Below are 57,671 nucleotides of genomic sequence, written 5' to 3' on the forward strand. Positions count from 1 at the left end.
TCAACGATGGTCGTCAAGAAGGTCAGGTCATCTATCGTGGTGAGTGGGATGGCATCTTCGCCAACGCCTCATACATTACCAAAAACAGCAGCTATAAGTCTGGTGAGCGGTTTGGCATTGAGTCTGGCGCTAATACTGCCCTGGACCAAAATGATAAAGGCCTGAAATCCGGTTATTCGCTGGGCGCTGGCTACAACATGCCGAACGGTTTCGGTTTCGGCGTGAGCACCGAGAGCAAAGAGTTTGAGCGTGGCACTCGTGTGAAGGATTTCGATGGTGTAAACACTGCTACTGCAAGCACCTTTATGAACAATCTCGAAAGCAAGGATGACTGGGCTATTGGTGCTTCCTATGCCTACGATGCTTTCTATGTTGGTGCCTTGTATAACCAGTCTAAGCTGAAAGGCTATGACAATGGTGAAGAAGTTAAGGCCAAAGGCTATGAAATCGCCGGTTCTTACACCATCGATGCATGGAAACTGCTGGCAGGTTATAACTTCCTAGAATCCAAAGCCTCTGATAACTTTGGCTCCAGCAATGACGTCGAGATGTTTAACCGCGTTATTCTGGGTGTTGAGTATGCCTTCACTTCCAACATCAAGTCTTATGCTAACTACGCCATCGAAAGCGCTGATAACAAAGACGACCAGTGGGAATTCGGTATGCAGTACAACTTCTAATAAGTTGCACATGAGTAATATCCTAGCTTGAGTCTTTGACCAAGCTACGAATGGCCGAGATGATATCTCGGCCATTTTCTTTTTTGGCGACTACGTACTGGCGCCATGATGAATCGCCGGATTGCTGTGTTACGTGATGTTTGGCAAACCATCTGTCTCGATTAATCTCTCCAGCTTCCTGCTTATCTCTTTGATGGGGAGGGCACTACTCTCCTTTATGCCATACAGTCATTGCTCGCAGCAGCTTGGCTTGACCGTGAGAATCTGGCAGCCCGGTGCTATTTGCACGGATTGTGCGGATATTGAGGGGGCATACTTGGGATGTGATGCAGCACAGTAGGAGGGTATTGTGAGACCAATCAGCGGTAGGTACTTGATGTGTCGCTGCTCGCGACTAAGTTAGCGTTGAAATTAGTATCAAACAAAAAGGGAAGATGCCTGAGTATCTTCCCTTTTTAGTGATATGAGCGTTGCTACTTTTGCAGGATCAGCCGTGTTGGCGGCGGTCGTTGGCCTGGGCCAGCAACATGCGGCTTTCACGCAGGAACTGGTCGGCATGCTCGCCGAAGAAACCGGAGACTTGCGAGAAGGCCGCGATGAAACCGTCCCTGTCCCCCCGTTCCAGCAGCCCCAGCGCTTCGCCGAAGTTTTGGTAGTAGCGACGGATCATCGCCAGATTCTGCGGTGACGACAAAATGATGTCGGCATAGAGGTGGGGATCCTGAGCGAACAGCCGCCCCACCATGGCGAGCTCCAGCCGGTAGATGGGAGAGCTCAAACTCAGCAGGCGATCCAGATTGGCCTGCTCCCGGGAGAGGTGCCAGCCATAGGCAAAGGTGGCGAAGTGACGCAGTGCCTGAATGAGGGTCATCGCCTCATCGTGGGCCTTGGCTTCCACCTGCTGCAAGCGGGCGCCCCAGATGGTCATCTGATCCAGCAACCATTGGCTGGCGGCGGGGTCACGCCCCTGACAGCAGACGATCACCTGCTTGGCGAGGCTTGCCACATCCGGCCCGAACATGGGGTGCAGTCCCAGTACCGGCCCTTGGTGCACCGTCAGCATATGTTCGAGCGGCGCCGCTTTCACGCTGGTGACATCGACCAGCAGGCAGTGGGCGGGCAGGTTGCCGAGGCGATCGATGATATGGCAGGTGATATCGATGGGCACTGCCACCATCACCAGACCGGCTCCGGCGAGGATCTCGTCAGCGCGCGGCCAGTCGGCTTGTTCCAGCGTCTCGACCCGATAGCCTGAGAGGCTGAACATATGACCGAACAGCCGACCAAGCTGACCCTGACCGCCGATGATGATCACCTTGCCAAGATCCGGCTTTATGCATTTGAAGCCGGTATCTTTCTCGCTGGCGTAAGATTCGCGCATCACCCGGCGCAGCACGTCTTCGATGAGATCGCCGGGCACCCCCAACTGCTCGGCCTCGGCGCGACGGCGGGCCAGCATGCTCGCTTCCCTGTCCGGTGCATAGATGGGCAGGCCGTGGCGGCTCTTTACCTCACCCACTTCTCCCACCAGGGCCAGACGGGCGGCCAGCAGATCGATCAGCTGCTTGTCCACCGCATCTATCTTGTCCCTGAGTACATTCAACTCTTCAGCCATATCCAGTCCCTGCTGGCGCCGCGAGCGGCGGCGCCCTGAAAATCAAGATGCAACAAGGTATCACGGCATGAGCGGTTTGATGCCACCAGCGGTGATACCCAGATTGTTCAATAGGTTACGCCAAGATACCACGGCTTACCGTGCAGTTCTGCCCTTGAGGGGGTCAGCCAGCTGGTTGTGGCAGCGGGCCAGCAGGGTAGCGGTGGTGTCCCAGTCGATGCAGGCATCTGTGATGGAGACCCCGTAGCGCATCTGCTCCTTGGGCTGCTCGCTGGACTGGTTTCCCTCGAACAGGTTGGATTCGAGCATCACCCCGATGATGGAGCGGTTGCCCTCCTGGATCTGGTGGATGACGTTGTCGGCCACCTTGGGCTGCAAACGGTGATCCTTGCTGGAGTTGCCGTGGCTGCAATCCACCACAAGGCTCGGCAGCAGGCCCGCTTTCTCCAGCGCCTCTTCCGCCAGCGACACGTTGACCGAGTCATAGTTGGGATGTTTGCCGCCGCGCAGGATCACGTGGCCATCCGGGTTGCCCTGGGTCTGCAGCAGCGCAACCTGGCCCTGCTGGTTGATCCCCATAAAGGCGTGAGGGGAGGAGGCCGCCTGCAGCGCATTGATGGCAGTCCCCAGGTTGCCGTCGGTGCCGTTCTTGAAGCCGACCGGCATGGAGAGGCCGGACGCCATCTCCCTGTGGGTCTGGGATTCGGTGGTGCGGGCGCCGATAGCCGACCAGGAGAAGAGCTCGGCCAGGTATTGCGGGCTGATGGGGTCGAGCGCTTCGGTGGCCAGCGGCAACTCCAGCTCCGCCAACCAGCAGAGCAGCTCGCGGGCACGGTGCAGCCCCAGCTCCACATCGAAGGTGCCATCCAGATTGGGGTCGTTGATAAAGCCTTTCCAGCCGACCGTGGTGCGCGGCTTCTCAAAGTAGACCCGCATGACAATGTAGAGAGAGTCCTGATAGGCATCATGCAGCGCTTTGAGTCTGGTTGCGTACTCTTTGGCGGCGTCCATGTCGTGGATGGAGCAGGGACCACAGATCACCAACAGGCGGTGATCGCGGCGGTGAATGATGTCGGCGATGGTATTGCGGGCCCCTTGCACGAATGCCAGCGCCTTGTCGGAGATGGGTAACTTCTCCTTGAGCTGGGCAGGCGTGATCATCACTTGTTCGGACTGGATGTGGATGTTGTTCAGGGGGTCTCTTTGCATGATTTCATTCTCTCTACTGTATTAAGCCAAAAGCGATTGTACCGATATGTTTACGTTGGTACCTGCTTTGTTACGCAACCGCCCTCACCTTACCAAGGAAAAACAAACAATCAAGTGAAACTAGCGGATTTACCGCTAAAAAGTCAGATAAAGGAGCTGCTATATAGTGCGAACAGGAATAATGCAGAGAGGTTTTCGGAGGGTTAATGGTTATTTTGTAATTTAATGTTTACGGTTTGAGGCGTAAAGGCTGCATTGTTCAGCTGTTCGAGCACAGTGAATGTCATCTCTGCTGCACAGCTACGCGATGGCAATGATGGTGTGAGGTGGCTATCTGGTCAGCCATAGAAAGAGGGAGCCATGATGGCTCCCTTTGCGGTAGGAAGGGGGATCCCGTCTGGCTGCGGATCAGCGCTTCTGTTTTCCCTGCAGCTCTTTGTTCAGGCGAGTGAGCATCCCTTGGGTGACCAGCACTATGCCCTGCTCGGAGCGGTGGAAGCGACGTGCATCTTCATCGGCGTTTTCACCGATCACCGTGCCTTCCGGCAGTTTGCACCCCTTGTCGATCACCACCCGGCGCAGTCGGCAACCGGCACCTATCTCCACACCCGGGAAGATAACGGCCTGATCCAGAGTGCAGAAGGAGTCGACCCGCACATTGGTAAAGAGCACCGAACTCAGGATGAAAGAGCCACTGACGATGGTGCCCCCGGCAAACATGGAGTTGATGGTCATGCCGTGCTGACCGTTTCGGTCCTGCACGAACTTGGCGGGAGGAGTCATGTTCTGACTAGTCCAGATGGGCCAGTCCTGATCGTAGATATCCAGCTCAGGCGTGACGGAAGCGAGATCCATATTGGCCTCCCAGAAGGAGTCCACGGTGCCCACATCGCGCCAGTAGGGGCGGCGATCCGGACAGCAGCCGACACAGGACATGCCAAACGGGTGAGCGAATGCGGTGCCCTCTTTCACCACGCGGGGGATCACGTCCATGCCGAAATCGTGATGGGACTGCTCGTTGGCAATGTCCTCTTCCAGCAGCTGATAGAGATACTCCGCATCGAAGATATAGACGCCCATTGAGGCCAGCGCGGTGTCGGCCTTGCCCGGCATGGCGGGCGGGTTAGCAGGCTTTTCGACGAAGGCATTGATCTTGCGATCATCATCCACCGCCATTACCCCGAAGGCGCTTGCTTCACTGCGTGGCACCTCGATGCAGGCAACGGTCACCTTGGCGCCCATATTGACGTGGTCAAGCAGCATGGCGGCGTAATCCATCTTGTAGATGTGATCGCCTGCCAGCACCACCACATATTTGGGGGCGTGATCGCGGATGATATCCAGATTCTGGTAGACCGCATCGGCGGTACCCCGATACCAGTTCACCTCATCCACCCGCTGCTGGGCAGGGAGCAGATCGATAAACTCGTTCATCTGGTAGCGCAGGAAAGACCAGCCGGACTGGAGATGGCGCAACAGGCTGTGTGATTTGTACTGGGTCACGACACCGACCCGACGGATGCCGGAGTTGATGCAGTTGGAGAGCACGAAATCGATGATGCGGAATTTGCCGCCGAAATGAACGGCAGGTTTTGCACGGTTGTCGGTTAACTGTTTGAGGCGACTACCCCGCCCTCCTGCGAGTACCAAAGCCATGGTCTCGTTCAGCAACTGTCTGGATTTTGCTGTATTGGCAGGTTGTAACAACATCTCATATCCCTTTGTAGATAAATCACTACAATGTTGCCTCCTTTGAGCCCTCAAGAAAGTGCTTTCAGTCACATTTTATGGTTTCTGACGTAATAAAATGACCTTTTTGTTATTAAAAATGACGGGTTGATCCGTCATTGCTTTCAATATGGTCAGTTGTCAATTGAAGCGAGCCGAGCAACAAAAGGGACGGCGAGAGACCGAGAGGAGGGATGAAAAAGCCCCTGCCAATGGTTGGCAGGGGCCCGGTTTGTTGAGACCCGGTAAGCCGGGCCTGGTTAACAAGGTTCAGGCTGCGTTGGCCAGTGGCTCCTCGCTCTTCTTCTGGTAGGCCTGCGGGGTGAGGCCCAGCAGCTCCTGCACGGTCGAGGCGACGGTGATGGAGGAGACGGTGCCCACCAGGATCCCGGCAAACAGGGTGAAGGAGAAGCCGTAGAGGGCGTCACCGCCAAACAGCAGCAGCGCACCCACGGTAAACAGGGTGGTGCCCGAGGTGATCATGGTGCGACTGAAAGTCGCCTTGATGGCTACATCGGAGCATTCGTGGATCCCCATCTGGGTACGCGAGCTCAGCAGATCCCGCAGCCTGTCCGAGATGACGATGCTGTCGTTGAGGGAGTAGCCGATCACCGCCATCAAACCGGCGATGATGTTCAGATCGAACTCGATCTGAAAGAGTGACAGCAGCCCCAGCGCCACGATGGCGTCATGCACTACCGAGAGCAGGATGCCGATGGCCTGACGCCACTCGAAGCGAAACGCCAGATAGGCCGACATCGCCAGCGAAGCGACCAGCACGGCCAGCATCCCCTGCTGGAACAGTTCGGCACCCACCTGAGGGCCGACGATGGTGGTGCGCAGCAACTCGACCGGCATCCCCAGCTGCTGGGTCAGCATGGTGGCGAGATCCGCCGCGGGCCAGGGCAGTTCGTGGGGGGGCAGCTTGATCAGCCACTCGCCGGGAATACCGGCCGAGCTCAGCTCAACGGCTCCCGCCAGCGGGGAGACCAGCATGGCATTGAGCTCATGGGCCTCTTTCAGGGTCTGGATATGAAACTCCAGCAGGATCCCGCCGGTAAAATCGAGCCCCAGTGTCAGGCCGTTCACCAACAAGATGGCGACACTGGCCACGGTCAGCAGGATGGAAGCCCACAGGCCGATATAACGCCAACGGGTCAACCCCATGGCAACGATCATTCTCAACATAATTCTCTCCTTGGCCAGCCAGCATCAGGCTGTTGGCCCATCACGACGTGCCGTGACACGCCGGGAAAATAGTGTTCTGCTTTGGCCGCTCCGGTCATATCCATGGCCGATGGCGCAGCCAAAGCCGCTCATCAGAGGGACTGCTGTCCCGTTACACCTTCAGCGTGCGCTCACTGCTGCGTCCCCACAGGGGGTTGATGATGGCGCGCGTCCCCCAGATCCCGGTGATCATGCTGGAGAGCAGACCCAGAATGAGGGTGATGGAGAAGCCCTGCAGCGGCCCGGAGCCGATGGAGTAGAGCACCACAGCGCAGATGAGCGTAGTGATGTTGGCATCGAAAATGGTGTGGAAGGCCGAGCGATAGCCAAAGTCGATGGCGTTGGCCAATGAGCCCCCTTCTCGCAGACGGTCCCTGATCCGCTCGAAGATCAGCACATGGGTATCCACCGCCATGCCCACCGTCAGCACCAGACCGGCGATCCCCGGCAGGGTCAGCACGGCGCCCGGCAGCACTGCCAGCATGCCGACTTGCATCAACAGGTTGGCGACCAGCGCCGTGATGGCAACCCATCCGAACTTGCGATACCAGGCCATCATGAACAGCATCATGCCCGCCATACCGAAGGCCAGCGCGGTGAAGCCCGCCTCGATATTCTGCATCCCCAGCGTCGGGCCAATACTGCGTTCTTCCAGGATCTTGAGAGGGGCGGTGAGGGCGCCGGCACGCAGCAGCATGGCCAGCTCCTGCGCTTCCGGCAGACTGCCAATGCCGGTGATGCGGAACTGGTTGCCAAGGGCGGTCTGGATGGTGGCGACGTTGATCACCTCGCTCTGGGCGCGCAGTTTGCCCTGGGCGTTGGTCTTGTACTCGGTGAAGACGGTTGCCATCGGCTTGCCCACATGCTGGCGGCTGAACTGGTTCATCTTGCTGCCACCCAGGGTGTCGAGCACGATATTGACCTGGGGTTGACCCATCTCGCCCATGTTGGCGCGGGCATCGACGATGTGCTCGCCGGTCAGCACCGGCTTGCGTGCCATGCCGACGGCCTGACCGTTGCGATCGGCGATATAGAAGTGGCTGTCGGCCTTGGCCTCGTAGAAGGCCAGCGAGGCGGTGGCGCCGATCACCTCTTTCGCCTGTTTGGGGTTGTGTACTCCGGGCAGTTCGATACGGATGCCATCCTGACCTTGACGCACCACCGAGGCCTCGACGATGCCGAGCTCGTTGATCCGTTTTTTCAGGATCGACAGGTTCTGGGTCACGGCGTTGTTGACCAGCAGGGTGCGCTCAGCATCGCTCAGCACCAGTTTCAGATCATTGCCGGAGCGGGTCAGCTTCCACTGATCCTGTCGGGTACCGGCACTCTCCTTGATGATGGCGAGCCAGCTCTCCTGTTCGGCGACCTCCGGCAGGGTGACGGCTACGGCGCCCTGTGCGCTGCGCGTGACGCTGGCGCCGCGCAGGTTGGCTTCACGGAAACGGGTGCGCAGGGTATCCACCAGATTCTTGGTCTGATTGTCGATGACAAAGTCCACGTCCACCCCGATCAGCAGCTGGGAGCCGCCACGCAGATCGAGCCCCAGCTTGATGGGGTCGGCGCCAAGGCGGGTGATCCAGGTCGGTGCGTTGGAGTGAAACTCCAGGGTCAGGGCGGCACTGTCGACCCCTTGCTGCTCCAGCAACTGCTTGGCGCGCTGCTGCTCGCCCTGACTGGCAAAGACTAGCTCGACCCGCTCAGGTTGCTCGATCACTTTGACCGGGGTCAGGTGCTTGTCGCTCAGCAGCATCTGTTGCTGGGTGGTCAGGCGCTGCTGTCCGTGCAGGCCGAGGGAGGGCTGCTCACCAAAAAAGGTGGGCAGGGAGTAAAAGGTAAAGGTCAACAGCATCAACAGCAGCAGTGCGTACTGCCACTTGCTCATGCGGTTGAGAACGGTGCGATTGCTCTTTCTCATGGCAAACAAGCCTCTGTCAGGAGAATGGTGCCCGGGCCGATAGCAACAAGGCTCGGCAAGGCGCAAAAAATGGGATGCATCAGATGCGGATCAGGCAGTTGCCGGATCCGTCAGGAAGAGGAGATGAGCAAACAGTGGATGTGCCAGCCCCTCCGGGGTCAGGCGCTCAGATAGCTCTGGGTGAAGCGGTATTGCAGATGTTGGCGCTGTAGATGGCGCCGGTGGATCGCGCCAAAGCGATCGCGAAAACTCTGTTTGTGATAGAGCTCGGGGGTCAGCATCAGCCAGCCGAGCAGCAACAGCAGGATGGCCTGGGCCGACCAGCTCTGGATCAGCTCGTAGACCACACTCTTGGGCTGGTTGTCACTGCGCAGGGATTGTTCGAGACGCAGCAGGTGATTCTGATGGCTGCCGACAAACTTGATGATGCCATCATCGCTGTCGCTAAGCTGATTGAACACCTGAGTCTGCTGCTGTTCACTCTGGGGCGATGCGGGTAGCAGCGGGCCTTCCATTCGGGCGATGGAACAAAGCAGGGTGAGGGCGATACCAGAGTTACCAGCACCAGTTTTACTTTGTCGATAAGGCGCAAAAGTTAATTCCCGATAAATAGAGAGGGCAAACTACCACATGCGCCCGGTTTGAACAAGGTTGCCCCGGGCGCATGGCACCATTCGGTGCTGGCTGTCAGCTGCCGCTCATCTGCTTGAAGTCGCGGGCATAACCCTTGAGCAGGGAGTAGAGATGGGCCCGCTGGGAGATATCCAGCGACTGGCTCATGGCGCTCAGCCAGTTGACGGTACGCTGGCGCGACTGTTCGGTATAGCCGGTAAAGCGGCCATCCATCAGCCCATCCCCCTCGGCCAGCAGGTCAGTCAGCTCGCGGGTAAAGTCGGGACTCTGGCGCTGCTTCATCAGCCTGTCCAGCTCCTGGGTCCAGGACTCCTGAAACTCGAGCCAGGGGGGCATCAGCTCGTATTGCCATTCGGCCCACTGGGCCACCAGTGGTGCCTGTGCCGGTTTCACCTCGCCAATCCAGAACTCGAGCCGCTTGTTCATCTTGTCGCGAAACTCTGCCAGCATCTGCTCTTTGGGCTCAGTGGCAAAGTCCTTTTGCCGCTCCTGTTGCCGCTTGACCCGATCGGTCATAAAGCGGGCCACCTGCTCATCGGTCAGGGTGCGCGCCAGCCTGACCGCGCGGGGGATAGTATTTTCCAGCGTGCGGGTCAGGCTCTGCTGCACCGCATCTAGGTTGGTCGAGATCTGCTCCGGCGTCATGGGGCTGGCCACCGCCTTGGCCAGTGCATCGAGATCCCTAGCGTAGCGCGGCAGCTCGTGCTGGCGGTGCCAGGCCATCAGCCCCTTCACTTCGCGGCTGAGCAGATCCTTCTGCGAATAGGAGAGGGCAAAGTAGTCATCCAGCTGCCAGATGATGGCGGTATCGAGCCAGTAGTAGATCACCCGGGTGGAGCAGCCGGTCAGCAGCAGGCCGATCAGCAGCAGACCCCAGGTTTTCGGCTTGTGCCAGCGCACCTTGTTTATCATCTGTTACTCCAGTCGTTGCCGGTTGATGGCGATCAGGGTGTCATAGTCGAGTGAGGGCTGTTGCTCTGTCATCAGCAGGGCCCAGAGCAGGCCGATATAGTCGACCCAGGGTAAAAATGCCTCGCTCTGAAAATCGGGCCACTGGTGGCGCGGCAGGGCCTGCAGATAGTGCGCTTCCAGCTCGTCGCGCCGCTCGGCGGGCCACTCATGGGTGCGCTGGATGCTGGCGAGCTCAAAGCCGGGGTGACCTGCCGCGCCATACTCCCAGTCGATGACCCAGGGTTTGCTTCCCAACAAGTTAGCCGGATTGAGATCATGGTGGCAAGGGCGCCAGCAATCATTTGGCTCACTGCTGGCGAGCAAGCTCCGCTCCAGGGCGGGCAGCCAGGAGGGGATGTGGGCCAGTCTGGTGCGATAGCCTGCGGCGTGAGCCCGCACCGCCATCACTACCGCAGGCAGCGGCAGGCGATGGAGCTTGCGCAGCACCTCAGCCAGCAGGCGGGACTGATCGGCTTCCGGTGGCGCCGCGTGTACCCAGTTTGGCTCATCGCACCATTCGAGCAGCATAAGACCGCTGGCGGGATCGCCATAGTGGCAGGGCAGCGCCAACCCTTCTGCCATCGCCCCCTGATAAAGCTGCCACTCGGTGGGACGGTCGATGCCAAGGCGCACCGGGTCGGAGTGGCCCTGACGCAAAAAGTAACTGCGCCCCGAGGGGAGGCGCAGTCGATAGTTGCAGTTGGTCAGACCTAACCCGAGTGGTTCCAGCTGCCCCTCCCGCCAGGGGGCGGGCAGGCTGGCCAGTAGCGGATCACAGTTGCCTGTCACCAGGAGCCTGTTACCAGCCAAAGGTGGATTTCTTCGCCTGTTTGCGGATCTCTTTCTGATCGGCCCACAGCAGTTCGCCGTTTTGCAGATCCATCAGGTTCATGGTCATCTGGTAGTAGACATCCTTCACCTTGCCATTGTCCTTGACGATGCTGGCGAGGTTGCCATAGACCATGTAGCGGGCACCGGTCTGCTTGCCCAGACGCACCATGGAGGCAGGATCCACCATGTCGCTGCTCTGCTGGTATTCGAGCTGCTGCTTGACGGCGGCCACCTTGCTCATGTCGACGAAGCGGAACTTGCCGGCCCGCAGCAACTTGGTGCGGATGGTATCGGTGATCGCTTCGGTATCGATGTGCTCGGAGGTCTTGTTGCGGATAGAGTCCATAAACATCACCGGACGACCGCCAGCGGTGATCTCGCTGGTGGCAGGGGAGGCGAGCATGGAGTCCGCCATCTTGTCGGCGATGGCCTGCAGGTCGCTTGAGCCGTAATCGACGGTAACGGTTTCGGTTTCAGTGGGATCGCCATAGCTGACGGTAGTGCTGGAGCAGCCGCCCAAGAGCAACGCGCCAGTCAGGATCAGCAGGGCATGATTCATTTTCATCAGTAGGATTCCTCAATCACTTCGCGTACGTAAATCCGGTAACCTTGCGCCGCCGGGCTGGGCGCCAGGGCCGAGAGGGTGCGGGTCTGATAGCCATGCAGCTTGATGGGGGTCCAGCCGCGGCCATCGCTGGCGACCTCCTGACCGGCCTCATCATACCAATAGAAGATATATTGCAGCTTGTTATCGCCGCGCTGGGTGCTGGCGGCGGCCACATTGACCTGCAGCAGGCCATTTTGCTGGCGGCGGCTCAGCTCGGTCAGGGTGACGTTGACGTTTTGATGCTGCTCTGCCACTGGTGCACCGCCCGCCGGGCCATAGAGCGCCACGCCGGAGGTGTTGGTGGCGCAGCCGGTCAGCAGCAGCGCGAGCCCGAGGGCCAACCCGTATGCTTTCATCTTGCTCTCCTTAATCGGGGTGAGTGGGGCCGCGAGTGTGCCTGCCCGGTTAATTGTCTTGCTCATCTCTCTTCGCCGTCTGCTCAGAGCGGCATCACCCTGGTGGTCAGACCGGCGCCGAGGCGCTGTACCCAGACCAGGGTTGTGCGGCCCTTGTGGATGGTGAGCGGCAATTGCCGCTGGGCTGCCCCCGCGCCCAGGGTGAGATTGATTTCACCTGCCGGCACCATCCCCTGCCAGCTCGATGCCTGAGCTGGCAGCGTCAGCCAACTGCGGGTATCGGCCCGCTCCGAGAGGGTGTTGAAGATCCCCACCAGAATATTGCCCACATCCCCTCCCTCTTTGGCGGCGGTGCGGCGCATCTGCTCCTTGGCCACCAGTCGCAGCGCCTGGCGGGTCAGCATGCCGGGCAGCCGCTCCTGCAGATCTTTGGCGGCCAGCGCTTCCAGCCTGACCAGCTCGCTGGTCTGCCAGGCCCGTTTGCCGACTTCCACCGTCAGCGGGCCGGTGTCGCTGGCCCGATTATCGTAATAGGGGATGGCGACGGTAAAGGTGCGAAAATCGCCGCGGGAGGTGGAGATGGGGAGCGGCAGGAACAGTTCGCGCCGTGCCGGGATCAAACCATCTTCAAACAGCACCACCAGCTGGCCTTGATCTTTTGCAAGCGGCGGCGCTTTGCGGCCTATCTTTTTCTCGGTCTCGCGGATCTCGTCCGGCGCGCCGCGCAGCACCGCCAGACGCAGCAAGGCATCCTGCAGGCTGCGGTTGTCCGGCGCTATCTGGTAGCCGCGCTGGTAATCGACCCAGGCGTCGTTGAGATCCCCCGCAGCCTCATAGAGCACGGCGGAAAAGTAGAAGGTATAGGCGTTCTGGAAACCGTTCTTGACCTTGCCGATCAGCCGGTCGAGCTCGGGTGCGCCGCGCGACATCAGCTGGCGCATCTCCCCCTCGGTCTCGGCCTCTTCGCTCTCATCCTTCGCTTTGCGCACCTCGTCAGCTCGCCGTTTGAGGGCCTGCTCCTGCACCTGATTGGCCCGGCGTACCTCCACCAGGGCGCCATCGGCATCCCCTCGTTGCAGGTAGTTGAGGGCCAGATAGTGGTGCAGCATGGTGCGTTCGTAATCGGGGGTGAGGTAGGCCATCGACTGGTCGTTGGTGAGCAGGCTGCCCACCTGATCCAGACCGTGGCTCAGCCGGTATTCGGCCTGATTGTCTTCCCACTGAAGGCGGCTGTCGGCGGCAGAAAACGCCTGCTTGCTGCCCGCATCCTGACCGGCGAGCCAGGCGATGCGCCCCTCTTCAAGGCGATCGAGGACAAAGGTGTCATCGCCGAGAGTGGAGTCGCGCACCTCGGGCAGCGCCTCGGCGGCATGGCCCAGCAGCAGCTGGTTGCGCAGCGGCACCATCTGATCGGAGTAGGAGACGAACATATCTTGCCAGCGGGAGGCGCAGCCCCCCAGCAACAGCAGGGCGCCGCAGAGCAGCAGGGCGCTGCGGCAGGTGGCGATGTAGCGAGTCATTACAGGCTGAGCAGCGGTCCCAGCGGCTGGCCACCGACCAGATGCATGTGGATGTGGTAAACCTCCTGCCCGCCGTGGCGGTTGCAGTTCATGATGAGGCGGTAGCCATCCTCGGCAATACCCGCGTCGGCGGCGAGCTTGCGGGCCACGGTGAACATCCGCCCAAGGGCCAGCTCGTGCTCCGGCTCCACATCGTTGACGGTGGGGATCAGCACATTGGGAATGATCAGCACGTGGGTCTTGGCTTTGGGCTGGATGTCCCGAAAAGCGGTCACCAGCTCGTCCTGATAAAGGATGTCGGCGGGGATCTCTTTACGGATGATTTTGCTGAAAATGGTTTCTTGCGCCATGGCTAACTCCCTTATGAGAAAAAGAAAATCGAATTTGGATCCCAAGCGGCTCCGCGCCGCACGGCAAGTGTGACACAAGCCGAGATTTGACACAGCTGATGTCCCATTCCCTTCAGTTATTGTTAAAAATACCGATAGCCGGAGAGACGTCATCTGTAGCGCCTGTTCAGGGTGGTCTGCAGGGTATCAAAAGGACGGGGTACTCAGGCAAGGGACTTTTGCATATACAGCGGGATAATAATGAAACAATCAATGTCGGATCTCTCCATCTTGCAGCGGGTCTATCTCGGCTTCGCTATTCTGGTGGCCGTGATGGTGGCCAGCTCACTGCTCACATTTCGTAGTCAGGAGACCCTCGGCGGGGCGCTGGAACAGGTTACCCAGCAGTCGATGCCGCTGGTGATCGCCAGCAGTCAGACCCAGATCTCTCTGCTCAGCGCCAACAAGTGGCTCGGGGATGTGCTGACCGAGCAGGACCCCAAACAGCTGCCGGCCGAAGTGGCCGAGCTGAAACAGGCCAAGGCGCAGGTCGACAAGACCCTGGCCGCCTTGCGGCAGCAGGTGGCCGAACACCCCGAGCTGCAAGGGGAGATGAGCAGCCTCAGCCAGCAGGTCGACAGCTACCTGCAGCTGACCGATACCCTGCCCGGCGAGCACGAGGCGCTGCTCACCCGACTGCACAAGGTCAATCTGGCCAAGGGGCAATTTCAGGTCAGTCTGCCCCAGTTCAAGAAGAGTCTGGGTGACATGATGGTCACCATCGACGACAGCTTTATCAAGATGCTCTCCGAGACCCTGACCACCAAGCTCTCCGCCATCGAACTCTCCACCATGGACGCCCTCAATCAGACCATTCCGGCCCCCATCGAAGGGGCGCTCAAGCGCAACAAGATGCAGATCGAGGGGTTCAACAGCACCATCAAGGATCTGCAGGGGGAGCTGAAGAACTTCGAGAACGACATGGGCCACTATGTTCACGGCTTTGTGCGCGACACCACCGCAAGCGAAGGCGTGCTCTCCCAGTATCTGGCGCTGATGAAGCAGCAGGAACAGATGCGGGAGAAGAGCAAGCAGGCGAGCGCTCTCATCGTCGAGATCCAGAACCAGCTTGAGCGGATCACCGGCCAGAGTCAGCAGCTGATGAGTCAAAGCATTCAGCACGCCAAAGCCAAACAGAGCCAGAGCACCCTGACACAGGGAACCAGCATCGTCGTCGCCATCCTGATCGCCATGCTGGTGGCTTATACCTTGGGCAAGGCCATTCGCCGTCCGCTCAGGGAGTTGCTGCGGGTGCTGACCGAAGTGACCCAGGGCGACATGACCCAGCGCATCGGTTTTCAGAGCAAGAACGAATTCGGCCAGCTGGGCAGCCAGATCAACCTGCTGATTGCCCAGATGGGGGAGGTGCTGGCACAGCTTTCACAAGCGTCTGCCCAGCTTAACGATGCCGCCCACGGCAACCGCCACACTACCGAATCAGTGCGGGCGGATCTGGAAAAACAGCGGCAGGAGACCGCCTCGGTCGCCGCCGCCATGACCCAGATGGAGGCCTCGGTGCGCGAGGTGGCGCAGGCTGCCAATCAGACCCTGGAGCGGGTGCAGGATGTGGAGAAGGCCTCCGAGATGGGGCGCAAGGTGATGGCAGGCAATATCACCACCACTCATCAACTGGCGGGCAAGCTGCAACAGACCGGCAAGGTGATTGGTGATGTGAGTGCCATGAGCAGCCAGATCGGCAACATCCTCGATGTCATTCGCGGCATCGCCGAGCAGACCAACCTGCTGGCCCTCAACGCCGCCATCGAAGCGGCGCGGGCCGGCGAGCAGGGGCGCGGATTTGCGGTGGTGGCGGATGAGGTGCGCAGTCTGGCGGGCCGCACCGCCCAGTCCACCAGCGAAATCCAGACCATGATCGAAAACCTGCAGCAGGGGGTTGCCAAGGCGGTGACCGTGATGCAGGAGTGCTCTCGCGAGATGGACAGTTGCGTGGATCAGAGCTCTCACGCCAACAACGCCATGGAGGAAGTGCAGGGGATTGTGGTGCTGATCAGCGACATGTCGAGCCAGATCGCCTCTGCCGCCGAGCAGCAGCAGGCCACCAGCGCCGATATCGCCACCAACCTCAACCGCATCTCCGATATCTCGGATCTCAACTATCAGGGGATTGAGCGGGTAGCCGAGACCAGCCAGCAGCTGGACTCCCTTGCCGAGCAGCAGGAGAGCCTGGTCAAGCGCTTCCGCCTCAGCGCCTGATGGTCGAGAGTTGAAACAACAAGGCCCCGCAGATGCGGGGCCTTCTCTTTATTGCGGCTGCGACAAGGGGATCAGGCGTAGGCAATCGCGCCCTTGCCGACCCCTTCATAGGCGACAATCTTGACGAACTTGTCGCCCACCATCTTCTTCACTTCGCGGGCGATATAGCAGGCCAGCAGCTCAACCGTGGTGTCGGTGTCGATCATCTCCACCTCGGTGCTGGGGATGGCCAGCTGGAACAGCCCTTGCGGCGCCACATATTTGAAGCCGCAGTGATGCTCGCCAAGCTGGGCATTGGCGCGAGGGCTCAAAGCGAGCTCGGTCAGTGCCACCTTGTCCTCCTCGGTGCCGAGGTAGATATCGCCCCAGCGTTCGGCCCAGTTGAGCTCAAGCTCCTGGTCGCGCTCGCCATCGACGTGGATCTCGATGGGAGAGCGGTGGCCGTGGGCGATACGCTGGCAGTTGCCATCGTGCTTTTTCAGGCCATGGCTGTAGTGGTAGAAGGCGCCGGTGATCGCCTCCTGACGCAGGGTCAGGGAGAGATCCTTGATATTGCCCGGCAGCCGTTTGGCAAGTACCGCCAGCAGGTAGCGGGTCACCGACTCTTTATCAACTTGTGGGGCCGGGATAAAGGCAAAGCCCTGGGATGGACAGCGCAGATGGATGGAGCGACCCGGGCGCAGCAGATCCACTGTGCTTTCGTCACCATCCAGAGCCTCAACGTGGATCAGCGGGCACTCGGTCGGCACCAGCAGCTTGTGGTCCACCTCTTCATCAATGATCGACTTGATCAGCTTCTTTACCCGGCCAAAGTCCAGCAGCATGCTCATTTCGTTGAGCTCACCGCTCATTTCGATATCTACCAGCCAGCTCTCACCCACCATGCCGCGGCGTTCGCACAGGTAGCTGGAGTCGATCACGGTCAAATCTCTTACAAATAACTTCATCAGTCAGGCCTTGCTACAGAGAAAGGGCAGTTTTGCGCTATTATGACCCGCGATTATCGGCAAAGGAACTGGAACCCCCCATGAACAAACTGCTTATCAAGAATGCCACCCTGGTCAACGAAGGCCGTATCTATGCCTCCGATGTGTTGATCGAGGGGGAACGGATTGCCCGCATCGCCCCGGATATCGAGGCGCCCGATGCGCTGGTTATCGATGCCGCAGGTCGCCATCTCATCCCCGGAATGATCGATGATCAGGTCCACTTCCGGGAGCCGGGATTGATCCACAAGGGGACTATCGCCAGCGAATCCCGCGCCGCCGTCGCCGGTGGCACCACCAGTTTCATGGAAATGCCCAACGTCAATCCCCAGACCACCACCCTCGACGCCCTCGAAGCCAAATACCAGATCGCCGCCAACTCCTCCGTCGCCAACTACAGCTTCTATCTCGGCGCCACCAACGACAACCTTGAAGAGATCAAGCGTCTCGACCCCAAGCAGTCCTGCGGGGTCAAGGTGTTTATGGGCTCCTCGACCGGCAACATGCTGGTGGACAATCAGGAGACCCTGGCGGCCATCTTCCGCGAAAGCCCGGTGATGATCGTCACCCACTGCGAAGACACCCCGACCATCGCCAAGGCGGAAGAGGCGGCGCGGGCCAAGTGGGGCGAGAATGTGCCGATGGGCGAGCACGGCCGCATTCGCAGTGACGAGGCGTGCTACAAATCCTCAAGCATGGCGGTGGCGCTGGCGAAAAAATACGGTGCCAAGCTGCATGTGCTGCATCTGACCTCGGCCAAGGAGCTGTCGCTGTTTACCGCCAGCCACGACCTGAGCGAGCTGAAGGACAAGAACATCACCGCCGAGGTATGTGTTCACCACCTCTTCTTCAATGAAGCCGATTACGAGACCCAGGGCAGCCTGATCAAGTGCAACCCTGCGGTGAAGAGTGCCGCCGACCAGCAGGCACTGCTGGATGCGGTACGCAACGACGTGCTCGATATCATCGCCACCGACCACGCGCCCCACACCTGGGAAGAGAAGCAGAACAGCTACTTCAAGGCGCCGTCCGGCGTACCGCTGGTGCAGCACTCTTTGCAGGCGCTGCTGGAGCTCTACCACAACGGCGTGTTTACCCTGGAGACTATCGTCAAGAAGACCTCCCACGCGGTAGCCGAGCGCTTCCAGGTGCAGGATCGCGGTTATATCCGCGAGGGGTATTTCGCTGATCTGGTGCTGCTGGATCTGGGCAAGCCCTATGTGGTCAACGATGACAACATCCTCTACCACTGTGGCTGGTCGCCCTTCAACGGCTACCGCTTCCACAGCACGGTGGAGATGACGCTGGTGAACGGCCAGATCGCCTGGCAAAACGGGCAGGTGACTGACCAGATCCTGGGCAAGCGGCTGACCTTTAACCGCTGATTGTTCGCAAAGCAGGCGAACGCACCGTGGCCGAGGAATTGGCGGCGTTTCCCTGTTGACAGGGCAGGGTCATCTCCATAAACTCTGCCCCCGTCAGCCGAGCTGACTCCGTCGGTGTGTAGCGCAGCCAGGTAGCGCATCTGCATGGGGTGTAGAGGGTCGGAGGTTCGAATCCTCTCACACCGACCAAATTCCCCGGTAAAGGCCTTGTCAAACGACAAGGCCTTTTCTTTTGCCTGCAATTTGCCGCACAGGCGCGAAGCCAGTGGTGATGCATGCTGGTCGCTGCTGGCGTGAGTCGATTGTGCAGCCACCGCGCTTTATGGTGTAGTAACAACTCTGTTGCTCATTTGCCTGGCGAGGCCTTTCGTGTCTGCATCCGTATCTAAACCCTGTTGTCTGCTGATGCTCACCCTGCTGCTGGTGGGCTGCGCCACCCCTTACGAGAGTGAAAAGTCATTCTGGAACGGCCAGACCGGTTTCTCCCAGACCCGGCTTGGCCCGGACAAGTGGCAACTGGAGTTTGTCGGCAACGATCTGGTGGACAGGGAGACCGCCCGCAAATATGTACTCAAGCGGGCAGGGGAGCTGGCACTGGCAGAGGGTTACTCCTGGCTCAAGGTCGATGAGCTGACCATTAACCGCGATGCCGTCAGGGTGACCCCATCACGGCCGATCTTTGGCTTTGACGAGGATGAACCGGATCTCTTTATGGCCCAGATGCAGGTGCAGCATACCATCTCGGCGCTGCTCACTTTTCGCCTGTTGCCACGGGCACTCGATGAGCGAGCTCTGAATGCGAAATATCTCGCCGAAATCAAAATAAACAGTGATTAATATTGGTGGTTTGCAAGATCCATATCACATACACCTAATGGCAGGATAAAATTCTGGATAAAGCCTCTAGATTTACCCCCTGCTTTTAGGCATTCTCCCAGCATACCAGCCGCCAGGAATCAACGGCTCGGATCACAAAAACGGACTGTAGTGGCTCCCACGCCACTGTTTACGGCTTGCACCAATCAAAACCGGGACTCCCCCATGAAAATGAATAAACTGACGGTCGCCATCCTCATCTCCATGATGTTTGGCATCCTCACCGGCCAGGGCTATCGGATGTTTGCCGCAGATCAGGCTGCGGATTTCGCCAATAACATCACGATCCTGACCGATATCTTCCTGCGCCTGATCAAGATGATCATCGCTCCCCTGGTCTTCACCACCCTGGTGGTCGGTATCGCCAAGATGGGCGACACCCGCACCGTGGGGCGTATCGGTGCCAAGACCCTCGGCTGGTTCATGCTGGCCTCCCTGATGTCCCTGAGCCTGGGTCTGGTGATGGTGACCCTGATGCAGCCGGGTGTGGGGCTTTCGCTCTCCCTGCCCAATGACACCGCCAGCTCGGGCATTGCTGCCGGTGCCATTACCCTGAAAGATTTCGTGACCCACGCCATTCCCAAGAGCGTGGTCGAGGCGATGGCCACCAACGAGATCCTGCAGATCGTGGTCTTCTCCCTCTTCTTCGGTCTGGCTGCCGCCGCGCTCGGCGATCTGGCCAAGCCGGTAGTGGTGCTGATGGCCAGCGCTGCCGAGATCATGCTGAAAGTGACCGGTTATGTGATGAACTTTGCGCCGTTCGCGGTGTTTGGCGCCATCGCTGCCATGGTGGCCAAAGAGGGGCTGGGTATTCTGGTTACCTACGGCAGCTTTATGGCCCAGTTCTACATCGCGCTGGCCTGCCTCTGGCTGCTGCTGATCGCCATGGGCAGCGTCTTCCTGCGTGGCCGTGTCATCAAGCTGCTGGCGATGATCCGCGAACCCATCCTGCTGGCCTTCTCGACTGCCAGCTCCGAAGCGGCCTATCCGAAGACCCTGGATCGTCTGGAGAAGTTCGGTTGTGACAAGCGCATCGCCAGCTTCGTGCTGCCGATGGGTTACTCCTTCAACCTCGACGGCTCCATGATGTACTGCACCTTCGCGGTGATGTTCATCGCCCAGGCGTATGGCATCGAGCTCTCCATGGCCCAGCAGATCACCATGCTGCTGCTGTTGATGGTCACCTCCAAGGGGATGGCTGGGGTACCGCGTGCCTCTCTGGTGGTGATTGCCGCTACCCTGAACCAGTTCCATATTCCGGAAGCGGGCATCCTGCTGCTGCTGGGGATCGATCACTTCCTCGACATGGGCCGCTCTGCCACCAACGTGCTGGGCAACGCCATCGCCGCCAGCGTGGTTGCCAAGACCGAAGACAGTCTGGGTGAAACTGTCGCGCTGGGTGAGAGTGAGCCAGCCAAGGCCTGATCACAACGCTATGAAAAATAAACAACAACGGCCCGCCAATGCGGGCCGTTGTTGTTTATGGCTCGTCTACACTGCTAGATAGTTTTTATCTGGAGTGTACGGTTATGAACATTGCTCGTCGGCTTCAACTGATAGCGCTGCTGGTTATGCTGGCGCTTGTTTTCCTCAGCTGGTTCAGTATCAACCGCCTTGGGGCTGGCAATCGAGACTTGAGCTATGTGACGGACAATACGGTGCCCAGTATTGCGCTGATCAAGGAGGTGCAGGCTGCATTTTATGAGCTGCACTCCCGGGTTCAAAGCCATATCCTCAACACCGACAATGACAAGATGCAGCAGATAGAAGCGGATATTGCCGAGCATCGCAAACAGATCAATTCGCAACTGGAGAAATATAAAGCAGAGATGCTCTCCAATGACGAAGACCGACGCCTGACCGACGATGATCAGCGCATTATCGCGCAATATTATCAGGAGATAGACAAGGTTCTGCAGCTCTCCAGACAAAACAAGAACGATGAAGCGCGAGACATGCAGGCAGGAGAAGCCACCAGAGTGTTCCAGCAGTTTGCCAAGGCAATCGAGCTCCACGTCAACTTCAATATGGATTTGGGACTGGCGCTCAAGAAGCAGGGCCAGGAGAATTATGACAACAGCCTGCAAACCCTGTTGTTTATCGCCGGTGGTGCCACCGTACTGACGATGGGGCTGTTTGTCTGGTTGTTCAATCAGGTGGCCAATCCCCTTCGCACCGCCATGGATACCCTGACCCGGATCCAGCGTGACCTCAACTTTACCCTGAGAGCAGATGTTAAACAGCAGGATGAGATTGGCCTGACCCTCAATGCGGTCAACCGGCTGCTCGATACGCTGCAACAGACATTTACCGAATTTTCCGTAGGCAGCTTGCAGATCAAGAGCACTGCCGAATCCCTCTCTCAGGCAGCGCAGCACCTGGCCAGCTCGGCTAATCAGGCCAATGATGCCACCAGTCTGATAGCCGCCGGTGTGGAAGAGATGACGGTCAGCATCACCGATATCTCCCAGCGCACTCAGGAGACGAGCCGCATCACCAACGAGTCGGGGCAACTGGCGACCGAAGGGGGCCGGACCATTGAGCGCACCGTTCATGCCATCAACGAGATCGCCGACTCGATCCGGCAGGCCTCGGCCGAGGTCATTGCGCTGGGTGAGGGCATTTCGCGCATTGGCGGTGTGGTCAACGTGATCCGTGATGTGGCGGGGCAGACCAACTTGCTGGCCTTGAACGCGGCCATTGAAGCGGCGAGGGCCGGGGAGTCCGGCCGTGGTTTTGCGGTAGTAGCGGATGAGGTGCGCAAACTGGCTGAGCGCACAGCCCAATCCACTCAGGAGATCTCCGCCACCGTAGAGGCGATCCAGCAGGAGTCGAACAATACGGTCTCCCGCATGCATCTTGTGGAGGAGAAGGTGAGCCAGGGGGTCACCATGGCGACCGAGAGTGGAGCCATTATTGCCGAAATCCGCAGTGCGTCGCACCGGGTGATGGAGCAGGTGGGCGAGATCACCAATGCCATCCGCGAGCAGAGCTCTGCCGCCGAGTCGATCGCTCATCAGGTGGAGCAGATTGCTCAGGTCGTGCAGCAGACCAGCAGCACAGCGGAAGAGACCTCAGCCGCCGCCGAGGAGCTCAATGTCACCACCGAGAGCATCCACCAGCAGATATCCCGCTATCGCATTCAGTAACGCCGACGGTTGTTATCCATCCGCTATCCCCGCCAGCCAGCTGGCGGGGATTTTTTTATATGGCTTGCTTAGAAGCCTGAGCCCGGTTGCTGCAAAAATGCCGCCTCTTCCGGTGTGCTGGTGCGACCGAGTATGTCGTTGCGGTGGGGGAAGCGGCCAAAGCGTTCGATGATCACCTGATGGCGGCGGGCAAAGTCGGCAAATCCGGCAAACGTTGCTTGCGCCGGTGTGCCAGCCTGCTCGGCAGCCAGTGCCTCGAACAGCGCCACACTTCTGGCCTGTTGTTCGCGGGATTCGGCATGCTCCAGCGGCAGATAGAAGAAGACCCGCTCCAGTGGCGAGAGGGATTTGTCCGCCCCGATGGATAGCCCTTTCAGGCAGAGATCCCTGGCCAGCGGATCCTGGTCAAAGGCCGCAGGCGTGCCGCGATGGATATTGCGGGGCAACTGGTCAAGCAGCAGGATCAGCGCCAGCCGACCGCTGGGAGCATCGGCCCAGTGGGCGAGGCAGCCCTCGGCTGCGGCCTGTGCCAGCTCGCCAAAGCGGCTGGCCAGCAGGGCATCCGTTTCGCTGTTTTTTCCCCACCAGAGGAGGGCTTGCCGTGTGGCCCGCAGGACATCATCGGCTTCGTCGCCAAACCAGAGATCGAGCAGAGGTTGCCAGGGTTGCATGGGAACTCCTTGAGGTGATTCAGAGGGAACCAGGAACAAATGGCTCAGGGGTGCTGCCGAAACGGCGGCTTCTCGTTACACTGTGCCATCTTTTGCCCGAAAGACGTAACCCCCCGATGGCGAGCGCCGGATTTTTGGCTCGGCCGATGATGGCCTGCGATCGCCATGAGGTGGTCCTGTTGACCCTGGTGGTTATCGGGATGTACATCTCTCTCGCGGTGTTGTTCTCACTGATATAAGGAATCTTTGATATGGCCGGAACCAGTTTGTTGGCCCTGCTCGACGATATCGCCAGCGTGCTCGATGACGTGGCGCTGATGACCAAGATGGCGGCCAAGAAGACCGCCGGGGTGTTGGGTGATGATCTGGCCCTCAACGCGGAGCAGGTCTCCGGGGTGCGCGCCGAGCGGGAGTTGCCGGTGGTGTGGGCGGTGGCCAAGGGGTCATTTCGCAACAAGCTGATTCTGGTGCCCGCCGCCATCGCCATCAGTGCCCTGGTGCCCTGGCTTATCACGCCGCTCTTGATGCTGGGAGGTGCCTACCTCTGCTTTGAGGGGGCCGAGAAGCTGGCCCACAAGTTCCTGCCCCATGAGGCGAGTGAGGGTGAGGCACATACTGCTCCTATTCCCGATGATTTGGCCGCGTTTGAGCAGCAGAAGGTGAAGGGAGCGATCCGCACCGATTTTATTCTCTCTGCCGAGATCATCGTCATCGCCCTTGGCACGGTACAGGGAGCAAGCCTCGCGCTGCAGCTCTCGGTAGTGGCGGGCATCGCCCTGCTGATGACCATCGGGGTCTACGGGTTGGTGGGGCTGATCGTCAAGCTCGATGACATCGGTCTGCATCTGTTGCAAAAGCCCGATGGCAGCGCCCTGCGCCGCGCGGTGGGGCAGGGACTGCTGGTGACGGCGCCCCGCCTGATGCACCTGCTGGCACTGGTCGGCACCATCGCCATGTTTATGGTGGGTGGCGGCATTCTGGTGCATGGCTGGCCTTTTGCCCATCACCTGATTGAAGGCGCAGCCGCTGTCGTTGCCACCCTGCCCACTGTGGGGGCCGTACTGGCGGCGGTGACGCCGACCTTGCTCAACGCCGTGGCCGGTGTGGTGGCGGGTCTGCTGCTAGTTGCTGTGATGACGCTGGTGAGCCGTCTTGCCCCGGCCAAGGGATAAGCGAGCTTGCGGGCCATTTTCTCTTTTTTCCTCTCTTCATTTTTTGGCCTTCGGGTTGCCCGGTTTCGGACTTGCTGCCCGCAGGTCTGTTGTGCCTCCCGATAAAGGCCTTTGCGAGAAGCTATGTATCAACAACAGTGGAATAACGACCATATCTACCCGGGCCTTGACAGCACCGAGTTGGAAGCGGACATGCGCGCCGCCCGCCACGCGCTGGAGGTGCTGGCCAGCTATATGGCGGGTCTGGACGGGGTGCGCGACGATGCAGCTGCGCTGCTGGATTTCTTGCGGGAAGTGCGGCTGCGCGCCCGTGATATTCGCCATATCGGCTGGAACGTCGCCATTCTGGCCGCGTGCCGCGGCAGTCAGGATGCGCGGGATCCGCAGGCCAAACAGCTGGCGTCCCGTGCCCGCGCCCTCAACGCCGATCTGTTCAAGACCCTGGCGCCGGTGGAAGATCTGATGCTGGCGTTACCGGAAGAGAAATTCGCCGCGCTGATGGCGGATCCGCTGCTCGGCGAGGAGGCGTACCGCCTGCGCCACGAGCGTCGTTTGCAGGATCAGCGCTTGCCGGTGGCGGCGGAGCAGCTGGTGATCGGTCTGGGCACCGATGGTCTGCACGCCTGGGGCAACCTCTACAACGATCTGGTGGGCAAGATCCGCTTGACCGTTGATGGCCGCGAGATGGGGCTGGCCGAGGCGAGCAATCTGCTCTCCAGCCCGATACGTGCGCTGCGTTTAGAAGCCTTTGATGCCATCAGCGCCGGTTGGGAGGGGGAGCAGGAGACGGTTGCCGCTATCCTCAATGCCCTCAACGGCTGGCGGCTGGAACTGGCCCGTCAGCGCGGTAAAACCCGTGTGCTCGATGCGCTGGATCTCTCCTGCCACCAGAGTCATATCGAGCGAGCCACCCTCGATGCCCTGATGAGCGAAACCTGGCGAGCCCGTGGGTTGGGCCAGCGGGCGCTGGAGCTGATGGCCGAGCGCCTTGGTCTCGACGATTTGGGGCCGGAGGATCTCTTTGCGCCGCCGCCAGCTTCCAGCAGCCGTGACATTCCTTTTAATGAGGCGATCGAGTTGATTGCCGATGCCTTTAGCCGTTTCGATCCCGAGATGGGGGCATTTGCCCGCATGATGGCCGAGAAGGGGTGGATTGATGCGGCGCCCACGCCAAATCGCCGCACCGGCGCCTACTGCACCAAGTTTGCCGAACCGGTCGAACCGCGGGTCTTCGTCACCTATGCCGGCACCATGGATAACGTCATTACCCTGGCCCATGAGCTGGGTCACGCCTGGCACAACTGGGTGATCCGCGATCTGCCGATGAGTCAGCGCAGCTACCCCATGACGCTGGCGGAGACCGCTTCCATCTTCGCCGAAACCCTGGTGCGCAGCGCCCTGTTCGAGCAGGCGCAAAGCCCGGAAGAGCAGCTGGCCATCACCTGGGCCGAGGCCGACGGCGCGGCCACCTTCCTGGTCAATATCCCGGCTCGCTTCGATTTCGAGCAGGCCTTGGTGGCCGAGCGGGCGCAGGGTTATGTGTCGGCAGAGCGACTCAAGGCGTTGACCGACGAGGCGTGGGGACGCTGGTATGAGGGGAGCCTGACCCGCTATCACCCCATGTTCTGGGCGGCCAAGGCGCACTTCTCCATCGCGGGGCTGGGTTTTTACAACTACCCCTATCTGTTCGGTTACCTGTTCAGCCTCGGGGTCTATCAGCAGTTGACGAGCCGCAAAGCGGCGGGGGAAGCGGGAGTGGCCGAGGCGTATCGCGCCTTGCTGCGCGATACCGGCCGGATGAGCGCCGAAGATCTGGTAGCCAAGCATCTGGGGCAGGATATCCGTGAGGCCGCCTTCTGGCAGGGGAGTCTGGCACAAGTAGCGCAGGCGGTAGAGCGCTTCACGCAGTTGCCTGCCTGATTGGGTCAGCGGTGATATGAACAACAGGCCCCCGGACAGTCTCGCTGTCCGGGGGCCTGTTTGTTATGCCTGCTCTTGCTGCGGTTTGATGGGGCCAACGAACAGGGGGCGGGTCTGGTGAGTCAGATCCGGCTGATAGCTGTTGAAGAAGAGGTTGAGCAGCACCGAGCTGATGGTGGCCAGCAGGATACCGCTATGAAAAAGCGGTTGTAGCTGCGCCGGAAGCTGCTGGAAAAAATTCCCGGAGACCGTCGGGATCATGCCAATTCCGAGACTGATGGCGACGATATAGAGGTTGTGGCGGTTGCTGTTGTAATCGGTGCGCGCCAGGATACGAATACCGGTGGCCAGCACCATACCGAACATGACGATACCGGCGCCCCCCAGCACGAAGGGCGGGATGGAGGCGACCAGCACCGACATCTTGGGGATGAGGCCAAAGGCGAGCAGGATCCCCCCGACATCACACAGACCCAGCGACTCGATACCCCGGTCACGCTCACCAGACCGATATTCTGGGAGAAGGAGGTGTGGGGGAAGCTGTTGAATATCCCACCAATAATGGTGCCGATGCCATCCACCCGCAGCCCGCGCACGATATCACCGCGCCTGGCCGGATGGCCGACGATGTCGCCAAGGGCCAGAAACATCCCCATCGACTCGATAAAGGTGATGAGCATGATCACCGTCAGGGTGGCGATGGAGATGGGATCGAAGGTAGGCCAGCCGAAGGCGAAGGGCACTATGGGGGCAAACCAGGCTGCCTCGCCGAGGCCATCGAGGCTCACTTCGCCCATGGCGATGGCCACCACGAAACCGAAGATGATCCCGAGCAGCACCGAGATATTGCTGAAAAAGCCCTTGGTGAAGCGGGTCACCAGCAGGATAAAGACGAGCACCAGAAAGCTGGTGCCGATGTAGCGCAGGCTGCCATATTCCGGATTACCCTTGCCCCCCGCCATCCAGTCGATCCCCACCTGCATGATGCTGATCCCGATGGAGGTGATAACCACCCCGGTGACGACGGTGGGGAAGAGCGGCATCAGCCGACCTATCAGGGGCACCAGCAGGGTCGAGATGATACCCGCGGCTATGGTGGCACCGAAGATGCCCGTCAGCCCCAGATCCGGGTTGGCTCCGATGGCCAGCATCGGCATCACGGCGGCAAAGGTGACCGACATGATGACCGGCAGCCGGATCCCGGCAAAGCGGCCAATCCCGACACATTGCAGCAGGGTGACGATGCCGCAGCAGAAGAGATCCGAACTGATAAGGTAGGAGATCTGCTCCTTGGGCAGCCCCAGACTGCCGCCAATCACCAGTGGCACCGCCACGGCGCCGGCGTACATCACCAGCACATGTTGCAGGCCCAGGGTAAAGAGTTGGCCCATGGGGAGCATGCGCTCCACTTCATCCACCGGGCGCTTGCGCGCACCCGGTCGGGGGAGGGGGGATTGGTCTCGTTCATGAACAGATCACTCCTTGAAGCCCGCGCAACTGCTACAGGCAAGATAGTGAAAGCCGCAGCTTTCCCGGTCATTGATCTCGTGTATTGACAGAGGTGCCAGATCCCTCGGCAGTAGTGAGAGGGAGCCGGTGCAGCACGGGTCAGTGCACAAAACATGCACAACGCCGCTCACGAGAGAAAACGTTTGGCGATAACGCCTTGTTTTTGCGGGATGAGTCACATACCGGCCAGATAAGTGTCCGGCTGCTGGCAGGGGAAGGAGGTGGGGGCATCTCAGATTGGTAAGGGATTTATCATTATCGGTCTGGCGATCTCACTTTGATAGTCGGGCACCAGAGGGTTGCTCGCAATGCGCCCGTCTTCATGTGACGGCGCTCGCGGGCTGCTGGGCGCAAACAGGGGCGGGGGCGTGATCCAAAGCAAGAAAGTTGGATGTTTTGGTGGCGCACGGGGCCGCCGCTGGGGTAGTTTCGATAAAACCGACACAGATCCTGAGGTCTTATCCATGATCATCTATCTGCATGGCTTTGATGCCACCAGCCCAGGCAATCACGAGAAAGTGCTGCAGTTGCAGTTTATTGATGATGATGTGCGTTTCGTGCACTACAGCACGGTTCACCCCCGTCATGATATGAGCCATCTGCTCAAGGAAGTGAAAAAACAGCTCGATATGAGTACCGATCCCAAACCGCTGATCTGCGGCGTGGGTCTTGGTGGCTACTGGAGCGAGCGGATCGGCTTTCTGTGCGGCATTCGCCAGGTGATCTTCAACCCCAACCTCCATCCGGAAGAGAACATGCAGGGCAAGATCGACCGGCCGGAAGAATATGACGATATCGGTACCAAGTGTGTAACTGAATTTCGTAAGAAAAATTCAGGAAACTGCCTGTGTATCCTTTCCGTTCAGGATGAAGTGCGCGATAATCGGGACACTGAACGTGAATTGAAGAACTATTACGACATCGTGTGGGATGAGCGCGAGACTCATAAGTTCAAAAATATCTCGCATCATCTGCAGCGGATGAAGGCCTTCAAAGAAGCCTGATCCATCACGTCGACCGATTTCGTTTTAGGGAGCCAATGGCTCCCTTTCGTTTTGAGGAACCGAGGAAAATCATCATGATGAATATTGTCGTTGTAGGCGGCGGCGCCGGTGGCCTGGAGCTGGCCACCAGTCTGGGTCGCAAGCTTGGCAAGAAGAACAAGGCCAAGATCACTCTGGTCGATCGCAACCGCACCCACCTGTGGAAACCCCTGCTGCACGAAGTGGCCACCGGCTCCATGGACGCGGGCATCGATGCTCTGAGCTACCAGTCTCACGCCAAGAACCACGGTTTCGACTTCCAGCTCGGCACCCTGACCGACATCAAGCGTGACGATAAACGCATCGTGCTGGCCCCGATCCACGACGACAATGGCGACATCGTGGTCAACGAGCGCGAGCTGCCCTACGACTATCTGGTGATGGCCATCGGTTCTGTCTCCAACGACTTCAACACCAAGGGCATCAAGGATAACTGTATTTTCCTCGATAGCCCCTCCCAGGCGCACCGTTTCCACAACAGCATGATGAACCGCTTCCTGCAGTTCGCCACCGAATATAAGCCGGGCGACAAGGTGAAGATTGCCATCGTCGGCGGCGGCGCCACCGGCGTCGAGCTCTCTGCCGAGCTCTACAATGCGGTCGAGCAGCTCTACGCCTACGGCTTCAAGAACCTCACCACCGACAGCCTGAAGGTGACCCTGGTGGAAGCGGGCCCGCGCATTCTGCCGGCCCTGCCGGAGCGCATCAGCGGTGCCGCTCATCAGGAACTGGTCAAGCTGGGTGTGGATGTGCGTACCGCCACCATGATCACCGAAGCGACTGCCGAAGGTCTGCACACCAAGGATGGCGAGCTGATTGAAGCTGACCTGATGGTGTGGGCGGCCGGTATCAAGGCTCCGGATTTCATGAAGGATATCGCCGGTCTTGAGACCAACCGCATCAACCAGCTGGTGGTGAAAGAGACCCTGCAGACTACCCGTGACGAGAACATCTTCGTTATCGGTGACTGCGCAGCCTGCCCGCAGCCGGATGGCAAGTTCGTGCCGCCGCGCGCCCAGTCTGCCCACCAGATGGCCAGCCAGGCGTTCAAGAACATCCTGGCCAAGATGAACGGCGGCGAGATGAAGCCCTACCTCTACCACGACCACGGTTCGCTGGTCTCCCTCAGCCGCTTCTCCACCGTGGGCAGCCTGATGGGCAACCTGATGCGCGGCTCCATGATGGTGGAGGGCTACATTGCCCGTCTGGTCTACATCTCCCTCTACCGGATGCACCAGATCGCCCTGCACGGCTACGTCAAGACCGGCCTCATCATGCTGGTGGGTCGCATCAACCGGGTACTGCGCCCGACCCTGAAGCTGCACTAAGCCGGGATTTGGCAACATGTTGAATACCAAAAGGAGAGGCTATGGCCTCTCCTTTTTTATGGGCGCAGATCAGGAAAGAGAGAGCTACTTGCCCAGATAAGTGCGGTCGAAGAAGGTATTGACCCAGTGAGGGCGGTAGATGGCCAGCACCGTCATCGCCATGCCGTTGAGCAGGGCTTCGGGAAACAGCAGCAGTGGCCAGATGGAGAGGTAATCCGCCGTGATGGTGTGCCAGGGGTAGCTGTGACTTAGCCCCATCAGCAATGCGCTGGCGGCCACCTTGACCGAGATGGTGATGGCGCCACCGAGAAAGGCGGCCACGAAGATATAGACAAAGAGATGGCGCGGCAGCCAGGCCCAGCTGGCCAGAAACAGCAGCCAGCTGGTGGCTACCGGCAGGGCGATGCCCACCAGTGCCTGCCAGCCAAAATCGGCCAGATTGGTGACACCGAAGTAACCGAGCACCAGCAGGGTCAGGCAGGGGGCGAGCAGTGCCAGCCGCCAGCCCAGCAGCAGGGTGAGGGAGGTGAGCCCGAGAAAATGGACCTCCAGCCCCTCATGCAGACCGGCCCTTAGATACCAGAGCGGCACCAGCGCGATGGCACTCCCCAGCAGCAGGTGCTGATAGAGGGGGTTGTCATGGAGGGTTTGCCACAGAGAGCGGCGCAGGCTGAAGGCCAGCAGTACCAGCCAGATCAGGAGGGCGGCGAGTTGTCCTTCACTCATCTTGTCGTCCATTCATGCAGTAGAGTCCGGGCGGCCTTCCCGACCGCCCATAGCAGAGCAGGCTGACGAGTCAGCCTGCTTTTACCATCAATATTTGACGTTGTTGTGGTACTTGCCGAGGATGCCCTTGACCCGTTCCATGGTCTCCTTGCTGGGGGGCTTGATCCCGCTCAGCTCGTACGGATCGCCCAGCACGTCCCACTTGTGTTTGCCGAGCTCATGGTAGGGGAGCAGCTCCACCTTCTCCACGCTCTCGCCCAGCTCGGCGATAAACTGGCCCAGCCCTTCGGCGCTCTCGTCGTCGTCGCTCCAGGTCGGCACCACCACGTAGCGGATCCACATGGTCTTGCCTTTGGCTGCCAGATAGCGGGCAAACTCCAGGGTGTATCTGTTGCTGACGTGAGTCAGCGGAATGTGTTTCTCGTCATTGATCTGTTTGATGTCGAGCAGCACCAGATCGGTCTGGTCGAGCAGCTTGTCCACCTGTTCGTCGAGATGACGGACGAAGCCGTTGGTGTCGAGACAGGTATGGATCCCTTTCTCTTTGCAGGCGGTAAAGAGTTCGGTAATGAAAGCCGGTTGCAGCATGGCTTCACCGCCGGACGCTGTCACGCCACCGCCGGAGGCATTCATGAAGTGGCGATAGCTGGTGATGTCACTCATCAACTCCGATACGGTCACTTCGCGGCCACCTTCGGTATCCCAGGTATCGCGGTTGTGGCAGTACTTGCAGCGCATCAGGCAGCCTTGCATGAATACGATAAAGCGTATTCCCGGGCCATCGACAGTGCCGCAGGTTTCGACGGAATGGATCCGGCCAACGGTGCCGTGAGCTCCGGCTGGCTGGCTGATTTCAACGGCAGGGATCCGATTAATGACAGACATAAACAACTCCAACGATTCGAGCAGGCCGTTATTTTATTACATAAACCCCTATTGATCCTACACCTTTAGTCCGGCGCCCGGCTGCCAAGCAGCTGCTCCAGCCCCTTGACGGTGAGCGGCCGACTGGTGAGAAACCCTTGATAATGCTGGCATCCCAGCGCTTTGAGGATGGCCAGCTGCGCCTCCTCTTCCACCCCTTCGGCGGTGACGGTAAAACGAAAGACCTGGGCCAGATCGAGTATCGCCTTGACGATGGCTCTGTCCTGTTCGCTGTGTACCAGGGTCTGAATGAAGCTTCTGTCCAGTTTCACCTCGTCGGCGGGCAGATCCCGCAGGTAAGCCAGCGACGAGTAGCCGGTGCCGAAGTCGTCGATGGAGATGAGGATGCCGAGCTCCTTGAGCTGGCGCATTCTGGCAATACTCTCCTGCCGATTCTCCAAGACTACCGATTCGGTTACCTCCAGCAGCAGGCGGGAAGGGGGCACACCGGTGTCGCGCAGAATGTACTCCACTTGTTGTACGAAGCCCTGGGTGTGGAACTGGCGGGCACTGACGTTGACCGACAGATGGGGGATCTGCAGGCCACGGTTGAGCCAGAAGCTGTACTGGGCGCAGGCGGTCTTCATCACCCAGTAGCCGATCTCGAGGATCAGGCTGGTCTCTTCGGCGATGGGAATAAACTCCCCGGGTGGCACCATGGTGCCGTCGCTGCGCTGCCAGCGCAGCAGCGCCTCGATACCCGACAGCGAGCCATTGTCGACCCGGTATTGCGGTTGGTAGTGGAGTTGCAGCTCGTGATGACGCAGGGCATCGCGCAGCTCATTGGTGAGGGTCAGCCGATTTTTCTCGTGCTGGGCCATCGCCTCGGTAAAGAAGACGTAGTGGCCCTGACCGGCGCGCTTGGCCATGTGGGTCGCGGTGTCGGCCTGTTGCATCAGGACCAGATGATCCGTCTCGTTGCCGGAGAAGAGGCTGATCCCCACCGAGGCGCTGCAGTGCAGTTTGTGATCGCCGATGTCGAACGGGGTGCGAAACAGCCCCATTAGCTCGCGGGCGAAGTGCTCTGCCAGAATTTTGGCGGTGACCTCGCCTTGTCCGAGCTGGGTAAAGAGCAGGGCAAACTCATCCCCCGAGATGCGCGCCTGCACCAGATTGTCCTGGGGCAGCTCCCTGAAACGCTGCACCACGGCCTGCAGCAGCAGATCGCCGCAGGCGTGACCGAGGGAGTCGTTGATCGACTTGAAGTTGTCGAGATCCACCAGCAGCAGGGCGCCCCACTGGCCGTTGGTGGCGCTCAGGGTCTGCTGCAAAATATGGTTGAGGCTGCGGCGGTTGTGCAGACCGCAGAGATCGTCGTAGTAGGCGAGCTGCTCGATATGTCTGGCCGCCTCTTTTTCCTGGGTGATGTCGTAGAAGCTGCAGATGAAGTGGCTGAGCTCCCCCTGCTCATCCTTGACGCCGTTCACCATCAAGCGCACCGGAAAGAGATGACCATCCTTGTGCAGGCAGCGCTCTTCCCCGAGCCAGAACTCCTGCTCGTTGACGGTGCGGCTGACATCTTCTTTGAGATGATCCCCGTAGTAGGTGGGGCGCAGCTTGCGAATGGAGTGACCGATCACCTCTACCTCGCCAAATCCGGTGATCCGGCTGAAGGAGTGGTTGACCTTGAGGATGATGCCGTTGTGATCCATCACAATCAGCCCATCGTGGGTATTAAAGGCTACCTCGGCCAGCCGCAGGGCATCGTCGGTGGCGAGGCGCTTGAGTTCGATGGCGGCCCGCTCGTGCTGGCTGCTCAATAGATCCAGCAGCTGTTCGGGCTCCTCAAGGGGGGTATCGAGCAGCAGGGTGATCTGGCCAATGGGGGCGCCGCTCTGGCCATGGAGCGGAATGCCGATGTAGGCGCTGGCATTGAGGGCCAGCAGCCGGGTCGCCTTGGGATAGCGCACGGGCAGATCTTCCACATAGATGGCCTGACCATGCTGGAACAGCTCCTGAGCGGGGCCGGGGTCGAGCTGGATGGGCTTGAGGGTGGAGCAGATCTCCTCGTTGATGACGCAGCGGGGGATGATCCAGAGATCCTGACCGCGGGGCTGGAACTCGCCGATCCAGCCCACCCGGGCACCGCTGGCGCTCATGGCCCAGCTTACCAGCGTCTTGCAGTAGTCGATGCCGGTCTGCTGGTGCAGTTCGGGCGGGAGGGCCAGCTCGGCGCGGTGCTCTTCCGGTTGCGGCTGCCAGTGGCCGAGCAGCTGGGCGCTGCTGCGCACCAGCTGCAACATCTCCTCGCTAAGCGGGGTGGGATCGAGATACTCCAGACTCAGCACCCCGAACAGCTTGTCCTGCTCCAGCAGGGCACCATCGAGGCGTGAGCGCACACCGGCACTGGTCAGATAGAGGTGATTGCTCAGCATCGGCTGGTGGGCGGCCTCCGAGAAGCTCAACGATTTGCGGGTACGCAGGGCGCGGATATAGCGGCTGTCACCACGAATGGGGTAGAGCGCCTCGACCCCCAGGGTGAACACCGGGGTGAGTTGTTCGCTGCCGAGATCGCCGTTGGCCTGATAGTGCCAGAGGATGAGCCGATCGGCCCCCAAACTCTCTTTAAGGGCCTCGAGCAGGGGCGCATACTGCTGCTGGCTCGCCATCTGGCTGAGGCGCGGCAGTTGCAATGCCAGGTCGGCGATGGGCTCCTGACAAAGGTTCTGCAGACAGATGAGCCAGAAGCCATCCTGCTCGTGGGCGAGGGCGATATGCCACAACTGGCTGGCAAAGCGCACGGTGATCTTGCCGCCATGGCCGTTGGCCAACAGTTGTTCGATGGGCAGGCGCAGGGCATCGGGCAGCTGGGCAGGCCAGGGGGCGCGCGGTTCGTCGAGCCAGTAGAGCGGGGTTTGCATCACGTCGGTCAGGGCGACCAGCCGTTGACTGCGCAGATCCAGACGGAAAAAGAGCGGCGTCTGGAGGGCAGGAGGAAGATGACTGAGTGCGGTAGACGACATGAACAAACAACATCCTGTTAAGCAACCGTCGGGGTTGCAAGAATACTGCAAAATGGTGTGAAACAAAATTTCATTGAATTCTAAATTAGAAAAGTCTAATTTATTGCCCATTATCATGTATGAGGAGTCTTGCAGATGAAACGGATCCTGATTATCGGTGGTGTCGCGGGGGGCGCATCGGCGGCGGCTCGTGCTCGTCGTTTGAGTGAAGAGGCAGAGATCGTGATGTTCGAGCGGGGCGAGTTTGTCAGCTTCGCCAACTGCGGTCTGCCCTATCACATCGGGGGCGATATCCCCGACCGGGATGCCTTGCTGCTGCAGACCCCCCAGAGTTTCAAGCGCCGTTTCAACGTCGATGTGCGGGTCTTCCACGATGTGATCGAGATCGACAAGGCGGGCAAGACCTTGCTGGTGCGCAACCTGCAAACCGGTGAAGAGCAGCGCGAGCATTACGATGTGCTGCTGCTGAGCCCGGGGGCGGTGCCGATCCGTCCTCCCTTCCCCGGTATCGACAGCCCCTATGTCTATACCCTGCGCAACATCCCGGACATGGATCGCATTCTGGCGGCCCTGCATCACGATCAACCGCGCCACGTTACTGTGGTGGGCGGCGGCTTTATCGGGCTGGAGATGATGGAGGCACTGCATCAGCGCAAGCTGGATGTCACCCTGCTGGAGCTGGCCGATCAGGTGATGGCGCCGGTGGACAAGGAGATGGCCAACATGCTCCATGCCCGCATCCGGGAAGAGGGGATCGACCTGCGCCTGCGCACCGGCCTCACCGCCATCGAGAGTCTGGATCTGCCTGCCGAGAAGACCTCCGCCGTACCGACCGCCAAAAGCGGTGGCCTGCGCCTGACCCTCAATGACGGTTCCCATCTTGATACCGGCCTGCTGATCCTCGCCATCGGCGTCAAGCCGGAAACCCTGCTCGCCGCCAAGGCGGGGCTGGAGCTGGGCCCGCGGGGCGGCATCAAGGTGGATGCCGGGATGCGTACCTCGGATCCCTTCATCTACGCGGTGGGGGATGCGGTGGAAGAGATTGATTTCGTCACCGATGAATCAGTGCTGATCCCGCTGGCGGGCCCGGCCAACCGGCAGGGGCGCATCGCCGCCGACAATATGCTGGGCCGAAGCGAAACCTACAAGAAGACGCAAGGGACCGCCATCTGCAAGCTGTTCGATCTGGCTGTGGCCAGCACCGGCCTCAACGAGAAGCGACTGGTGCAACTGGGATTGCCGTTAGAGAAGGTTTATGTCCATCCGGGCAGCCACGCCGGTTACTACCCGGGCGCACATCCGGTCAGCCTCAAGCTGCTGTTTGCCCCGGATGGCAAGATTTATGGCGCCCAGGCCATCGGCAAGGATGGCATCGACAAGCGCATCGATGTGTTGGCGGTGGCCCAGCGCGCCGGTCTCACCGTGTTTGACCTGCAGGATCTTGAGCTCACCTATGCGCCGCCGTTCGGCTCGGCCAAGGATGTGATCAACATGGCGGGCTTTGTGGCAAGCAACCACCTGAAGGGGGACACCCTGCTCTGCCACGTGGCCGAGGTGCAGGCTCGTAACCCCCATCAGCTGGTGGTGGATGTGCGCAATGGCCCGGAGCTCGACAAGCTGGGCCGCATTCCGGGGGCGCTGCATATTCCCCTCGACGAGTTGCGTGGTCGCCTCCATGAGTTGCCCAAGGACAAAGAGCTGCTTATCAGCTGTCAGGTCGGGCTGCGCGGCCATGTCGCCTGTCGCCTGCTGAGCCAACACGGCTTTAAAGTGAAGAATCTCTCCGGCGGCTTCAAAACCTGGCAGATGGCCACCGCCGAGTAACCGTTTTATTTCTGTGCCTGTTTGCCCCTCTCCCTTGTGCGTGCAAGATGAGGGGCTTTTTGTTTCTGCTTTTCGCCCTTCTTGCATTCCCCTGGTTACTGCAATATTTCGACACACTTTATTTCCTGTGCCGGACAAAATTAACGTTTTGTTCAGGGGATGGGTGCTATAACCCCTGCCTCGTTCATGATGAACCGTGTAGTAGGGAGAGTGACATGCTGGATATGCTGATGGCCATTTGGCATCAGGATTTTGACGCCCTGGTTCAGATGCAGGCGGTACCCCTGCTGATCAGTTGCCTGATGCTGGTACTGCTGCTGGAGTCCGCATTCGTCTTCCTGCCCCTGCCGGGGGACAGCCTGGTACTTCTGGCCGGTGGGTTGGTTGGCATGGGGGTGTTTGGCCCCGAAGTGACTCTTGTCTATCTGCCGTTGGCTGCTGGCATAGGTTCCGTGCTCGCCTACTGGCAGGGACGGGCCCTGCAGCGCACCCGCTTTATGGATCATATCGAACGGATGTTGCCTCCCGACAGCCTGCCCAAGGCGACCCGGCTGCTGAAAAAGTACGGTTTTCTGGCGATGTTCTCCTCCCGTTTTATCCCGTTTGTGCGGGTGCTGACCCCCATGCTGATGGGGATTGGCCGCCTGAGCGTGCTGCGGATGTGCGTAGCCAGCTTTGCCAGTGCCTTTATGTGGGCGCTCTGCCTCAGTTTGGTGGGCAAACTGGCGATGAATACACCCTTCTTCCTCCATCACAGCGAACTGTTGACCCGGGCCCTGCTGATTACCTCGCTGGTGCTGTTTCTGGCGGCCGTCATGGCCATCCTGTTTCGCTGGTTCAAAGGCGGAGCAAAAAACGAGACCAGCCACGACTAGATGACAACCCTTGCCGCACTGGATCGGTGGGCAAGGGGGTTCTCGTGCTGCTGGGGGGCGGAATTGTGTCCATTCGGGTAATGAGCTTTGTGTCGGGTGAGCAGGATGCCTTATCTTGTTTCCAGCCACGCTGCGTTTGCAGCGCTCCAACTCGGGATGGAACCTATGCGCCTCTTCGACTCTCCCTCTGCTTCTCACCGCTCTATCGCTGAAACCGGCGCTCTGCGCCGCCGCTGGTCAACCCTGCTGCTTTGCGGGGTAGTCGGTTTGCTGTCTGGCTGCGGTCCTGACAAGCCCACCAGCCAAGTACCGACCACAGAATCTACAGCGCAGCAGGAGGCAGGGGCGCCTACTTCTGTAGTGCAGGCCAATGCCCGCCAATATCGCGATGCGCCGGCACTGGCGCTGGTCTTCTCCAGCCCCCTGGCGCCGAAGGCAAACTGGCAGAGCTGGCTCGGGGTCAGTGAGGGGGGCAAGCAGGTGCAGGGGGAGTGGATCCTCGCCGACGATGGTCGCACCCTCTATTTCCCGAACGTTCAGCCCGACAAGAGCTATGAAGTGAGCCTCAAGGCGGGGCTGGGCCCATCCCCCCAGAGCTGGACCCTCAAAACCCGGCCGCTGGAGGCGGGAGCCTCCTTTACCGCCAGCGGCATGGTATTGCCGCTGCGTCAGGAACTTCGCTTGCCCATCAGCGCGGTCAACGTGGATGAGGTCAATATCGATTTCTTTCGGGTCGATGCGGAATATCTGCCCCGTTTTCTGGCGGAATATCGCCCCGGTGCCGGCATGGGGAACTGGGAGCTTGAGCAGATCACCAAGCGAGCCAAGCGGGTATTCAGCGGCCGCTATGCGCTGGAGCTTGATGCCAACCGGCGCGAGACCCGCCTCATCAATGTGAAGGAGCCACAGTTGGCGGAGGCTGGCGTCTACTTTGCGGTGATGTCGCCCCTTGGCAACTACGACTGGTGCAAGGAGACCACCTATTTCGCGGTGAGCGACATGGGGCTCAGTGCCCGTCGTTACCGCGATCAGCTGGAGGTGTTCGTGAGCTCCCTGGCCAGCGCCGACCCGCTCAAGGATGTGCAGCTCTCCCTGCTCGACGAGAAGGGCAACCGGCTGCAGGTGCAAACCACGGATCCACAGGGCCATCGCCGCTTTGATCAGGTGCAGGGGGCTCGCCTGCTGCTGGCCGAACAGGGCAAGCATCTGGCGGTGCTGCGCCTCGATGGGGCTGCGCTCGATCTCTCCACCTTCGATCTCGGTACCCAGCCCTGGCAGGCCCAGCAGTTGTATCTCTTTAGCGGGCGCGACCTTTATCGCCCCGGCGAGCGGCTCGACAGCGAGATCCTGCTCAAGGGGCAGGATGGCCAGCTGCTGCCCGGTATGGCAGTGGAGCTGGAGGTGAAACAGCCGGATGGTCAGCTGCTCGAACAAAAGCGGCTGCTACCGGACAATCTTGGCGCGGCCCACTACGGTCTGCGCCTGCCGGACGATGCGCCGCTCGGGCGCTGGACCATCAGCCTCAAGACCGCCGCTGGTAGTCGTTTCGAGTGGCCCTTTTTGGTGGAGGAGTTTTTGCCGGAGCGGCTCAAACTGCAGCTTGGCAAGGGGCCGGATGGTGAAGTGACGGATCTGGGCGCCTCCCTCACCCTGCCGCTGCAAGGGGACTATCTCTACGGTGCACCGGCGAGCGCCACCAAGGCCAAGGCGGAGGTGAAGATCAGCCGCGCCACCATGCCCTTTACCCAGTGGCAGGAGTTCACGCTGGGTGACGTACTGCTCGCCGAGCAGGCCAAGGATCTCGAGCCCCTCAGTCTCACCCTCGATGCGCAGGGGCAGGGGACTTTTTCGCTTGCTGATGAGCTCGATGGGGTGCGCGCCCTCGGGCCGCTGGAGGTGGCCTATCGGGTATCGCTCTCCGAACCCGGTGGCCGCGCCGTCAATCGCAGCCGCACCCAGTATGGCTGGCCCGCAGGCAGTCAGTGGCCGGCGCTCAAGGCCGACTTCGTGGCGGATCGGGTAGAGGGGGGCAAGCCTCTGCCCTTCCAGATCCTCAATCTCGATGAGCAAGGTCAACCGGTGGCGGGGGCGGTGAAGGTGCGCCTTATCAACGAGTACCGCGACTACTACTGGCACTACGCCGATGGCGAGGGGTGGAAGTACGAGTTCAACAGCCAGCCTTATCTGGAGCAGGAGCAGACCCTGCAGCTGGATGGCAAGGGGCCGACTCCGCTCACGCTGCAACTGGCGGCGGGCTGGTATCGATTGGAGGTGGAGAACAGTCAGGGCCATCAATCGAGCCAGCGGGTGGAGATCGGCAGTTACGCCTGGGGCGGCGGTGGCGAGCAGGCGCGGCCTGACAAGATTGCCATCACCCTCGACAAGCGCGCCTATCAGGCCGGGGAGAAGGCCAAAGTGACGCTGGTGGCCCCGCGCCCCGGCAAGGGGTTGTTGCTGGTGGAAGATGGCGACGGCCTGCGCTGGTGGCAGCGTATCGAGCTCAAGGGGGCCGGCGGTGATGCCAAGGATGCCCGCGGCGAGTTCGAGATCCCGGTCAGTCCCGAGTGGCAGCGCCATGACTTGCATATCTCGGCCCAGATCGCCGCGCCAGACAGCGCCTCCAAACCGGCTGGCAAGCAGCAGGGGCAGAGCCTGCGCTCGGTCGGGCTGGTGCCGCTCACCCTGGACCGGGAAGCGCGCCGTCTGCCGCTTACCCTGAGCGCGCCCGATAAAGCGGTGCCGCTCACCCGACTGGAGGTGACCGCTACCTCCACCCCTAACAGTCAGGGGCGCGTGGTGCTGGCGGCGGTGGATCGGGGCGTGCTCAATATCAGCGACTACCAGCCGCTCGACCCGTTCGAGATCTTCTTTGGTCGCAAGCGCTTCGCCCAAGATTTGTTCGACAACTACGGCCAGGTGATCCCGCCGCAGGATGGCAAGCTGGCCCGCCTCAACTATGGGGGCGATCGGGCGCCGCTGAAAAAGGGCGGCGCGCTGGAGAGCCGGGTCGAGATAGCTGCACTCTGGAGCGGCGAGGTGAGTTTTGACGAGCAGGGCAAGGCGGTGATCCCGCTCGATCTGCCCAACTTCAATGGCGAGTTGGCGCTGATGGCGCTGGCCTGGAACGAACAGCAAGTGGGTGAGGCCGAGCGCGCCGTCAAGGTGGTGGCGCCCTTGGTGGCCGAGATCGGCTGGCCGCGCTTTGGCGCCAGAGGCGATGAGACCCGGGCATTGGTGCAGTTGCGCAACATGAGCGGCGAAGATCAGACCCTCTCCCTTGTCTGGACCCTCAACGGTGGGCTCAAGGCAAACGGCGAGCTGCCCGGCACCCTGGCTCTTAAAAATGGCGAAGAGCAGTGGCTGACCCTGCCGCTCACCGTGACCGGGGCGAGCGGCGTGGCGAGCCTGCAGTTGGCGGCCAGCGGCAAGGATTTTGCCATCAGCCGCGACTGGACTTTGCCGCTGCGCTCCCCCTGGCCGGCCGAGACTCGCCAGCGCTACCAGATGCTGGCCTCCGGTCAGCAGATGAGCTTTGCGCCAGCTGAGCTGGCCGGGCTGGATCGTGCCAACCTGCAGGGGCTGCTCAGCCTCTCCGGCACTCCGCCCTGGGATCCGGCAGCCCAGTGGCAGGCGCTGGCCGATTACCCCTATGCCTGTCTGGAGCAGACCTTGTCCCGTGCCTGGCCTTACTTGCTGACCACGGCCGATGAGCGGGCCGCCTGGAGCAAACCCGCAGAGGGCAAGAAAGCGGCGAGCGAGGCGGACGTGCAACGTGCCCTGTTGCAGCGGCTGCAGCGGTTGCAACTGCCCAGCGGCGGTTTTGGTCTGTGGGATGGTCGCTCCGACGAGGAGCAGTGGCTCACCGCCTATGCCGCCGACTACCTGCTGGCGCGCAAGGAGGCGGGCGACGCAGTGCCGGAGGCAATGCTCAATCAGGCGCTGAACCGGCTGCAAAGCTATCTCACCGACAGTCAGTATGGTGAGCGCTGGAGCAGTGCCCCCGAGCACAGTCGGTTGGCCTATCAGGCCTACAGCGCCTATGTGCTGGCCCGGGTGGGCAAGGCACCGCTCGCTACCCTGCGACTTATCTGGGAGCAGCAGGCTGATCACGCTCGCTCCGGTTTGCCGCTGCTCCACCTCTCGCTGGCGCTCTCGGCCATGGGGGATGAGCAGAACGCCGCCAAGGCCCTCAGCCGGGCATTGGCGACCGAACGCGGGGATGACTATCTGGGGGATTACGGCTCACCGCTGCGCGATCAGGCCCTTGAGCTCTCCTTGCTTCGTCAGCACAAGCTGGCTGCGGAGCGCTGGCCTGATCTCAGCGCCAAGGTAGCCGATACCCTGGCTCACCGTCAGTGGCTCAGCACTCAGGAGCGGCTCGCCCTGTTGCGACTCGCCCGCTTCGATCCGGCCGTCGACTGGCAGGCCAAGGTAACGTCCTCTCTTGGCAATGAATCCCTGAACGGTTCGGCCCCGTTGCAACTGGGTGCCCCCGAGGCACTGGCGGCCAGTGTGGTTACCAATGAGGGCAAGGGATCCCTCTATGTGCAGCGTACTCTAATCGGTTACCCCGAACAGGCTCCTGCCCGGTTGAGTCAGGGGATAAGCGTGACCCGCAGCTGGTTCAACAGCGACGGTCAGCCGTTCGATCCGGCCAAGGTGAAGGTAGGCGATCTGGTGGTGGTGCGGCTCAACGTCAGCAGTGAGTCGGCGGTGCCTGATGCCCTGCTGGTAGAGATGGTGCCCGCTGGCTTCGAACTGGAGAACCCGGCCCTTGGCAACAGCATCAAGCTGGAAGAGCTCTCCATCGAGGGGAAACCGGCGTGGCAGAGCGAGTGGAACGACTATCTCAAGCATCAGGAGTTTCGCGATGACCGCTACACGGCAGCGCTGGATCTGAGCGAGGGGAGCAACCAGCAACTGGTCTACCTGATGCGTGCAGTGACGCCGGGTCGCTATCAGGTGCCGCCGACCCAGGTGGAGGATATGTACCGGCCCGAGCTGCGGGCCGTGGGTGAGGATATCCATGAGGTGATCATCTCTGAGTAACATTCCCTCCCTTGAGCGGGTTCGCCCGCTCACTTTCTGGCAGCGTGGCTGGCTGAAATTAGGTCGCACTGGCCACGCTGGCTGGCGCTGGCTTGGTCGCCTGCCACGCTGGCTGCGTTGCTCGGTGCTGGGCGTTGTAGCACTGCTCCTGTCATTGCTGGCACTGGATCGACTCTTCCCGCCGCCACCGCTCGACCCTGCCTACGCACGGGTGGTGCTCGACATGAAGGGGCGACCGCTGCGCGCCTTTGCCGATACCAGCGGCGTGTGGCGCTATCCCGTGACGCTGGAGCAGGTTTCCCCCCGCTATATCGAGGCGTTGCTGGGTTACGAGGATCGCTACTTCTGGCGTCATCCTGGGGTTAATCCGGTGGCCATGGTGCGCGGGGTCTGGCAGTGGCTGCGCTATGGGCGGGCTGTATCGGGCGGCTCGACCCTCACCATGCAGGTGGCGCGTCTTATCGAGCCCTACCACCGGAGCGTGCCCGGCAAGCTGCGCCAGATGGCCCGCGCGCTGCAGCTGGAGTGGCACTACGACAAGCGCACCCTGCTCACCGTCTACCTCAACCGGGCGCCGTTTGGCGGCAATCTGGAGGGGGTGCAGGCGGCAAGTTTTGCCTATCTCGGCAAGAGTGCGGCCAAGCTGACCTATGCCGAGGCGGCGTTGTTGGCGGTGTTGCCGCAGGCTCCCAGCCGCAACCGGCCGGACCGCCATCCCGAGCGGGCCCGCACCGCCCGTGACAAGGTGATGCAGCGACTGGTAGCGCAGGGCGTCTGGCCCGAACAGGCGTGGCTGGAGGGACGCATCGAGCCGGTGCTGGCCCGCGGTCACTTCACGCCGATGGAGGCGCCGCTGTTTGCCCGCCTTGCCGCCGATAATCAGACCGGGGCGCTGGTGCACACCACCATCGACGGGGATCTACAGCGCTGGCTGGAGGGACGGGTGGCGAGCTACATTCGCCGCTTCCCCGAGCAGACCTCAGCAGCGTTGCTCCTGGTAGACAACAAAACCATGGCGGTGCGCGCCTATGTGGGTAGCGCCGAGTATGGCAATTTGCGCCGCCACGGTTATCTCGACATGGTGCAGGCAATCCGCTCTCCCGGCTCCACCCTCAAGCCCTTTATCTACGGTCTGGCGATGGATGAAGGGTTGGTGCACTCGGCCTCCCTGCTCTCCGATGCGCCGAGGCTGGGATCTGACTATCGCCCCGCCAACTTTTCCGGCGCCTTTCAGGGGCCGGTGACCCTCGCTCAGGCGCTGCAGCAATCCCTCAACGTGCCAGCGGTGCAGGTGCTGGAGGCGCTTGGGCCCGACAAGCTGGTCAGCCGTCTCGACAATGCCGGGGTGAGGCTGGCTCTTTCCGACAAGCCCAATCCGGCCATCGCGCTGGGGGCAGCGGGCATTCGGCTTGAGCAGCTGGTGGCGCTCTACAGTGCGCTGACCCGGCAGGGGCAGGTGGCGATGCCGGTCTGGCTGGCGGGGCAGCAGGCGGTGCCCCGCCCCTTGCTGAGCCCGGGATCGGCCTGGATCATCTGGCAGATCCTGAGCGCGCAGGGACGGGCTGATCAGCCCTTTGCCAGCGAGGCGACCGGCCGGGTCAACAGGCTGGCCTGGAAGACCGGTACCAGCTACGGCTATCGCGACAGCTGGGCGATGGGGGTCTCCGGTCGCTGGACCATCGGCGTCTGGCTGGGGCGCCCCGACGGTACCCCTATGCCCGGTTTTTACGGCCAGAGCGCGGCGGTGCCGCTGCTGCTTTCGGTCTACTCGCGACTGGCTGACAACAGCCCTCTGCCGGCACAGCCCAACACGGTGAGCGAGGCCGAGATTTGCTGGCCGCTGGGGCGCAAGGCGAACGCGACCCTGCCTGAAGCCTGTTTGCAGCGCCAGAGCGCCTGGTTGCTGGAAGGGCGCGATCCCCCCACCTTGCCGGATCCCATGGACTGGCCCTCGCCGCTGCGGCAAGTTGCACTCACTGCCGAAGGCAAGCCGACGCTGACCCGTTGCCCCGATGCGGCACAATCCGGTTTTCGGGCCCTCTGGCCGTTGTCGTTGGAGCCTTGGCGGTCCCCCAGCGAGCGACGTCAGGCGCTGCTCGCCAGCGGTTGTGCAGGGGAGGGGCAGAGCGCCGAGCTGCAGGCTCCCATTCGCATCGTGGCGCTGGGGGAGGGCAACCTTATCCGCAGCCAGCGCTATCGGTTGCAGCCCAAGGTGCTGGGCGGTGTCGGCAAGTCGGCCTGGTTTCTCAACGGCCAGCGACTGCGCTGGGACGGGGATCAGGTGCTGAGTGTGGCGGGTCGTTATCAGCTGGTGGTGGTGGATGAAGCGGGCAACAGCGATCGTATCGAGTTTCGCGTGGTGCATCCTGACAGTGATGCTGGCACCATCACCCGTTGATCGTTTTGCCGACAGCCATTGAGGTGAATGTAATTAACCATTTGAAATGCCTCAATATTTGATTGGATGAATTAATTTATGAATAATTACGAGTTCATTCAAATCCAATCGGGAGTTCTCTTTTGCTGCGTGTTCTGTGTCCCTTGCTGGTGCTGATGAGTTCGGGTTGTGCCACAACCAATCATGGTGATCACCATGTTTCTCCTGAACGTACCGGGTTCTATTCACCTTTCGAACCAGCTTCCGAGAGTTTTGCGCGTTGCTATCAGAAACAGTTTGCCTGTACCCCTTCCAATATCCGCCGTGACAGGGCGATGGAGGCGCGCAGGAAGGCGCAAGAGCGGGCCAATCATCGTGGTGATGATTGGTAGGCCGCAGATAACGAGAGGGGTTGGCAAATGCCAACCCCTTTTTCATTCCGCCCATTCAGCCCGGTTGGCGCAGATGGCCGAGCCGGGTGAAGAAGTGCTGGCTCTTGCGCTGGTGAAAGTGGCTCTTCTTGATGGGATGGAAGATGAGGTTGCTTTCGGGGTAGCTCGCCTTTAACTGGTGGAGCATGGCTACGGCGGGCAGGCTGGTGCTGACCAGGGTGGTGAGTGGCATGCTGAGGGTCTCGGGCCCGAGCAGTTGATTGAGCCCTTGCTGAGCCTGCTCAAAGCGGGTCAGGGCCGCCGGGTCGGCATAGCCGCTACCCAGCATGGCGAGCAGGTTGTCGATGGCCAGATGAAATTCGGCCAGCTGTTGGCGAAAGCCGCTGCGCCCGCGCAGGGCAATCAGCTCTGCAAACGGAATGTCGGCCAGGTGAGTGGGCACTTGCAACGGGATCTCGAGGTGGAAGCAATCCTGACCACCGCGATTGTGGTAGCGGGATTCGAGCAGATGGAGCAGGCGGTCGAGATAGTCGTGATCGGTAATAAGCGCCCCGTCATTGGCGAGTGCCCACTCACGGGCGAGACGCATGGAGAGCAGGTTGGCAAAGCGCCGCGCCATTCTGATCCCCCCTTCATCCCGGGTCGCAAAGCCGTGAGTAAGGCAAAAGCCGTGCAGCCGCTCCAGCCCCGCCTGATCCGGGCAGAAGCAGTCGTGGTTGGCCTCCTGACGCCAGCGACCAATCAGCTCCTTGTTGCCAAACACCTTGTGGCGGACGAAATCGGGGGCCACCAGGCCGCTTATCTGGTTCTCCAGTTGCGGGGTAATGGCGGCAAAGAAGGCGGCATCGGGCCGCTCGGCCAGCAGATCGGTCTGCTGCTGAAGGGTATCGAGCAGGGCGGTGAGGCCGCTCTTTTCGCTGACGGTGAAGACGAAGGCGAGCCGCTCCAGATAGAGCAGGGCAAATTTGAGCCAGAGCTCGTCGCGTACCTCCATGCCGGGGTAATAGATATAGGTCTTCATCGGATCAGTCTGTTGTCAAAAATCTGGCGAGGCGCAGGGTCGGGAATATACGCAAGATTGGCGCTGCACGGCAAACACTGCGTGGGGTAATGTGAGCAAACGCTCATCCAGTAGGCGCTGGCCACAAAGTTCTGATATAATTCGCGCCCTTAAATCAAGGTCACCCGAGTCATTACCATGAAGTTCATTATCTTTTGACTCCATGCGTAACGCATTGAATTTATAGCTAATCAACAACTTACAGCACAAAGATGGAAACATTGGCGGTAACTTTTGTGGTAAGACTAGCATAAGTGAGGTGTGTATGAGAAGGCGTAAGACTTGGGCCTTACAGCAGAAGGCAAATGGCTGGTACTTGGTGTGGAATGTCCCCAAGGCTATCCGTGGATTGCCGATGTTTGGCGGTCGGAGGCTCTACACAAAGACGTTACAAACAGGCGACCTCAAAGAAGCCCAGAGGAAGCGTGACCTCATCATTGCCAACTTTGACCGTTTGGTAGCACATGCTGAAGAAGCCCCCAAGCGTCTGCGATTTAACGCTTACATCGAAGAGATTCAGCAGGCCATCAGGGAAGCAGAGCAGCGCATTGAAGCGGTCGTGTTGCCAGATGGACAAGAGGTTGTCGTTGAACCTGAAGGGCTCCACCATGCCTATGACGTTGAGGCTGCAATAGCTCGGGGGGATGAAGAGCTGGCAGATGCCATAAAGTTGGCCATCCACGGGGAGCAGGATGTCATCGACAAGTACGCCATTACGCTAAAAGAGGCGTCTACGGCGTTCATCGAGAGTGAGAAGGGCAAGGCCGCGAAGGGTCTTAAAGCCGCAGCTCCGGCAACGTTGAGTCGCGCCAAACACGCAGCAGAAAGCCTTGGATCCTTCCTTGGTGGTCAAGCGGTTCTGCTGAAGGATGTGGAGCGGAGGGACGTGACTTTGTGGCTAGATTCCCTGGCTGGCAGCAAGAGTGATAGCACACGGGTTGGTTACTTGTCGGCTTTGTCCCTTGTGTGGGAAAACTGCTATCTCACTCGGGGCGTGGAAGGGGATAACCCATTCAAGAGCGCAGGAATCAAGAGCACAGGCGACTCCCAGTCATACGCCCCTTTCACACTTGAAGAGATGGCCCAAATCGTCGAGAAGGCACCGCATGATCTTCACATGTTGACGAAGTTCGGACTTATCACTGGCTGCCGTCTAAGCGAGATTATTGGTCTTCAGGCTGATTCCTTTGAGGTTAGCCAAGGCGTCCCGCTGGTGCGTATCAAGGCAGGCAAGACGGCAAACTCCATCCGTGCCTTCCCTCTTCCGCTCGGTCTCTGGGAAGAACTCAGGCAATGCGTTGTCGGTAACGTGTGGCCTGTCCCTAAGTCGAAGAACCCCCACGGATGGTCCAGCAAGTTTGGCAAGCTGAAAGAGGCTGCCACAGGCGTCAGAGATCGCACCAAGGGCTTCCACAGCTTGCGTGGCATGGCTATCACAGCCTACCAACGTGCAGGCATCCCAGAGGATGTTACAGCTCCGATAGTTGGACACGGGACCAAAGGGCTAACCATGTCTTATGGCCTCTATTCATCCGGCCATGACTACTCACGCCAGCTCGAAGCCGTCGAGACCATGCTTGCGTCTGACTACATGTCCCAGTTCCTCAAGTTGTTCAACAAGTAACCACCTCGAAAAAGCCCTAGGAGATGGTTGAGCTCCTAGGGTTAAAGTCTCAGCCTTTATAGCGTATTGAAGTTCTTGAGAACGGTGTAAGTGATCTGCTTGTTGTTAGCTGCATTAACTTTGATCACCGCCCCTTTGTAGACAAGCTCGTCTCCTTCATTCAGGTCCATAGTGAAGTTTGCGGTGAAAGCAGAGCGAGCCATTCCGCCGGTAAACTCTCGATAAGTGAAATTCAACGTGTCACCAGATTTACCATTGAACTCTATGACTTGCTGGAAGGAGTCTTTCTTCACACAGAGTTTATTAGGAATCTCTTTGATCGAAATTTCTTGAGGTGTGTAACAGGAGAATGATCCGTTTGCACATACTTGTTTACCGTCATAATTCAGGTCTGTCTTACGAAGAATTATGTCTCCAAACGAGTTTTTTACCCCGACCTCAATGTTACCCGTAGCCACATAGGTATCGCCGCCAGTATTACAGTAGATCCCAGCAGGAACATTCGTTGTCATCCCATCTGCTCCGCCGAGTTCTATCGCTTTCGTTACAACCCCTTCGGCTTGCATAAGTAATTGCTCACCTAGATGCTTAGTGGACTGGGTACCTAGTGGGGGGATTGATACTGGTGCAGTCTGAAGGACTGGTTTGGGGGTGGCACAGCCAGCAAGTCCTAACGCCAGTGCAGTCAACATGATGTGTTTCATTGGGATTCTTCCATGTTTTCAGTGACAAAGCTGAAGCCTAACACAGTCTAATCCCCATTTTTGTGATGAATTTTTGATTAGTAACATCGAAAAAAAGCCCCCTTGGTGACCATCAGGTAGTCCCGAAGTACACCAAGGGGGCTTTGCTGTAAGCGATTACCAAGAACTAGAGGTTGGCTCGTAGCTCATGAAGATGGTCTCCATGACCGAATCATCAAATGCAAAGAGCTTCATGAATGCGCTAAGAGGTGCATTTCTAAATCCAAGATCGAAAAGCTCGTGAACAGCCTCTTCCGCAGAGATTTCTCCTAAGCGAACACGCGCTACCAAATTAGCGACAATTACGAGAGTAGTTACAGAAGGATCATCATCAGGAAGAGAGGGATTTCTCATGACAAACTCCAGAGCATTTTGGGGTAGCTTTACCGTACCAGCATCTGACCCGATTGGAAATTCATAGCGAGGTCAGCAGCTATGACTAGCTCAGGCTCCTAACAGCTCACTATTCTGTGAGGTCTCCACGTTGAGCATGGCGGCGACCTTGTGATAATCCAGTCCTACCTTCAACCCCCTTGTTATGGTCTCCATGCAAGCGATCAAAGCGTTCATACAGGGAGCGTTTGATACCTGCTTGATGTACTCCTTGGCTGACCCATTCTTGCCTGTAAGGACAGAGGGAACATACCCAGTGGCAGCCTTACAGGCCAGCCGGTAGAAGTTGCCGTAGGCTTTCCCGCACATGTCGATCCCCTTGGCCTTGATTACTTCGTTCATGGACTTACGGGTGGCATCGTGTTTCTCCAGCAACTCAGGGGACACAGCGACAGACTCAGTGATGGCGGCAGCTTGCATGGTGTTGCCTTCGGTCAGCGCAATGAAGGCGTCAATGACAGCAAGCTGGAACTCTCGGGAGCAGTAGGAGGCGTAGAGGATGGCCGCACGTTTGCAGCCCCAAGTACCAGCGTTTGCCCCACGGGCCTTGATGTTTGATACGTGAATTTCACGGAACAAAAGCATGTCGCGTACCTCTGGGTTACGCTTCCAGTTATCGAGCTGGCCGCCAGTGTTGCCTTCAGTCAGCCATGCTTTCTCAATGTCGGTCAGCGAGTACAGACCCTCGGCGTTCTTGCGGATCGGATAAGTGTTACCGTTGAAAGTGATCTTCATAAATGGGTTCCTTCTGTTGTGCCTCTCCTGCCGCCCTCTCTCCGGTAGGCAAACTGGAGCAGCAGAGGCACGACATAAAGGCATTGATGTTTGAATGAAAGTGACTAAAGGGCGGTCAGAGATCTTGCTTAGGTCAGTGAAAAGGATGGAGGCGTGCTGGTGGGTCAAGTGTCAAAAAGCAACAAGAGTAGAAGGAGATCGATCTGTCACAACTCAAGGGCTGTTGATAGGTCCTAAACCTTGATAAAAAAAAGCGCCAGATTGCTCCAGCGCTTTCATCTATCCGTCAGCTTATTCCGCCAAGATGACACCCATTTGAGCCGCCGCTTTGCGCAGTTTCTCTTCTTGTCGTTCTATTTTGGCCTTTGCTTTCTGGTGTGCTTTCCATGCCTCTTGCAGTTGTTCAGTGGTCATGTCCTCGGGTTTCACTGGTTTGGCATGGCGGGTTTGGTCGGGTTTGTAGCCTGTTGCTTTATAAACATCGAAAGGCTCGTCTGACTTTTCGGTAGGTGCGGAAGTGTCATCAATAGAGCTGATGACACGGAGAATGTGAGTGTCTGCATCCACGCGGCTTGTACTACGGTCTGAGGCGTCAGCCATCGGGATTACGGAAGACTCAACATTCTCAGTGTTGCCCTGGGAAGCGCTCCCGTCTGTATCATCGTCCTCATAGAAGTGAGCCATTTGCTGAAATAACCACACTTTATCTTCACTATACCCATGCTCCGCAGCGCGAGCGATGAGTGCAGCCTTTTCCGCAGCGGCTTGCTCTTCCCTCATGCGCTCATTCTCAGCCCACTTCGCTTCGGCTTCAGTGATTACCTGAGCAACCGTCTTGGGGCTCTTGATGCGATACATTTCTGCAATAGCGTTTGCCGTTAATCCATCGCAATAGGCTTCAATAATCGCTTCATTGCGGCGAGTCTTACATTCCACAGACAAGGTGGGATGTGGATTATCCTTGAAACCTGTGAATTTGTTGTAAGCCACTTCCAGCACAGTCTTGGAGGTCCCAATGGCCTTAGCTATAGCGGGGATGTCTGGCTCGAATGCGTTCTTCATTAATTCGCGGGGATAGCCCTTCTCCACGATTTTCGCGATGATGTTACGATAATCGGCAGCACTGTTTCGCTTCCCGTGTTTTGTATTAGCCCCCATTGCATGTAACTGTACGTCTACGCTCGAATCAGCTTCCTCAATAGAAAAGTGATGAATCGGGATCTCGGTGATACCTAACCGTTTGAATGCCTCCATTCGGTGAAACCCATCGACTAAGTACAGCTGAGACCCCCAAAGACACTGTAGACGGATAGGTGTAGCGAAAGGGACTCCGTCTTGGATCAGCGTGGCAAGATACGCCACATTGTTATTGTCCAAGGGGCCAACACGGTACTGATACTCTGGACTGATGATAATCGTGGATGCGTTGATAGTCTTTTGTGACCTGATTTCATTGATAGCACTGTCTGGGTGCGCGGTGGACTTTTCAGTAGCATCAGTAGGAACAAGAGCTGGGGAGAGGATCTCGATCTTATCGGTTGTCATAGCGTTCTAGTTTGGCAGTTGTTGAGTTGGTATTTCCCGTAAATTTCGGATTTTACCAATTTGATCAGATTCCCGACTCCATGACAACCATACGTTGGGATCATCACTATTCGTCGGAATTCTGAACTGGTTGGTTAGGAAACGGCAGTGATGTCCTTCAGAGGATCACCATAGCAGTAGTTTTGATAGGTCTTCCCTACATCTTCCCTGACAATTGGTTGTATTGGCGATTCATGGGGTTACTAAACAATGGCTGCATGGTAGACAATGGATCGCCCTGATGATGGTTTCTGGGGAGACCGTGGGTAATCTTGAAGATACCTGACGTAAGTAAGGTAAGAGAGAAGTTATCTGGGGTGTCTTAAAGATGTCTTTTAGTATTGGTCTTTTCGTATCCCCCCTATGGTCAGGGAAAAGTGACATGCTCCAATTGCCCCTGCTCTGGAGGTCTCTGGAAGGTGTCTTAGTGGTGTCTTCGGGATAATCGTCGGTAGTGCGGACCCAGTTACAGACTCAGGGACAATAAACAGGGACACTCAGACGAACAAGCGCAGAGTCGGCCCAAGGTTCCCCTTCTGGTCCCTTCCTGATAGCCCCGAAGACGCTCGCTGTGATCGCTCAAGGACTTGCCCCATGCAACCCCACATGCTCACTCCTGCACGATCTGAGAGATTCTCAGAGAAAGCCTGAGGACAGCAGGGACAAGGAAGTAAGAGAGAAGGGAGGCAATAAGAAAGCATTAGAGGAAGACGGGAAGGGATACACAGGCCATCATCGCGTCCTGCTAAGCGACAAACCCCCAAGGTGTCGCGGTGAACAGCCTCGGGGGCGATTGAAAGATTCGATCAAAGTGGGTCACTCGAGCAGTTCTTTCTATTGGTCAGGGTAAATTAGTTTTTTCTAATGTTCCGCGACAGTCCAAGTGATCGATCCTTTCGATGTTCCTAGGTTCAACCGATAGACACACTCGATCAACACAGCTCCCCATCCTCTCGCATCCTTGTTGATAGGCGATGGACAGTCGCTCGGCTGACTCCATGAAGCGTAGCGATTTCTCGCAGGGACTTGCCGCCTTCCAGCAGGGTCGCCTTGATTGCATCCTCGTCGATACTCTTGGGCCTGCCAGTGTACTTCCCCGCAGCCTTGGCCTTGGCGATACCTTCCATCTGACGCTCCTTGCGTAAAGCCGTCTCGAACTCAGCAAAGGCACCCAGCATGGTGAACATCAGCTTCCCTTGGGCTGTCGTCGTCTCTAGGTTCTGGTCCAGTACACGCAGGGTCACGCCCTTGGCTTCCAGTTGTTCCGTAATGTCCAGCAGGTCAGCGAGAGAACGGCCCAGACGGTCCAGCTTGGTGATCACCACATCGTCCCCCTCTCGGACATACCGCAGGAGTTCGGCTAGTTGCTCACGGCCATCTGTGCTGGTCCCTGATACCTTCTCTTGGTACACACGCTCACAACCGGCCTTTGTCAGCTTATCCAGTTGAACATCCAGCGATTGACCGACAGATGACACACGCGCATAACCGATAACCTGTCCCATCACTCTCTCCTACTCAATCCACCAATGCCCAAGCTGTCATAGAGACTTTCCCCGCGTCGTAATGCTTTCCAGCAGCTATCTCTGCTTGCCGGTGGTCAATCGCTGCGATGACCTTCAGTTCCTCTTGGAAGCCCGTAGCAGCAGCCTTATCAAGCATCCTTGGGGCGACTCTATCCAGTGACTTCCTGTCCTTGAATCGGCGAAGCCTGATAACCAAGTCATTCATGCGGAAATCTCCTTCATCTTCTTCCTATTGCTTCAACGTGAGTCTTGTCGGTGTCACGCTGTCACATTAATGCCTTAATCCTATGAGACTTAGATTATGAAACATAAATGAGACAGTCAATACCCCCGTGTGAAAGAAGTTCATTAGGGTATACCTTTATGGATGCCAAGACAGAGCCAGGACAACGGAGTGATAGGCGAGAGGACGGGCCCAAGGTGATCAAGTGATAGGGACGCAGGGACTATCCACCTGCATAGAGAAGGAAGGGCCACAGGATGGCGCAGGGGATCGCCTATGTGCTGGCGCTGGGATGGCTTATGGTATGGACAAGCAGAAGGACAGACGGGTGCTCAGGCGGTCATGGAGACGGACGGAGAGGGCGAGCGAAAGGCTGACACAGGGACCCCCTACGGGGGGTATTGGCTGGCGGTTTAATCCTCAAGAGTGGACTCACAGTTTTTTCCAAATTTACCGAAGGGTCCCTATTGGGTAAGATGCCATCTTGTCTGGATCTGACTGAGAACCCACATGGATCAAGCTACGAATACCTTGATAGCCCTAGGCGGGGGACTACTGCTTGCCCTGCTAGGGTGGGCTTTTTCATCGTCTAAGGTTGAAACCCAAGTGGTTGACGCCGCTGACGCTTGGTCTCGATTTGATGGGATCACTTCTTTCCAACTCACCTTCTATCGCCAATCAGGGAACACACACCGTGTCGTGCAAATTCATGGCACCAGAGAGGATGTAGAAGCGGAAATTATGAAGGTGTTCAACCGCGCCGGAATCAGGGACCAGTACATGGTGGGGACACGGGGGGACGCAATTGATTACTGCCGTGCATACCACAACCACCGTGGGTCAAACGAAGGTAAGAAAGTCGGCGGCTGTTTGGTATCAGCCCTGTAGGCGCAATCAACATCAAAGGACAGAAGATGAAGCGCGATTGGAGCATAATTAGAGATCTGCTGATAAAAGTAGAAGCATTAGAGAGCCCCGATAATGGGTTATCCTTAGATGGATTCGATTGCCCTGATGAAAAATCCGCAAGGTTGATCTCTGATCACATGAAGCTACTAATTCAAAATGGGTTTGTTCAAGGGCGATTACTTTCCTGCGAATTTGGCCCTACAGTGGATAGCGCACAGGATTTCTTGGTACACGCTCTATCATGGGAAGGCCACGATTTCCTCGACGCAATCCGTAGCGATACTGTGTGGAACAAGATCAAAGAGACCTTTGCAACCAAGGGTATCGACATGACCTTTGAAACAATCAAGGCAGTTGCAGTCGCTATAGTGCCTTCCATGCTTGGGCTATCACTATAAGACCACCTCTGGACGCGCTCCTGCTTGCGATCGGGCCCCTGTGGACCAGAAAATTTCACGTAGGAGCGCGGCATTCTTCTTGGTGATCACGCCGAAGTAACCACCGGACCAAACCTCGGGCCTGTCTTCCAGCCCTGCACACGGCCAGACCGCTTGTTCACCTTCCGGTACACACCGCCCAGCAGTATCTCCCACACACTCCCATTCTCTCCCAGCACAGGGAATACCAGCCCTTCAGCAACCCCCAGCCCAGCCTCCACGCATACCAGAGTTTTACGCTCGGTCATCATTTCCGCTTACTCCGCTTGATACGACTCGGCCTTGGCTTCCGCTTCTTCTTCGGTGCCCGTGTGTCGTCGATAATGACGCAGTGATTGGAACCTCCTGCCAGCTCTAGGAGGGCAGGGAGTAGGGCTAAATCCACGTCATTCAGTCCGGATTGCTCGGGGTTCGCTAGGGCTTCCTGTATGCGCTCAACGTCGAACGTGATCTTCATGGCTGCCCCCTCCCGAACAGAGCCTTCAGCTTCTCAAGGGCGCTCCTGTTGTGTTCTTGGCTGGCCTTCTGGCTGGCTTCCCATTCTTCCGGTGTCTTGGTGACTCGCTGGGGATCGAACATGGCGAACTTACCCACAGACGAAGAAACGGGAGCGTGATCCTTGTTACTTTGTTTCTGTTTAAAAGAAGTCGAAGACTTAGCCGGACGCTTGGTGCTGGGGGTACGGAAAAGGGCTAGGAGTGCCGACCCGATGCGGTACACAGAGGCCAGATTCCAGTTGGCTATCTGGGCGTGTTTCCGAAACTCGGTCTTGAAGAAGCCGATGGCTTCCAGACGACGCAGAGAGTTACGGACTGTGCGGGTGGTGCAACCGATACCATTAGCGATGGTCCGCAGGTAGAGACTCGCAGCCCAGCCTTGGGCCTTGTTCAGGTGTCGTGCGATGAAGAGGGCGACTTCCTTGGTGTAGTGGGTCCCGAAGGTGGACACCGGCTGCTTGGCAAGGGTGGCAACCAGTTGGTCGCTGTGAGATAATGTGTAGCTGTTCACGGGAACTCCCATTCTAACATTTGTTCCCACACCTGCCTGTAAGTCGTTGATTTACCTTAAAATTTAAAGAGCCCCCATGAAGTTCATTATCAAGCTGTTCCCGGAAATCACCATCAAGAGCAAGTCGGTTCGCCAGCGCTTTATCAAAATCCTGCAGGGCAATATCCGCAATGTCCTGCGCCGCTTCGACGACGATGCCCGCGTACGGATGGATTGGGACAAGCTGATTGTGAGCTCCCGCAATGACCAGTTCCGCGAACAGGCTATTGAAGCCCTGGCCTGTATTCCGGGCATTCAGGCCTTCCTCGAAGTGCAGGCCAGCAAGTTTACCGATCTGCACGACATCTTCGAGCAGGTGAAAGCCGTGTGGGGTGACCAGCTCAAGGGCAAAACCTTCTGCGTGCGCGCCAAGCGCCACGGCAAGCACGAGTTCTCCTCCCTCGAAGTGGAGCGCTACGTGGGCGGTGGCCTGAACCAGCACTGCGTGAGCAACGGCGTGCGTCTGAAGAACCCGGATGTGAAGATCAACCTCGAGATCGACGGCGAGGAGCTCTTCATCGTCAGCGCCATTCATCAGGGCCTGAGCGGTATGCCCATCGCGACCCAAGAAGATGTGCTGAGTCTGCTCTCCGGCGGTTTTGACTCCGGTGTGGCGTCGTTCCAGTTCATCAAGCGCGGCTGCCGGGTGCACTACTGCTTCTTCAATCTGGGCGGTGCGGCCCACGAGATCGGCGTCAAGCAGGTGGCCTATCACCTGTGGAACCGTTTCGGCTCCTCCCACCGGGTACGTTTCACCGCTGTGGACTTCGAGCCGGTGGTTGCCGAGATCCTCGAGAAGATCGACAACGGTCAGATGGGCGTGGTGCTCAAGCGGATGATGATGCGTGCTGCCGCCAAGGTGGCCGACGAGTTCCAGATCCCGGCGCTGGTGACCGGTGAGTGTGTGGGTCAAGTATCGAGCCAGACTCTCACCAACCTGAACGTGATCGACCGGGTGACCGACAAGGTGATCCTGCGCCCGCTCATTACTTGGGACAAGCCGGATATCATCAGTGAAGCCCGCCGCATCGGCACTTTGGAGTTTGCCGAGACCATGCCGGAGTATTGTGGGGTCATCTCCAAAAAGCCGACCGTGAAGGCCGATCTGACGCGCATTGAAGAGGAGGAGGGCAACTTCGACTTCGCCATTCTGGACAAGGTGGTCTCTGAGGCCCGTTACCTCGATATCCGCCGTATCGGTGAAGAGACTGCCGCTGAAGTGCAAGAGGTGGAAACGACTCAGGTGCTGGGCGCTGACGAGGTGATCCTGGATATCCGCTCTGCCGATGAATACGACGAGAAGCCGCTGGTGGTGGAAAATCGTGAAGTGCTGCATATCCCCTTCTTCAAGCTGGCCACCGCCTTTGGCGATCTGCCCAAAGAGAAGACCTACCTGCTCTACTGCGATCGCGGCGTGATGAGCAAGCTGCAGGCGCTCTATCTGAAAGAGAAGGGCTTTGACAACGTCAAGGTGTACCGCCCGTAAGCGTGTTTTTCACCTTCAATAAAAAATCCGGCCAATGTGCCGGATTTTTTATTTCACATAGTGAGCAATGACTATCAGGGACAGGGAACCGGAGTGAAGGAGTCTTGCCCCTGACAACGCCAGCCCATTTCCGCCTCCCGCATCTGCCACAGGTTGTTGCTGCGATAGAGGGTCAGGATGTAGATCATGTCGCTCTTGCTGCCGTCGAGGGCGACCGAGAGCACCAAGTCATTGTCCAGTTGCTGGGCATGGATGCGGCTGGGCGTGTCACCATGACCGACGAATCGCAGAGCGACCTCACGGTAGTCATTAACCCAGTTTTGCTGTTGATGGCTTGCCTGGCGTATCTGCTGGTTGAACTGCTGCACCGGCGCCGAGGCCAGTCGTCCAAATACCACTTGTGCTTCGGCGTGGGCTGCCGTCACGTTCGCCAGGAGGAGGGTGGTAAGCATACCGATTTTGCGCATGAGAAGTTCCGGCTAACAACGACTGCTTCTATGACAACAGAAAAGCCTATTTGGTTCAACGCGCGGCCCACAGCGACATGATGACGCTGTGGGCCTGCTCTCAATTGCGTTGCAGCGAGAAGGTGGGCAGCGACAGATGCCAGTAGATAGCAGCTACTCGCAAGCCAAACACGGCCGTCATGCAGATGAGCATGGCCGTTACCCTGTCCATGTTCGCCTCCAGCGCCAGGGTATAGAGAATGCCGCCGAGGATGCAGGCGGTGGCATAGATCTCTTTTTGCAGCACCATGGGCACTTCCCGGGCCAGCACATCGCGGATCATGCCGCCAGCCACCCCGGTCATGGCGCCCATCAGCACGGCGATTAGACCTGAGGTGCCAAAGTTGAGGGCTT

At 58.9% G+C, this 57,671-nt stretch carries 43 protein-coding genes, 1 tRNA gene and 2 pseudogenes (2 of these 46 cut by a window edge); 18 read left to right on the forward strand and 28 right to left on the reverse strand.

All coding sequences use genetic code 11. The annotated features are described in order from the left end of the window. On the forward strand, positions 1-680 hold the 3' portion of the coding sequence (locus ACTG2S_RS09400) for a porin (protein WP_201909033.1). It extends 466 nt beyond the left edge of the window; the window shows 680 of its 1,146 coding nt (coding positions 467-1,146); its start codon lies off the left edge, out of view; it ends in the stop codon at positions 678-680. Between the two features lie 487 nt (positions 681-1,167). On the opposite strand, the gene tyrA is transcribed toward ACTG2S_RS09400, so the two are convergent. From tyrA to hinT, 12 genes and pseudogenes are all read right to left on the reverse strand, one after another. Then, on the reverse strand, positions 1,168-2,295 hold the full coding sequence (gene tyrA, locus ACTG2S_RS09405) for a bifunctional chorismate mutase/prephenate dehydrogenase (RefSeq protein ID WP_439982377.1): 1,128 nt from the start codon (positions 2,293-2,295) through the stop codon (positions 1,168-1,170). Between the two features lie 135 nt (positions 2,296-2,430). After that, positions 2,431-3,504 (reverse strand): 3-deoxy-7-phosphoheptulonate synthase, encoded by a 1,074-nt coding sequence (locus ACTG2S_RS09410; RefSeq protein ID WP_021231016.1) that lies wholly within the window; start codon positions 3,502-3,504, stop codon positions 2,431-2,433. 408 nt (positions 3,505-3,912) lie between these two features. Continuing rightward, positions 3,913-5,214, reverse strand: coding sequence for a glucose-1-phosphate adenylyltransferase (glgC, locus tag ACTG2S_RS09415; protein ID WP_005334047.1), 1,302 nt, complete (start codon positions 5,212-5,214; stop codon positions 3,913-3,915). Positions 5,215-5,502: 288 nt separating this feature from the next. Then, positions 5,503-6,420 (reverse strand): protein translocase subunit SecF, encoded by a 918-nt coding sequence (gene secF / locus ACTG2S_RS09420; protein WP_005334046.1) that lies wholly within the window; start codon positions 6,418-6,420, stop codon positions 5,503-5,505. Between the two features lie 151 nt (positions 6,421-6,571). Continuing rightward, entirely contained in the window at positions 6,572-8,374 is a 1,803-nt protein-coding gene (gene secD / locus ACTG2S_RS09425; protein WP_265775785.1) for a protein translocase subunit SecD, read from the reverse strand. A 158-nt stretch (positions 8,375-8,532) separates the two neighbouring features. Further along, positions 8,533-8,966: pseudogene (locus ACTG2S_RS09430) on the reverse strand (hypothetical protein). A gap of 95 nt (positions 8,967-9,061) precedes the next feature. Next, positions 9,062-9,919, reverse strand: a complete 858-nt coding sequence (locus ACTG2S_RS09435; protein WP_005361577.1) for a DUF6279 family lipoprotein — start codon at positions 9,917-9,919, stop codon at positions 9,062-9,064. Between the two features lie 3 nt (positions 9,920-9,922). Beyond that, positions 9,923-10,747: a phosphotransferase family protein gene (locus ACTG2S_RS09440; RefSeq protein ID WP_257123287.1), complete on the reverse strand. Its 825-nt coding sequence runs from the start codon at positions 10,745-10,747 to the stop codon at positions 9,923-9,925. 10 nt (positions 10,748-10,757) lie between these two features. After that, the gene (gene lpoB, locus ACTG2S_RS09445) at positions 10,758-11,354 is read right to left on the reverse strand and encodes a penicillin-binding protein activator LpoB (RefSeq protein ID WP_439982378.1); all 597 of its coding nucleotides are present in this window, start codon (positions 11,352-11,354) and stop codon (positions 10,758-10,760) included. Next, positions 11,354-11,752: a YcfL family protein gene (locus ACTG2S_RS09450; RefSeq protein WP_064339841.1), complete on the reverse strand. Its 399-nt coding sequence runs from the start codon at positions 11,750-11,752 to the stop codon at positions 11,354-11,356. The genes lpoB and ACTG2S_RS09450 overlap by 1 nt, the downstream gene beginning before the upstream one ends. Positions 11,753-11,835: 83 nt before the next feature. Further along, positions 11,836-13,272 carry a COG3014 family protein gene (locus tag ACTG2S_RS09455; RefSeq protein ID WP_439982380.1) on the reverse strand — a complete coding sequence of 479 codons (1,437 nt, stop codon included), beginning with the start codon at positions 13,270-13,272 and terminating at the stop codon, positions 11,836-11,838. Next, positions 13,272-13,622 (reverse strand): purine nucleoside phosphoramidase, encoded by a 351-nt coding sequence (hinT, locus tag ACTG2S_RS09460; protein WP_104015174.1) that lies wholly within the window; start codon positions 13,620-13,622, stop codon positions 13,272-13,274. Before hinT ends, ACTG2S_RS09455 begins: the two co-directional genes overlap by 1 nt. A 240-nt stretch (positions 13,623-13,862) precedes the next feature. Here hinT and ACTG2S_RS09465 point away from each other — a divergent pair, with 240 nt between their 5' ends. Next, complete coding sequence (locus tag ACTG2S_RS09465; protein ID WP_439982381.1) at positions 13,863-15,875, forward strand: methyl-accepting chemotaxis protein; 2,013 nt, start codon at positions 13,863-13,865, stop codon at positions 15,873-15,875. Positions 15,876-15,946: 71 nt separating this feature from the next. Here the strand turns inward: ACTG2S_RS09465 and ACTG2S_RS09470 are convergent, their stop codons facing one another. Next, the gene (locus ACTG2S_RS09470; protein WP_180349333.1) at positions 15,947-16,822 is read right to left on the reverse strand and encodes a 6-pyruvoyl trahydropterin synthase family protein; all 876 of its coding nucleotides are present in this window, start codon (positions 16,820-16,822) and stop codon (positions 15,947-15,949) included. A gap of 80 nt (positions 16,823-16,902) precedes the next feature. Here ACTG2S_RS09470 and ACTG2S_RS09475 point away from each other — a divergent pair, with 80 nt between their 5' ends. The 5 genes from ACTG2S_RS09475 to ACTG2S_RS09495 all read left to right on the forward strand — a co-directional run bounded on the left by ACTG2S_RS09475 (position 16,903) and on the right by ACTG2S_RS09495 (position 22,271). Further along, the gene (locus tag ACTG2S_RS09475; protein ID WP_194495737.1) at positions 16,903-18,246 is read left to right on the forward strand and encodes a dihydroorotase; all 1,344 of its coding nucleotides are present in this window, start codon (positions 16,903-16,905) and stop codon (positions 18,244-18,246) included. A gap of 112 nt (positions 18,247-18,358) precedes the next feature. Beyond that, a tRNA-Pro gene (locus ACTG2S_RS09480) sits at positions 18,359-18,435 on the forward strand. A gap of 216 nt (positions 18,436-18,651) precedes the next feature. Then, positions 18,652-19,083: a CC0125/CC1285 family lipoprotein gene (locus ACTG2S_RS09485; protein ID WP_307896835.1), complete on the forward strand. Its 432-nt coding sequence runs from the start codon at positions 18,652-18,654 to the stop codon at positions 19,081-19,083. A 204-nt stretch (positions 19,084-19,287) separates the two neighbouring features. Beyond that, entirely contained in the window at positions 19,288-20,547 is a 1,260-nt protein-coding gene (locus ACTG2S_RS09490; protein ID WP_005334018.1) for a dicarboxylate/amino acid:cation symporter, read from the forward strand. A gap of 104 nt (positions 20,548-20,651) precedes the next feature. Continuing rightward, positions 20,652-22,271 (forward strand): methyl-accepting chemotaxis protein, encoded by a 1,620-nt coding sequence (locus ACTG2S_RS09495; RefSeq protein ID WP_274160385.1) that lies wholly within the window; start codon positions 20,652-20,654, stop codon positions 22,269-22,271. A 68-nt stretch (positions 22,272-22,339) separates the two neighbouring features. Here the strand turns inward: ACTG2S_RS09495 and ACTG2S_RS09500 are convergent, their stop codons facing one another. Next, a complete protein-coding gene (locus ACTG2S_RS09500; protein WP_265775779.1) occupies positions 22,340-22,942 on the reverse strand; it encodes a DUF924 family protein in 603 nt (200 codons plus the stop codon). 251 nt (positions 22,943-23,193) lie between these two features. On the opposite strand from ACTG2S_RS09500, the gene ACTG2S_RS09505 reads away from it, so the two are divergent. Together ACTG2S_RS09505 and ACTG2S_RS09510 are read left to right on the forward strand one after the other, a co-directional pair. Next, complete coding sequence (locus ACTG2S_RS09505) at positions 23,194-24,114, forward strand: DUF808 domain-containing protein (protein WP_019445488.1); 921 nt, start codon at positions 23,194-23,196, stop codon at positions 24,112-24,114. 123 nt (positions 24,115-24,237) lie between these two features. Beyond that, positions 24,238-26,034, forward strand: a complete 1,797-nt coding sequence (locus ACTG2S_RS09510) for a M3 family oligoendopeptidase (protein WP_265775778.1) — start codon at positions 24,238-24,240, stop codon at positions 26,032-26,034. 63 nt (positions 26,035-26,097) lie between these two features. On the opposite strand, the pseudogene ACTG2S_RS09515 reads toward ACTG2S_RS09510, so the two are convergent. Further along, positions 26,098-27,502, reverse strand: a pseudogene (locus ACTG2S_RS09515) (nucleobase:cation symporter-2 family protein). Between the two features lie 505 nt (positions 27,503-28,007). Between ACTG2S_RS09515 and ycfP the strand changes: the two are divergent. Then, complete coding sequence (gene ycfP, locus ACTG2S_RS09520) at positions 28,008-28,547, forward strand: alpha/beta hydrolase YcfP (protein ID WP_005334000.1); 540 nt, start codon at positions 28,008-28,010, stop codon at positions 28,545-28,547. 74 nt (positions 28,548-28,621) lie between these two features. Further along, entirely contained in the window at positions 28,622-29,914 is a 1,293-nt protein-coding gene (locus ACTG2S_RS09525; RefSeq protein WP_021230998.1) for an NAD(P)/FAD-dependent oxidoreductase, read from the forward strand. A gap of 84 nt (positions 29,915-29,998) precedes the next feature. Here ACTG2S_RS09525 and ACTG2S_RS09530 read toward each other — a convergent pair whose 3' ends face one another. From ACTG2S_RS09530 to ACTG2S_RS09540, 3 genes are all read right to left on the reverse strand, one after another. Then, positions 29,999-30,640, reverse strand: coding sequence for an energy-coupling factor ABC transporter permease (locus ACTG2S_RS09530; protein WP_043819419.1), 642 nt, complete (start codon positions 30,638-30,640; stop codon positions 29,999-30,001). Positions 30,641-30,727: 87 nt separating this feature from the next. Beyond that, the gene (gene pflA, locus ACTG2S_RS09535) at positions 30,728-31,525 is read right to left on the reverse strand and encodes a pyruvate formate lyase 1-activating protein (protein ID WP_270658679.1); all 798 of its coding nucleotides are present in this window, start codon (positions 31,523-31,525) and stop codon (positions 30,728-30,730) included. A gap of 65 nt (positions 31,526-31,590) precedes the next feature. Continuing rightward, positions 31,591-34,527, reverse strand: a complete 2,937-nt coding sequence (locus ACTG2S_RS09540) for a sensor domain-containing phosphodiesterase (protein WP_439982383.1) — start codon at positions 34,525-34,527, stop codon at positions 31,591-31,593. Positions 34,528-34,662: 135 nt separating this feature from the next. On the opposite strand from ACTG2S_RS09540, the gene ACTG2S_RS09545 reads away from it, so the two are divergent. The 4 genes from ACTG2S_RS09545 to pbpC all read left to right on the forward strand — a co-directional run bounded on the left by ACTG2S_RS09545 (position 34,663) and on the right by pbpC (position 44,673). Then, positions 34,663-36,351 (forward strand): FAD-dependent oxidoreductase, encoded by a 1,689-nt coding sequence (locus ACTG2S_RS09545; protein ID WP_265775775.1) that lies wholly within the window; start codon positions 34,663-34,665, stop codon positions 36,349-36,351. A gap of 215 nt (positions 36,352-36,566) precedes the next feature. Further along, the gene (locus ACTG2S_RS09550) at positions 36,567-37,226 is read left to right on the forward strand and encodes a DedA family protein (RefSeq protein ID WP_005353037.1); all 660 of its coding nucleotides are present in this window, start codon (positions 36,567-36,569) and stop codon (positions 37,224-37,226) included. 165 nt (positions 37,227-37,391) lie between these two features. Further along, the gene (locus ACTG2S_RS09555; protein ID WP_439982384.1) at positions 37,392-42,275 is read left to right on the forward strand and encodes an alpha-2-macroglobulin family protein; all 4,884 of its coding nucleotides are present in this window, start codon (positions 37,392-37,394) and stop codon (positions 42,273-42,275) included. A gap of 1 nt (position 42,276) precedes the next feature. After that, positions 42,277-44,673: a penicillin-binding protein 1C gene (gene pbpC, locus ACTG2S_RS09560; RefSeq protein WP_439983245.1), complete on the forward strand. Its 2,397-nt coding sequence runs from the start codon at positions 42,277-42,279 to the stop codon at positions 44,671-44,673. Positions 44,674-45,099: 426 nt separating this feature from the next. On the opposite strand, the gene ACTG2S_RS09565 is transcribed toward pbpC, so the two are convergent. Continuing rightward, entirely contained in the window at positions 45,100-46,065 is a 966-nt protein-coding gene (locus ACTG2S_RS09565; protein ID WP_439982385.1) for a hypothetical protein, read from the reverse strand. A 304-nt stretch (positions 46,066-46,369) separates the two neighbouring features. On the opposite strand from ACTG2S_RS09565, the gene ACTG2S_RS09570 reads away from it, so the two are divergent. Further along, the gene (locus tag ACTG2S_RS09570) at positions 46,370-47,728 is read left to right on the forward strand and encodes a tyrosine-type recombinase/integrase (RefSeq protein WP_439982386.1); all 1,359 of its coding nucleotides are present in this window, start codon (positions 46,370-46,372) and stop codon (positions 47,726-47,728) included. Between the two features lie 56 nt (positions 47,729-47,784). On the opposite strand, the gene ACTG2S_RS09575 is transcribed toward ACTG2S_RS09570, so the two are convergent. The 6 genes from ACTG2S_RS09575 to ACTG2S_RS09600 form a co-directional block, all read right to left on the reverse strand. Further along, the gene (locus tag ACTG2S_RS09575) at positions 47,785-48,432 is read right to left on the reverse strand and encodes a hypothetical protein (RefSeq protein ID WP_109422089.1); all 648 of its coding nucleotides are present in this window, start codon (positions 48,430-48,432) and stop codon (positions 47,785-47,787) included. Between the two features lie 156 nt (positions 48,433-48,588). Then, positions 48,589-48,825, reverse strand: coding sequence for a hypothetical protein (locus ACTG2S_RS09580; RefSeq protein ID WP_109422088.1), 237 nt, complete (start codon positions 48,823-48,825; stop codon positions 48,589-48,591). Positions 48,826-48,915: 90 nt separating this feature from the next. Then, positions 48,916-49,599 carry a KilA-N domain-containing protein gene (locus ACTG2S_RS09585; RefSeq protein WP_439982388.1) on the reverse strand — a complete coding sequence of 228 codons (684 nt, stop codon included), beginning with the start codon at positions 49,597-49,599 and terminating at the stop codon, positions 48,916-48,918. Positions 49,600-49,890: 291 nt separating this feature from the next. Further along, the gene (locus ACTG2S_RS09590) at positions 49,891-51,144 is read right to left on the reverse strand and encodes a hypothetical protein (RefSeq protein WP_439982389.1); all 1,254 of its coding nucleotides are present in this window, start codon (positions 51,142-51,144) and stop codon (positions 49,891-49,893) included. Positions 51,145-52,115: 971 nt separating this feature from the next. Beyond that, a complete protein-coding gene (locus ACTG2S_RS09595) occupies positions 52,116-52,688 on the reverse strand; it encodes a recombinase family protein (protein WP_265468271.1) in 573 nt (190 codons plus the stop codon). Between the two features lie 13 nt (positions 52,689-52,701). Next, positions 52,702-52,914: an Hha/YmoA family nucleoid-associated regulatory protein gene (locus ACTG2S_RS09600; protein ID WP_439982391.1), complete on the reverse strand. Its 213-nt coding sequence runs from the start codon at positions 52,912-52,914 to the stop codon at positions 52,702-52,704. 932 nt (positions 52,915-53,846) lie between these two features. On the opposite strand from ACTG2S_RS09600, the gene ACTG2S_RS09605 reads away from it, so the two are divergent. Next, positions 53,847-54,239, forward strand: a complete 393-nt coding sequence (locus ACTG2S_RS09605) for a DUF2513 domain-containing protein (RefSeq protein ID WP_439982393.1) — start codon at positions 53,847-53,849, stop codon at positions 54,237-54,239. A 492-nt stretch (positions 54,240-54,731) separates the two neighbouring features. Here the strand turns inward: ACTG2S_RS09605 and ACTG2S_RS09610 are convergent, their stop codons facing one another. Then, a complete protein-coding gene (locus ACTG2S_RS09610; protein ID WP_439982394.1) occupies positions 54,732-55,298 on the reverse strand; it encodes a hypothetical protein in 567 nt (188 codons plus the stop codon). 64 nt (positions 55,299-55,362) lie between these two features. Between ACTG2S_RS09610 and thiI the strand changes: the two genes are divergently transcribed. Next, the gene (gene thiI, locus ACTG2S_RS09615) at positions 55,363-56,811 is read left to right on the forward strand and encodes a tRNA uracil 4-sulfurtransferase ThiI (protein ID WP_265775772.1); all 1,449 of its coding nucleotides are present in this window, start codon (positions 55,363-55,365) and stop codon (positions 56,809-56,811) included. A 74-nt stretch (positions 56,812-56,885) separates the two neighbouring features. On the opposite strand, the gene ACTG2S_RS09620 is transcribed toward thiI, so the two are convergent. After that, on the reverse strand, positions 56,886-57,278 hold the full coding sequence (locus ACTG2S_RS09620; protein ID WP_005333978.1) for a hypothetical protein: 393 nt from the start codon (positions 57,276-57,278) through the stop codon (positions 56,886-56,888). 100 nt (positions 57,279-57,378) lie between these two features. Next, on the reverse strand, positions 57,379-57,671 hold the end of the coding sequence (locus tag ACTG2S_RS09625) for a trimeric intracellular cation channel family protein (protein ID WP_265775771.1). The gene runs 340 nt beyond the window's last position; only the last 293 of its 633 coding nucleotides appear in the window; the start codon falls outside the window, past its right edge; its stop codon occupies positions 57,379-57,381.

The sequence above is a fragment of the Aeromonas sp. 82P genome, assembly GCF_051919365.1.
GTDB classification, from domain to species: domain Bacteria; phylum Pseudomonadota; class Gammaproteobacteria; order Enterobacterales; family Aeromonadaceae; genus Aeromonas; species Aeromonas veronii.

Excerpts from the sequence above, each read along its gene's own strand:
- ACTG2S_RS09550 (WP_005353037.1), top strand. The coding sequence starts at position 36,567 with ATGCTGGATATGCTGATGGCCATTTGGCATCAGGATTTTGACGCCCTG.
- ACTG2S_RS09485 (WP_307896835.1), top strand. The coding sequence starts at position 18,652 with ATGCTCACCCTGCTGCTGGTGGGCTGCGCCACCCCTTACGAGAGTGAA.
- ACTG2S_RS09490 (WP_005334018.1), top strand. The coding sequence starts at position 19,288 with ATGAAAATGAATAAACTGACGGTCGCCATCCTCATCTCCATGATGTTT.
- ACTG2S_RS09545 (WP_265775775.1), top strand. The coding sequence starts at position 34,663 with ATGAAACGGATCCTGATTATCGGTGGTGTCGCGGGGGGCGCATCGGCG.
- ACTG2S_RS09450 (WP_064339841.1), bottom strand. The coding sequence starts at position 11,752 with ATGAAAGCATACGGGTTGGCCCTCGGGCTCGCGCTGCTGCTGACCGGC.
- pflA (WP_270658679.1), bottom strand. The coding sequence starts at position 31,525 with ATGTCTGTCATTAATCGGATCCCTGCCGTTGAAATCAGCCAGCCAGCC.
- glgC (WP_005334047.1), bottom strand. The coding sequence starts at position 5,214 with ATGTTGTTACAACCTGCCAATACAGCAAAATCCAGACAGTTGCTGAAC.
- ACTG2S_RS09575 (WP_109422089.1), bottom strand. The coding sequence starts at position 48,432 with ATGAAACACATCATGTTGACTGCACTGGCGTTAGGACTTGCTGGCTGT.
- ycfP (WP_005334000.1), top strand. The coding sequence starts at position 28,008 with ATGATCATCTATCTGCATGGCTTTGATGCCACCAGCCCAGGCAATCAC.
- ACTG2S_RS09470 (WP_180349333.1), bottom strand. The coding sequence starts at position 16,822 with ATGAAGTTATTTGTAAGAGATTTGACCGTGATCGACTCCAGCTACCTG.
- ACTG2S_RS09555 (WP_439982384.1), top strand. The coding sequence starts at position 37,392 with ATGCGCCTCTTCGACTCTCCCTCTGCTTCTCACCGCTCTATCGCTGAA.
- ACTG2S_RS09605 (WP_439982393.1), top strand. The coding sequence starts at position 53,847 with ATGAAGCGCGATTGGAGCATAATTAGAGATCTGCTGATAAAAGTAGAA.
- ACTG2S_RS09595 (WP_265468271.1), bottom strand. The coding sequence starts at position 52,688 with ATGGGACAGGTTATCGGTTATGCGCGTGTGTCATCTGTCGGTCAATCG.
- thiI (WP_265775772.1), top strand. The coding sequence starts at position 55,363 with ATGAAGTTCATTATCAAGCTGTTCCCGGAAATCACCATCAAGAGCAAG.
- ACTG2S_RS09465 (WP_439982381.1), top strand. The coding sequence starts at position 13,863 with ATGAAACAATCAATGTCGGATCTCTCCATCTTGCAGCGGGTCTATCTC.
- ACTG2S_RS09600 (WP_439982391.1), bottom strand. The coding sequence starts at position 52,914 with ATGAATGACTTGGTTATCAGGCTTCGCCGATTCAAGGACAGGAAGTCA.
- ACTG2S_RS09610 (WP_439982394.1), bottom strand. The coding sequence starts at position 55,298 with ATGGGAGTTCCCGTGAACAGCTACACATTATCTCACAGCGACCAACTG.
- ACTG2S_RS09530 (WP_043819419.1), bottom strand. The coding sequence starts at position 30,640 with ATGAGTGAAGGACAACTCGCCGCCCTCCTGATCTGGCTGGTACTGCTG.
- ACTG2S_RS09455 (WP_439982380.1), bottom strand. The coding sequence starts at position 13,272 with ATGACTCGCTACATCGCCACCTGCCGCAGCGCCCTGCTGCTCTGCGGC.
- secD (WP_265775785.1), bottom strand. The coding sequence starts at position 8,374 with ATGAGAAAGAGCAATCGCACCGTTCTCAACCGCATGAGCAAGTGGCAG.
- ACTG2S_RS09505 (WP_019445488.1), top strand. The coding sequence starts at position 23,194 with ATGGCCGGAACCAGTTTGTTGGCCCTGCTCGACGATATCGCCAGCGTG.
- ACTG2S_RS09525 (WP_021230998.1), top strand. The coding sequence starts at position 28,622 with ATGATGAATATTGTCGTTGTAGGCGGCGGCGCCGGTGGCCTGGAGCTG.
- ACTG2S_RS09585 (WP_439982388.1), bottom strand. The coding sequence starts at position 49,599 with ATGAAGATCACTTTCAACGGTAACACTTATCCGATCCGCAAGAACGCC.
- ACTG2S_RS09495 (WP_274160385.1), top strand. The coding sequence starts at position 20,652 with ATGAACATTGCTCGTCGGCTTCAACTGATAGCGCTGCTGGTTATGCTG.
- lpoB (WP_439982378.1), bottom strand. The coding sequence starts at position 11,354 with ATGAAAATGAATCATGCCCTGCTGATCCTGACTGGCGCGTTGCTCTTG.
- ACTG2S_RS09620 (WP_005333978.1), bottom strand. The coding sequence starts at position 57,278 with ATGCGCAAAATCGGTATGCTTACCACCCTCCTCCTGGCGAACGTGACG.
- ACTG2S_RS09435 (WP_005361577.1), bottom strand. The coding sequence starts at position 9,919 with ATGATAAACAAGGTGCGCTGGCACAAGCCGAAAACCTGGGGTCTGCTG.
- ACTG2S_RS09510 (WP_265775778.1), top strand. The coding sequence starts at position 24,238 with ATGTATCAACAACAGTGGAATAACGACCATATCTACCCGGGCCTTGAC.
- ACTG2S_RS09410 (WP_021231016.1), bottom strand. The coding sequence starts at position 3,504 with ATGCAAAGAGACCCCCTGAACAACATCCACATCCAGTCCGAACAAGTG.
- tyrA (WP_439982377.1), bottom strand. The coding sequence starts at position 2,295 with ATGGCTGAAGAGTTGAATGTACTCAGGGACAAGATAGATGCGGTGGAC.
- ACTG2S_RS09565 (WP_439982385.1), bottom strand. The coding sequence starts at position 46,065 with ATGAAGACCTATATCTATTACCCCGGCATGGAGGTACGCGACGAGCTC.
- ACTG2S_RS09580 (WP_109422088.1), bottom strand. The coding sequence starts at position 48,825 with ATGAGAAATCCCTCTCTTCCTGATGATGATCCTTCTGTAACTACTCTC.
- hinT (WP_104015174.1), bottom strand. The coding sequence starts at position 13,622 with ATGGCGCAAGAAACCATTTTCAGCAAAATCATCCGTAAAGAGATCCCC.
- ACTG2S_RS09540 (WP_439982383.1), bottom strand. The coding sequence starts at position 34,527 with ATGTCGTCTACCGCACTCAGTCATCTTCCTCCTGCCCTCCAGACGCCG.
- ACTG2S_RS09500 (WP_265775779.1), bottom strand. The coding sequence starts at position 22,942 with ATGCAACCCTGGCAACCTCTGCTCGATCTCTGGTTTGGCGACGAAGCC.
- secF (WP_005334046.1), bottom strand. The coding sequence starts at position 6,420 with ATGTTGAGAATGATCGTTGCCATGGGGTTGACCCGTTGGCGTTATATC.
- ACTG2S_RS09570 (WP_439982386.1), top strand. The coding sequence starts at position 46,370 with ATGAGAAGGCGTAAGACTTGGGCCTTACAGCAGAAGGCAAATGGCTGG.
- ACTG2S_RS09475 (WP_194495737.1), top strand. The coding sequence starts at position 16,903 with ATGAACAAACTGCTTATCAAGAATGCCACCCTGGTCAACGAAGGCCGT.
- ACTG2S_RS09590 (WP_439982389.1), bottom strand. The coding sequence starts at position 51,144 with ATGACAACCGATAAGATCGAGATCCTCTCCCCAGCTCTTGTTCCTACT.